Origin of the sequence: Roseovarius albus, assembly GCF_900172335.1 — a bacterium.
Classification (GTDB): Bacteria; Pseudomonadota; Alphaproteobacteria; order Rhodobacterales; family Rhodobacteraceae; genus Roseovarius; species Roseovarius albus.
The window spans coordinates 230,687-288,000 of the sequence record NZ_FWFX01000005.1; the positions used below are offsets into that span (position 1 = coordinate 230,687).

A 57,314-nucleotide genomic window follows, 5' to 3' on the forward strand; every position below is an offset into this window, starting at 1 on the left:
GGTGTCGATCAACTGCTGTCGGGGCAAAGCCTCAAAAACCACGGCCTGCCAGAACGCCAGATCTTGTGCCAAGGCCGGGATCATCTGATCGCGAAACTCGGTAATCATCTGCGGTGCCCGTTTCCGCAGCTGTTTGGCCTTGGCCTTGCTCAGGCGCAGAGTCAGGCCGGTCTTGAGGCGCTTGTCCACGTAGGTCCGTCCAAACAGATTGACCAGATAATCAGGCGGCCCTTCGGGCAGGGTGTAGGCCACACCAAGCTGACGGCAGGCCAGATCAACACTACCGCCCGGCGCCCAAATGCGCGACATCAGGGAAAACGACAGCGGCGTGGGTTTGGGCAACACCTCTGACATCTCATCCTGTTCAAGGATCACTGTATCAGGGTCAGCGTCCTGATAGGTCTCTAATATGCGTTGCCATTCGCGATTTCGAGCCAATAGCGCCGGGTCTCGTGCTGCCAGCGTGGTAATGTCGCGGCTTTGAACGATGTAGAACCTGCCGCCCGCATAGGCCCATTCGATGTCTTGCGGGCAGCCAATCAGGGCTTCGATCTGTTGTCCCAATGCGATCAGCGGAGAGAGGTCAATTGGAGTCGAAACAGAGTCTATTATTGACAAACTATACCGCCCAAGACGTAAACTTTGCGGTGTGACACGACCCGATACCAGATCCTCACCATCGCCTTTGGCCAATTCGATCATCATCAATCCAGGCGCTGTTGGGTCCTGCGTGAACATCACCCCAGCATAATCGGGGCTGATCATCCGCTGGATCAGGATATTGCCCTTGTGCTGCATAGATGCATCCTGATCATAGCTGGCGGACCGGTCAGAACTGAACGAGGTGATTACCGTGTCCAGTGCCGCGCGCAACGTCTCATCCGTGACATTCAACACGCTGTCAAATACCCCGGCATAGCTGTTGTCTGCACCGTCTTCCCCCGTGGCGGAACTACGCACAGCGCAGGGGGTCGGACCGATCTGTTGCCAGATCGATTGCACAAACCTGTCCTTTTGCGCATCTGTCATTGCCAGATAGCGGTCGATCGCGCTGGCGCGGACGACCAGCCCATCGGGGATCGGGAGCCCAGCGTTTTTGAGCACCGACAGCCGAAAGGACTTGTTTCCGCTGCCTTGCAAAGAGGCGCTGAGCGGAAGGGGAATGACGCCCTTTGGCAGCTTAGAATCGAGTCTATTCAAGCGCATTTTGTTCAGTTTTCCTTTGATACGCCCGCCGAATCCCGTGACATATCCGCGTTGGATCAACAACAACATCAAACTGAAACACAGATAGACGTTACCTGCCGCACTCAAGCGAAAGCACAGGACAAACAGCAGTGGTACACCGAAGGCCCACCACAGGATCGCTTGCCGTCTTGTCTTGGCTACAGCCCAGTGCAGATAGACCCCACCAAGGAGGGCGAACAACAAGGGTAGTAGATGGCTGGGATCTGGTTGTCCTAATGTGGTGATCCAGAGGAAATGATCTGATGTCATCTGCGCAGCCTGCCCTGCGGCGCTGAGCCCCAGCATCATGATAGGCAGAAATAGTAGTGCGGTCAGATTGCGCATCGGGGTCAATCCCTGGTCTGCATAGAACTGCTGTACGGCCCGGGCCTTGCGGATGGGATCGTGGTGCAATTTTTCTTTCAGAGCGCGCAATCCATCGGTATTTTGTGCTGTTGTGATCTGATCTCGTTCGGATTTCAGCGCGATAGGGAGTACCAGTACGCGCGACAGCAGCGACAGCATCAGAAGGCCAAGGACAAAATGCGCCCGATCTCCCACCCAGATTAGGGCGCTGGCGAGGGCGTCAACGGCCTTGTCCCAGAGTGTCGCCTGCTGTTCGATCAGCCAAGCCTGCACATGTGGTTTGGGCTTGGGGGGAATGAAAAACTCCCACGGCGTGGTGTAGCGGCCAAGGAATTCGATCCCAGCCTCGCCCATCTCCAAGCCCAACACCTGCGCCATGAAGCAACTGCGCCGGTCATAGCAGGCCGCGATGGTGGGTTTGTCCTGCAATTGCGCGATGCGCTGCGTCAGTTCCTCGGTGGGCATAGCGCGGATCGGGATGTTGATCGCACCGGGCAGGTGGCCAGTGGCGAAATCACCGGGATAACGCGTATCAACGATCTGCAAATCCATACTCTGGCGCAGGGTGCTGAACTGCTTTGTTCCGATCAGCACGTCCTTGTTGGGATAGTCGGGAATGGCCCGCAGATCGGACAAGGTTTTGACCGCCTTGTCACTAAACGGCTTTCCCTCAACAATCCACTTTTCAATCCCCCCAGCGATGAAACGACAATCAGTGCCTCGTGCAGCTAATTCCGCGCAGGTTTCGCTGCTGCGGTTGCCATTGTGGCAAAAAAGGACGACTTGTTTATCAACTAAATATTGATCTGCGTTAAGAAAATCTGGAAAACGCACATGCTGAGCCCCGGGTAATGTACCCATTCGGTGCTCACCCGATTCGCGGACGTCGAAAAAAGCCACATTGCCGTCAGACACCAATTGGTGTGCCTCATCCGTGGTGATGGCAAGAGGGCTGAGTGATTGTTTGCTGAAATTTGTCTCTTTAAGGTTTTCATCCTTAATGGCCTGTCCATCAAACTGCGCGGGGCGCGTCAATGTGGCGTGTAGGTGAGATTGTTCGGCCGATTTTTGTGTCTGATACTGCCAAATATTGATCGCCGCCAACAGGGTCGCGACGCTGAGCAGGCCAATGATGGTTCGAACTGGATAGCGATGGGATTCGCCTTTGGCTGACCGGGTGTATCCCAATCTACGTGCAATGACCGTGGTGGCTCCTGTGATTGTAGCAATCGCCACAGCAAGTACCTGTGACAATGAAGAAACTGAGCCAATTACAAGCTCTGGAGATGGAATTGCCAGAGCTGGAGGTGCAAAAAGAAATACCACGCTTAACAACATTGCGAGACGGATGAAATTTGAGTTGAGAAACGGCTTTGGCTTCTCTGCCGCGTGGCGGGTCATGACCTATCGCCTCATTTTGACTAAAATAAAATTCAACTATTAAGGGAGTTGAGAGGTTAATAAATCGTTTATGAAATAATTGGTTAACGATGCAGCCGTTCAAGACAGCTAGGTTTTGCACAGTCAAACATTGTGCTTTTGAATTAACGAAGTCTTTTGAATCTGCGGTCTTAATGGGCGGTGTTCTTTTGGCTGGTGCAACAAGCGGCGCCCTAACAGATGACTGAGGATAGCGACATGACAGGTCTTTGTGGACTGCTGATCAACTACTTTATCAAAACGGCCTTGCCGATTTTAGCGGCCCTTTTTCTGGGTCTGCAAACATCTGTGACCAATGCTGAGATCCAGCTGACCTTTGGTACATATACGGCGGATAAACCAACCACCACGGTGAAAAAGTACAAACCCTTTCTGGATTATCTCGCACAAGAGATGTCAGAAATTTTGGAAGAGCCGGTGTTCATAAAAATGAAGATCGCCAGTGATTATGAAGCAGGCATCAATCAATTGGTCAGCGGCAAGGTTGATTTTGCCCGGTTTGGCCCCGCATCCTATGTCACCGCTTTCACGCGTAATGACGGAATTCGTATCATTGCGATGGAGGCGAAGAAGGGAAAGAAACGCTTCAAAGGCGTTATAGTAGTACATGCCGATAATGAGATGCAAACATTGGCTGAGCTGTCGCAGCACAGTTTCGCATTCGGGAGTGAACTGTCGACCATTGGCCGCTATTTGGCGCAAAGTTATCTAATTCAAGCCGGGGTCACCAGCAATGATCTGAGCAACTATGCCTACCTTGGGCGCCATGATCGCGTCGGAATGGCGGTAGGAAGCGGAAAATTTACTGCTGGCGCGCTGAAGGAAAGTACATTCAAAAAACTGGTCGAACAGGGTGTTCCACTTCGACCGCTCTTTGAATTTGACAATGTGACCAAACCTTGGATTGCTGCTGTGGACCTGGACCCTGCAGTGACGGCTGCAATGCGACAAGTCATGTTGAGTGCCGAAGATAAAGAGGCGATACAAAACGTTAGCAAGGGAGGTTTTCTAACCGGAACAGACTCTGATTTTAATCTAATACGTGAGGCGATGATACAGAGCGAAAGATTCTGAAAATGTCGCTTTTCAATTTTTTCAAAAACCAGCGCATCAATACGCAGTTCGTGTTGTCTATGACCCTTGCTGCTGCGTTGGTGACCTTTTTGGTTGGGGAATATGAGCGTCGTTCCGAGACACAACGCCTGAATGCAGAATTGTTGTCTCAGGCCAACCTGACAGTCTCTTTGCTAAGTGGCTTACTGGTTGAACCGATCATCATTCAAGATACACCTGTCTTAGAAAGCGCCTTGGACGAGGCATTGCAACGCAATCCAAAATTGTTGAATATTACGATCAAGGATGATGCCGGGATGGTGATCGCCAAAACAGTCCGGCATGCAAATCCCAACAGCGCTGGTGTGCGAAAGTTTACTAACGACGTCATTGTCGAGGGTGAACCATTTGGGACGATGGAGGTCGATTGGTCAACAGCGGAAGGACAAGCCCAAATCGCGGATAATGTTGTTCGCCTCAGAATCGTGACCGCGATCACTGTTGCAGCCTTGTCGCTGTTGTTTCTATTGCAAACAAACTTTTTGGCCCTGCGCCCACTGCGCAATATACACGAGCGGATGTCGGCAGTGATATCAGGGCAAAAACACAACAGGAAATGTCTTTCTTCCTTTGTCAGCCAAGAGTTCAAGGCCTTGGACTTTTCGGTCACCGTACTGCAGGACACTTTCGCAGAACGAGACGAGCGAGAATGTGCACTGGAGCAAGCAAAGGAAGAGGCGGACAAGGCCAGCCGCGCTAAATCTGATTTTCTGGCCAATATGAGTCACGAGATTCGCACTCCGATGAATGGAGTGATCGGCATGGCCGAATTGATGCAAGAGTCCGACCTAAATGAAGATCAGAAAATGTATGCTGATACGATAGCCAAGTCAGGTGCGGCCCTGTTGGCGATCATCAATGACATTTTGAATTTCTCTAAAATTGAGGCTGGTAAAATGGAGCTTGAAGTGGCCCCGTTTGACCTGCAATCGGCAATGGAAGATGTGGTGACATTATTATCGACAAAGGCGAGTGAAAAATCTGTCGAAGTTACGTTGCGCTATGATCCGGAATTGCCCAGATTCTATGAGGGCGACGTCGGGAGGCTAAGACAGGTAATTACGAATATTGCCGGGAATGCCATCAAATTTACTTTGGAAGGCTATGTCTACATTGAGGTCACTGGGGTCAAACGTGCGGATGATTATGCGCTGACAATTTCGATTATCGACACGGGTATCGGTATTCCACCTGATCAGTTGGACAAAATTTTCAATGAATTTGAGCAAGTCGATAGTGCACGTAACCGGCAGTTTGAAGGCACCGGATTGGGTTTGGCGATTTCTACCCGTCTGATTGCCCTTATGGGTGGGCGGATTTCTGCGGTTTCCGAACTAGAGCAGGGCTCGGCCTTTATGATCGAAATACCTTTGGTCGGCACACGCGAGCCTTGTGAAATGCAGTCGGCAGGCACACTAGACATGACTGGCCTGCATGTGCTGGTTGTTGATGACCTTGAGCTGAATCGTAGGATTTTGTCCGAAAGACTGGGAACTTGGGGGGTCAAATCGGTCTTGGCTTCATCGGGGGCTGAAGCGCTGGAGGTGCTTGCTCAACATCAAGAGAAGTTTGATCTGATCATTCAAGATTATCAAATGCCGGGAATGGATGGGGAGGAGCTGGCGAAGAAGATAAGAGCAACCGAAACGTTCAAAAATTTGCCACTGATCATTTTGTCCTCGGTAGATCAATCGCTCAGTGTTGCGACGCGCGATGAAATCGGATCATGCGAATTGCTTCTTAAGCCGGTGCGTTCTGAACAGCTACGTAATACCATAGCCCGCGCCTTGCATATGAGTTCGCGCCCTAGACCTGAGAAAGAACCTCGGAAGGAGGCAGTTAAAAACGAATGTCGCGCGATTAATATCTTGGTCGCTGAAGACAACAAGACCAATCAATTTGTCGTCAAAAAGATGCTGAAAGATGCGCCGGTTAAATTGACCTTTGCGAATGATGGAATTGAGGCTGTGGATCATTACGTCAGTGTCAAACCCGACATCATATTAATGGACATGTCGATGCCGCGAATGGATGGCTTGGAGGCGACCAAGGCTATTAGGCAGATGGAGCATGAACGAACGACTCAAAACTGTCCGATCATCGCATTGACGGCCAACGCGATGCGAGAAGATCGCGACAAGTGCCTGCAGGCCGGGATGAACGACTTCCTCAGTAAGCCAATAATCAAAAAAGCGCTGCTAGAGACAATTGACACGTGGCACTAGAGTTGGCGTTGCTTGACGACAAGTTCTAACCGTAGCCGAGCACGCTATAGTTTACGTCGTCTGAACCTAATCGTCTGCAACCAGCGTAAACCGCGATACATCGTAGTGTCCCAAGGCGGCCCTACGAGCGACGCGGTGTTCAGCCGCCCCTTTCGCAAAACGCCCTTGGCCTTGGAGAAGGTATAAAAGCCCTCTTTGCCATGATAATGCCCCATGCCCGAGGGGCCGATACCGCCAAAAGGCATGTCATCGACAGCGACGTGAGTGAGTGTTTCGTTCAGGCCCACCCCACCAGAATGGGTTCGAGAAAGGAGTTCATTTGCGCGCGCTTTGTTCCAATCGAAATAATACAGCGCCAGCGGACGCGGTCGGGCATTCACGAATGCAATTGCGTCATCGAGACTGTCGTAGGGCAGCACCGGCAAAATCGGGCCAAAGATTTCTTCTTGCATTACCAGCATGTCGTCTGTTGCATCTCGGATCAGTGTCACAGGGAGTTTGCGACTGCCCTCAAAAGAGTCTTTTGCGGGGTTGATCGTAATCAGCTGCGCGCCTTTGTCCTGCGCATCTGACAGGTATCTCTCAAGCCGTGCTTTTTGCCGGTTTGTGATAATGGCGGTGTAATCAATGTTGTCGCGCAGACTTGGATAGCTCTTGCGGACAACCTCGGCGAAGGCATCGCAAAAGTCGTCAAGTTTTTTGCGCGGGCACAGGATGTAATCAGGGGCGACGCAGATTTGCCCGGCGTTCATGCATTTTCCAAAGGCCAGACGTTTGGCGGCCTCTTCAACGGGAAAGTCTTCGTGGACGATGGCGGGTGATTTTCCCCCAAGCTCCAGCGTTACCGGTGTCAGGTTTTCGGCTGCGGCCCGCATCACTACTTTGCCGACCTGGGTCGAGCCGGTGAAAACAAGATGATCGAAAGGTAACGCGGTAAAGGCGGTGGAAATTGCCTCGTCGCCGGTCACCAGGGCCACTTCGTCCTGCGCATAAAGATCGTTAAGAATCTTTTGCAACAGCGTGCCGGTTTGGGGGGCAAATTCGGACGTTTTCAACATCACACGGTTGCCTGCTGCAAGCGCCCCGATCATCGGTGACAGCGTCAAAAAGATCGGAAAATTCCACGGCACAACAATACCGACAACCCCAAGTGGCTGACAATAGACTCGCGCTGAGGCGGGTTGCAGCAACAGGGGAACATGGCGGCGCTGGGGTTTCATCAGGCGTTTGAGACGTTTTCGATAATATGCGATCCCTTCAAGCAGCGGTGCGATTTCGGTCAGATAGGTCTCGGCGGCGGCTCGGTTGCTGAAATCTGAACTGACGGCAGAAATCAATGCGTCGGTGTGATCCAGCAGAGCGTTGTGCAATTTATCCAAGCGTCGAATTCTGCTGGTGCGATCTGGCATTGGGTCGGCTTGAAATGCGGCTTTTTGTGCGCCCAGCAAGTCATCCAATTTGGGCATAACCAAGGGTTCAGGTGTGAGCGCCGACAAATGCATCGTCAAGTTCCGTAACTGAGAAGCTGCATGTCAATAAATGCTGCTGCGAGCACCCTGATCAAGTCTGCCGTTGCGTAATCCTGCCAATGTCCATGCCGAATTGAATCGCCGGCGGTGTCACCTTGAATAGCATGGCTGTCCACATCCAACGCGCCAATGCCTGACAGGAACAGGAAGTCACCGGCGCGCACGGCTTGAGAATAGGGGCCGGCACCTGAGGGGGCCTGATTGGTGGTGTGAACTGTGATGGGCATGGTCAATGATCCTGTCGTGGCAATGATGTAGAGGTGGCTTGTGCAAAGCTTTGACGCTTTTCCAAAGGCACCTGGCCAAACTGCTGGGTGTACCATTTCGCCAGATAGGACGAGGAGGAAAAGCCGCTAGCCAAGGTCGCCTCGTAAATCGGCAGATCAGTTTGGCGAACCAATGATCGCGTTGGCCGCAACCGGCATTCCAGATAGTGCCGCTTTGGGCTGCGCCCCAGATGGGTGCGAAACAGGCGGTCCAGATGTCGCTGCGATAATCCCGCTTGTGCGGCGATGTCCGGCAATAGCATCGGGCTTTCGATGTCGTGCTCCATGATCTGTACGGCGTTGCGAACATAGCTGTTGGTTGAGCGCGCGTGTTCTTGAAGGCGAGCGGGTTTCGCTGTGCAAGACCTGTTCAGCCACCTTATTGGCCAGATCGATGCCATGCGCGGCGGCCACAAAAGTGAGCGATAGATCCACAACCGCCGTGCCACCCGAGCAGGTGGAGATCGGCCCGTCGGTTTCAAAAATTGCCTCAGTCACTTCGAGTTCCGGATAGGTTTCGCGAAATGCGGCGCGATCTTCCCAGTGAATGGTGCAGCGTTTGCCCTCCAGCAGCCCGGCCTTGGCCAAAACCCAGCTGCCCGTTGACACCGCTCCGATGCTGGTGCCCCCCGCCTTGAGCCGACGCAACCAGGTCGAAACCTCGGTGCTGGTCTGTTTATGCCCATCTACCCCGGCGCCCACCACCAGATTTATGAGAGGTGGGGCATCTTCGATCAAGTGGTCTGTCTGGACGTTGAGCCCGTTCATTGACCTCGCCGAGTGAATGCGATGGCCAATGGTGCACCAGGAATAGATCGGCTCACCACTGACGTAGTTTGCCAGGGCCAGCACATCAATTGCTGCCGAAACCGGCAACATCGGATGCCCGGGCAAGAGGAGAAAGCCGAAAGATTCGGTCTGGGCAGATGGCAACGTCATGTTGATGCTAGTCGGCTCCTCTCTGGTATCTAGGTCTGTGTGGTCGTGCAATTTTACCCTAGCCTGCGCTCTACTGGCTGCGCAATTGCGCGGTTTTAGCGGTATCGACCTCACCGCTCGCTGTCAGGGTAACGTCATATTCGAGCTCGGCTGCCTCGGCGCTGACGATCCCAAGGCGCACGTCATCAGCGACAAGCTCTTGTGGACGATCCACCGGGTTGCGCAATCCGCTGCTGGGGAAGGCCGCGACAGACAGACCGTCCTTGCCCGGGCGCGCCCCGGTGCCTCCATTATGAGTCACTTCGACCGCATATTTGGTAGCGTTCTGGTCGTTGTTCATCTCAAACCCGCCACTCAGGGGCAGGTCATACATGTTCGAGGACCCTTCCGCAGGGATTCGGTCGGGGATGGCCTGATGTAGACAGCCATACATCAGGTCTGGCATGATCTGACCCAGAACATGCCGCTGCGCGACGGGGGCGGGACGCGGGGCATTAAGGATGCAGCCCTCGTCCGGGGCGGTGACCTCAAAACAACCCAGCGACCCGGCATAGTTGGGCACTTCGGGGGCAAAGATGCAGCGCAGGCCAAAGACGCTGTAGGCGGTGGAATAGTTCAGTGGCACGTTGATGCCATAGCGCGAGCAGGGGGAGGAACCTGCGAAATCGACCTCGTTCTGGAACGGCGCACGAGAGTTAGATTTGAACAGGATCAGCAGGGGTGTCGTTCATCTGCCCTGCATCGACCAGTTTGATCGGCGGGATCAGTCGTCCTTAATCATAAACGTCCGATCCACCCGGCCCCATGCCAGGGCCGCCAAGGTCGACCAAATGCGAGGTGCAGGAGACCATGCCAACCAGTTTGCCATCCAGAAAGGACGGCTGCACCAGCACAAAGTCATTCAAGTGCCCGGAACCGGGCCAAGGATCATTGGTCAGGTAGGTATCACCGGGCTTCATCGTCTCGGGCGGGAAGTTTAGGTGAAATATTTAACCGATTCCGCCATGGTGTTGATATGCCCCGGTGTGCCAGTCACGGCCTGCGCCAGCATCCGGCCTTGCTCGTCAAATACACCTGCGGAAATGTCGCCGCTTTCGCGCACGATGGGGATGAAGGCGGTATGCATCAACGCCTGCGCCTGTTCATCGACAACCGATTGCAGGCGATTCCACATCACCTGAAGTTCGATGTCCGAGGCCAAGCGCCGTCAAATGTATTGGGAAATGCAGGACATTGTCGCCAATCAGGGCGGCGTGATTGTCCCAATGTTTGCCAATTGGGTCTTTGGCCATTCCGATAAAATCGCAGTGCCCGACCAGATGGCTTCGAACTGGGATCTGGACGGTGAACGCTGGTCACTCGCGTAATTCTCGCAATCAACGGGCGGCTGGCACAGGTCAGCCGCCCTTATTACGTCAGGATGTCCGACAGTTTAGCACCAATCCGCGCCTTGAGGTCAACGCTACCATTTTCAATCCAGGCATCGGCATCGGAACGCTCAAACAAGGCAGGATACCAGTTTTCGCTCAGGAACCTGTCCTGGGTATGCTGATCCGTCAGAAAGCTGTTGTCGGGCGCGGCGCGTTGCACCACGTCAAAGGCGATGGTGTCGGCATTGACGGGGCAGCCCGCTGCCATCTGATTGGTCCAGCCCACTAATTCATCACATAACGCCAGCATTTCAAGTGATCCGGTTCTGCCGCCGGACAGAAAACCCAGATTGTGCACAAAAGGTGTACCCGCCAGCCCGGCGATAGCCATATTGGCCCCGGCTTCGGCGGCGGCTTGCGCGTCAAACGCGTGCGAGTCCGAACAGCCCGACCCGATCCACGACGGCACGCCGATGGACTTGAAATAATCCGCAGCCCCCAGCCCATTCAGCATGTATTCGGGCGACCCGTAGGCCAAATCTGCTTGCCGCATATCCATGGGCAAAACCGCAGATCCGCTCATGATCGGGGCGCCCGGTTCCGTGAGTTGGTGGATGACAATCCCGGCGATGGCCTCCGCCGAAGATTGGGCAATGGCCCCGGCCACGCTGATCGGGCTGGACATGCCGGGGAAGGTGGCCGGGTAACACACGATTGGCAGGTGGTGGCGCGCGGCATTGATCACACGGTCGCAAAAATCCTCGGGCAGGCGCAGGGGCGAGATTGGCCCCATCAATTCCAGCGCAATCGGCTTGTCCGCCAGATTGTTGTATCCCCCGGCCAGATCCGCCAAATGGGCCAATATGCGGCTCTGAATATGCTCATCATGGGCCAAAACGGCAGCGGGTTTCGAGCAATGCGCAAAAAGCGCTTTCACCGTCTCCACCGCCTCATCCTCGGCTGAAATATCACTGGGATAGCCGAGGGAACAGGACATGCTGAGATTAGGCAGTGCTTCGCAGACCTTGGCGGTTTCGCGAATATCGTTCAGCGTACAGGGACGTAGTTCTCCGGTTGTCCGGTCCAGAATGCGCACGCAGTTGTGCCCCGGGCAATAGGACGTGATCCGGCTGGAGGTATCGACCCTGAGCTTGCCATTCAGATCATACAGCTTGATCTCACGCGGCACCGTTTCAAGTGCGCGTTCGACCAGATCCGACGGCATCCGCAGGTATCCGTCATCGCCCAATGTGCAGCCATGATCCGCGATCAGCATGGCCCGCACGCCATCATGCTCAACAATCACGCCAATCTGCGACAGGATTTTTAATACCGCCTCGTGGATCTGTGCCAACTGCCCCACATCCGCCACACGCAATTGCAGCGCCTGATCCTTGAGCGGCGAGATGTCGGCAATTTGGGCTTTGCGGTTGACCTTGTCCGAACGCGAGCTTTTACGGCGGCCACCGCTGCGGCGTGGTTTTTGCGCGAGTTCAGCCATTGGGTTGCCCCTCCATAATGTCAGTCAGTGTTGTGGTTTCCAGACCTATGGCCTCATCGCCAAGGGTGATGCCCAGCCCGTTGATCATCCGGGTCCAGTAGGCAAAGCTGGCGGTGATTTGGTTGACGTGCACAATCTCAGCGGCGCTGAGTCCGGTGGCGGTCAATGCATCGATATTCTCTCGCGTCATGGTTTCGGGCGTATGGCTCAGCTTGCGGGTATAAAGCGCGATGGCACGCTGGCGGTCCGACAGGACATCAGATTGCAGATCGCCTTGTTCCAACACTGCCAAAACCTGTTCGGCCTTGTGCCTGTCCGGGGCTGTGGCACAGAAGTTTTCACCATGATGCGCGCGGGCATAGATACAGTGGTTCAGGATTGCGACATAGGTCGCCACAAACTCGGCATTGTGCAGATCAAGCGGCGCGTCCGGTGCGTGCAGGATCGCCTGATAGAATTTATGCACCGGCAAAATGGCCGAGGGCCAGGGTGACAGGGCCTGATACAACCGATGCAACGTGCCATCGTCGCGGCATACCTCTTGGCGCATCTCCTCGGTTAGAAAGCTCTCGACCGGGGTGTCGTCTTCGATCCAGCTAACAGAATGAGTCATGATCCCCTCACAAGCCAATGTCTTGATTCGTGGTCATGTCATCAGTGGTCAGGCCGAATTCTTGTAACAGCGCTTGTGTCGCATCGGTTTGAAAGAAGGTGACCTCTCCATCCGTGAGGAATGCCTCATCATCAAACCGCACTGTCGGGTCGATGATGTGCCAGTTGATCTCTCCAGGCGGATAGTCCCCGCAGGTATGAAAATGCAGGTGGCGTGGTGAGCCAAAGATCATCCCGTTCCACCGCACCGGGTCATCTTTGGCAGCGGCAAAGTACCCGGTGCCGGGGTTAAGCCCGTGATGCCAGGAATGGATCAGGGTTTCATCAAGGCCAAACTTTTCCGCCACCATCCGGGCATGGGCGCGAAACGCCTCGACGTCTGGCCCGTTGCCTTGAATGTCGGTGCTATGTCCGTTTTCAACATGAATGGTAATGGGCGTTTTCAGGTAATGCACCTCGGGCGAATAAGCATGGGTATTGGTTCCGGTGACCCATCGTTGCAGCACGATTTTGCCGTTCATCGTTTGCGCAGAAATCGGTTTGTGCACTGACATCGGGAACAGGCGCACGGCAAAGCCACCGCTTTCGGCGGATACAGGCTTGGGGGCCGGCATCTCACCACTAACATCGGTGCCCGCCGGGCAGGTGATGTGCCATGTTTTCTTACTGTCCAGCGCACCGTTGAACAGGGCAACCATGCGCACCATGAAATCATGATCATAGGTTGCTGCGCGCGAGGCCAAGGTATCAACATCAAGCGTATAGACCATGGTTTTGCTACCCGTGCCGGGCAGAGACCTGAACCGCATCTGATCTCCGATCCTATTGAGGAACACGGTATGGTCCACCTGTGTCATGGCGGCATTCAGGGCTTCGGGCACATCATCAGGGCCGCTGGCGCGTGGTGTAGACAGGGTCAAAACGGTTGCTCCCATGTCCCGTGCTTTGTCTGCAATGATGTCGATCACCGCATTTTCAAAGTAATCGATCTGCCGATCTTCGGTGATCAACAGCAGGCTTTGGCCCTTTGAGATCTGCACGCAGTTGCGCAGTAAATTCCGGGCACCTGTGGTGGCCAGCGCTAGTTTGTTGGCGTGTAAATTCATGATTTTGTTCGCTCTGGTATTCGAAGAATCATCTTATTGTAACGTTACAATATGCAAAAGTCGGAAAAGATCCAGAGAAATTTTAAATGTTAGGTGGTGTCACCTTCGATCAGCTCTGCAGGTAGGGTAATCGAGTTTTGCGCAAAGCTGCCGTTGTCCAAGGCCTGCAGCAACTCACGCGCCCCAACACAGCCCATCTCATAGGCAGGGGATTGCATCGTGGTTACGGTTTGTGCTGCGATCTCGTGCAAGCCAAAGGCGTTGAAACCCGTCACGCAGGTTTGCCCGGGCACATCGACTCCAGCCTGTTGCAAGGCTTTGAGGGCCCCAAGCGCGATCTCATCGTTGATACACATGATCGCATCCGGGTACCCGTGTTGCGCCGTATGCACATTCAAAGCAGCGACGACATCCCGCTGGCGACCGTTGCCGCTGGGAACAAGATCTAGCCGTTCAACACTGCCCGTACGCGCAATTTCATCGCGCATGCCGGCAACACGCAGGTTGACCGCAGCCCATTCATTTTCGCCTGCTGTCATGATCAAGACCGAGCGAGGCTGTCGCCTTAACACGCGCCGCGTCAGTGCGCGCGCCGCAGCATAGTCATCTTGCATGACCGCGCAGATTTGATCCGATGGCGTGTCCGGCGCTTCGAGAAATAGAACGGTCGGCTGCTGAAACTCCCGGATAAGGTTGAATTGATGTGCACGCTGCGCGTCTGACCCGGACAGCAGAACGCACAAACCATCGGTTTGCACATTGCGCAACATGGCCGATGTATCAAAGGCGTCGGGTTTGACGCCTTGCAAGATCGCGGAAAACCCGCCGTCGTTCAGTGTGTTGCTGATCCCGGCGATGATCTGCGTTGTGTAGCCGTCTGAGAGGTAATGATCAGAGGCATCCACCACGATTATCCCAATCGACCACAGTTTGGAGGTCCGCAGCATGTGCGCGCCATGGTTTCGGCGGTAATTCAGCTCTTTGACCGAATGCTCGACCTTCTGGCGCATCTCAGGCGTCATCAGATTGAACCGGCCGTTCACGAAATTCGAAACGGTCATCGGTGAAACCTGCGCATGTTCAGCGACTTGTTTCAATGTGACTCGTTTGGGTCGGGCCATGAAAATACACCTGTCTTGCGGACGGTTTACGGGGTGACCATAACACCGGCCTTAGGAAATTAAACCGCGCGGCATCTGCTGCGTCGGTTTATGCCTTTGACAGCATCGGGCCCAAATTGTGCCCACCAACGATATGAATGTGAAAATGCGGCACTTCCTGCCCGCCGTCATCATCGCAATTTGCAATCGCTCGATACCCATTGCCACCAGCACCTGGCGCCACGCCGGTCATCTGGCTGACCTTGGCGACCGCGCGATTGAAATCGGCGATCTCAGTATCACTGGCCTCAATCGCAAAATGATCAAAACAAACATAAGGCCCTTTGGGGATGATCAGCACATGCACCGGCGCCTGTGGCCCGATATCATTGAACGCCAGCGCATGATCAGTTTCCAACACCGTATCATTCGGGATCTCACCGCGCAGAATTTTGGCGAAGATATTCTGGTTGTCATAGTCATAAGGCATGGGCATTGATCCTAGTCGTCAAAAAGGTGATCGGTTTTCGCAATGTTTAGCGCGGTGTCTTGCGTCACGGCAAGAAAACGGGAAATCTGCTCTGCCATCCATTCGTGGCTATCCGACTCGCACAAGATGACATGGTTTTCAAATTCCGCATCCCGGATCTGATCGCTTTCATAATAGATATCACGACGAATGGTGGGCAGCAGTCTTGTAATAGACTCTGCAGGCGTTTGATCTCCGGCCAGGCCGACACGTTTGGCGTGGCCTTCCAGATAGTCCTCGGTAAAATCACATTTGAGTTCCAGCAAACGGGTGGTGCAACGATCGCTGCAGAAATCCTGCAGCAAATCCAGGTCTGAGGGATCAATACAAATTACCATTCGGTCGCTGTTATGATGTTCAAACAACATCCGCAGTAGCGCCCGGCGATGGCGCGCACGTTTATGCAGTTTAGACCCAATTCCACCTAAATCTGGCAGGTCTGTACTTTCTTCGTTGAAAAGATAGTCGATGGCAGGAATATCTGTGTTTTGTCTGATCGATTTACTCAGGCGTTTGGCGACATGCCACTTCTTACACAGAATAATCATCAATTCGCGTTCGCGACCCAGTGTGCTTTCAGTTTCCCAAAACCGACTGGCAAAACGGCGCCCGATCCGACCGCGTTTTGTCAGAAATTTGAACAGATTGCGCCCTTCGTTGGATATCTGGAATTGCATCTCGCTTGCCGAATACATCTTGCCCAGTCGTTCCTTGAGTTCATGGGCCTCGGGGCTGATCTTGCGGGCGAAAAGATAATCCTGCGAGAGCAGCATATCATAGTGATCGTTATAGAACGTGACCGGCATCCCATAGTCGGTAAACATCAAAAGGGTCAGCGTGCGCGCCCGGATTTGATCGCCAGGGATCAGGTGCCGAACGAGTGTCTGGAAGAAAGTCTCATCTGGAATCCAAGTTGAACGGAAAAACCGCATCACATCTTTTCGCTTTCGGGTAAACTCCAGAATCGATTCAATGGTCCGTCGCCGCAGACACCACCATTGGCTTCCAATTTGGATCTGTAGATCCTGAGGTATCTCACGCTCCATCCTCAGCTTTTGTTGCAGCGCAAGACCGGCGTAAAAGGCATGCTTGTTTTTACGCTCATTCAGAAAATGACGGTAAATCAGGCGTTCTTCCTTGATGCCGGTCTTGATCCAGTCGCTCTCGAAAAAATCAAAGCTTTCAATGTAATCGACATCACTGGCATCGAGAAAATCATGCGCATACTCGGCGGACTTGATTGCAGCGCAATCCCCCGACAGCATGTAAAAATGGGTGGCCCGGGGAAAGGCGTCAACTGCTGCTTCAATCGCATTCAATGTGGCCTGAACCAGCGACCACTCTCCCCAACCACACTTTATCCGCTTCTTGGCGTAGGTCACATTTGGATTGTTGGATAGGGCAGTTCGTATTCTCTGTAAATGCTCTGGTTTTGCGCGGGCATCAAAATGAATCGAGATGTAATCGCCTTTTGTCGTCAACATATTGGCTTGTTCAATGATCGCATCAGGATCTTTGTGGCACAAAAGGATAAAAGCGATATTTGCCATGTCAGAAACGGTTTGTCCTGCAGTTCACTCGATGTCTATACTGATAGCGTTGAACGCCCGGCGAATAAACCGGGCTTTCTCGGGTTTTAAGAGTTTAGAAAAATTTAGCTGTTTCAAAAGCTAAATACGGAGGCAGCAGGTATGGGATTTCCGGGCGTTTGGATGACCGAGAGCGAAAGTGTGGTATATCGGGTGGTACCAAAATGTGCTTGCTCTACCATCGGTCAGATCATGTACTATTCCGACCACGGTGAATTCTTTGATGGCGACATTCATGATGCCAAAGACAAGATGCACAAGTGGGCGCATGACTATAGTCAGCCGGTTATCGAACAAAACGTGAAGTCGCACAAATCCTATGCCTTTACCTGTGTGCGCAACCCTTACACGCGGATCCTATCCAGTTTTTTCGACAAGATTTGCGGCATCCAGCGCAATGGTCAGCGCTATCGTGGCAAAATGGTACCCCTTCTGGTGCAGAAATATGGAATCGAAGTCGGCGGTGATGATGGCAAGCAGGAGTTTGACCAGATCAAAAGTTTCCGCCGCTTTCTGCTCTTTGCTCGCGACACCATCCGCTGGCGCCGCCCGATGGAGCCGGACATTCACTGGTCGGCCATGTCGGGGCATGTCTCAACCTTTATCGTCAATGGCGGACGCTACAACAAGATTTTCTGGACCGAGAAATTTAACGGCGGCATGGATCAGGTCTTGCAGTCGATCGATTCACCACATGCTGTGGATATCAAAGCCATCCCGCGGTTCAACGAATCCGAAGGCCACGGCCCGAAACGCGCCCACCCAGTCGAGGATTACTTCGACGACCTGTCAATGCATCTGGTCTATGAGATGTACAAACGTGATTTCGATCTTTTCAAATACGACTTTCACGATCCATCAAACAAAATGCCGGTGGGCGAGATCGATCTGGATGAGGTGCACGCCAAGCTGGGTGAATAAGTCCAGCCATTGCAATGCCTTGAAAATTCCCGGTTCCCTTTTATTCGATTTTCCCGTTTAGTTGCTGGCAACCAAGGGGGACCAAAATGCGTTGTGTTTTCGTCAATATCCGTTGTCGTCCGGGCACGTCCTATACCGTGGCCGAAAATATTGCGTTGCGTGAAATCCATTCTGAGCTTTACTCGACCTCTGGTCCCTTTGATCTTTTGCTCAAGCTCTACATCCCCGAGGGCGAGGATGTGGGTAAATACATCAATGACAATCTGCTCGACATTGATGGGATCGAGCGGACCGAGTCAACGCTGACCTTCAAAGCGTTTTGAAAATATCAGGGAGAGGGACATGAAACTGAAATCATTTGTGGCTGCCGTGTGCATGGGGCTGATCGGCACGGCGGCGCTGGCCGAAGAAGGCAAGGTCAAGGTCGGGATGATCACCACGTTGTCTGGCGGCGGTGCCGGTCTGGGCATTGATGTGCGTGACGGCTTTTTGCTGGCCACCAAGATGGCTGGCAATGACAATCTTGAGGTTGTGGTCGAGGATGACCAGCGCAAGCCTGACATTGCTGTGCAACTGGCCGACAAGATGATTCAGTCCGAAAAGGTCGATGTGCTGACCGGCATCATCTGGTCCAACCTCGCCATGGCCGTGGTGCCCGCCGCCACCGCACAAGGTAAGTTTTATCTTTCACCCAATGCTGGCCCTTCTGCGCTTGCAGGCAAGGGCTGCCATCCGAACTATTTCAACGTCGCATGGCAGAACGACAACCTGCACGAGGCGGCAGGCGGCTATGCCAATGACGCGGGCTTCAAGAAAACCTTCATCCTTGCGCCAAATTATCCTGCTGGTCAGGACGCTCTGACCGGCTATAAACGCGTGTACGAGGGTGAACTGGCTGGCGAGCTTTTCACTAAGCTGGGGCAAAAGGACTACGCCGCTGAACTGGCTCAGGTCCGGGCCTCAGATGCTGATAGCGTGTTCTTCTTCCTGCCGGGCGGCATGGGGATTTCCTTCCTCAAGCAATACGCCGACAGCGGTATCGACCTGCCGGTTGTTGGCCCCGCCTTCAGCTTTGATCAGGGCATCCTGCAGGCCGTCGGTGACGCGGCGCTGGGTGTGAAAAACACCAGCCAGTGGAACAAGGATATCGACAATGCCGCCAACGCCGCCTTTGTCGAGGCGTTCCAGGCTGATTACGGACGCCTGCCGTCGCTCTACGCTTCGCAAGGCTATGACACGGCAAACCTGCTACTTTCGGCCATGGCCAAGGCCGATGTCAGCGACGCCGATGCCTTCCGCGCGGCCCTCGAAGCGGCGGAATTTGATTCCGTCCGGGGCGATTTTGAATTCGCCGCCAACCACCACCCGGTGCAGGATATTTACGTGCGCGAGGTGATCAAAGAGGGCGACGTCTTCACCAACAAGATCATCGGCACTGCGCTCAGCGATCACAGCAACGTCTATGTGGATGAATGCAAACTGTAATCCACCATATTTAGTCGACCAGGCCCCGGCATCTAGCCGGGGCACAAAGGCCCGCCTTTCATGACATTCATTCTCCTGATCGAACAGGTCCTCAACGGACTGCAGTTCGGGGTCATGTTGTTTCTCATGGCTGCCGGGCTGACGTTGGTGTTCGGCGTCATGGGACTGATCAACCTCGCGCATGGCTCGCTCTACATGGTCGGTGCCTTTGCCGCCGCCGCTGTGGCAGGCGCGACCGGATCGTTTCTGCTGGCCTTGGCCGCCGCGCTCGCCGCCGCCGCGGCTGCTGGCGCATTGATGGAACTGCTGGTGATCCGCAGGCTGTATAACCGCGACCACCTCGATCAGGTGCTCGCCACTTTCGCGCTCATCCTGATCTTTTCCGAAGGCACGCGCTGGCTCTTTGGTTCTTTCCCGCTCTATCTCGACATCCCTGATGCACTGTCCGGCCCGGTCACCCTGCCCGGCGGCATTGCCTATCCGGCTTACCGGTTGGCGATCATCGCGATTGGTCTGGTGATTGCCGCAGGCCTGTTTTGGCTGATTGCCCGCACTCGTCTGGGCATTCGCATTCGTGCGGGCGAATCTGATCGCGAGATGATTGCCGCGCTGGGGGTCGACATCTCGAAGCTTTACACCATCGTCTTTGCACTGGGCGCAGCTTTGGCCGGTCTGGCCGGTGCGCTGGTCGGCGCAATTCAATCCGTGCAGGTCGGTATGGGCGAACCCGTGTTGATCCTCGCCTTCGTGGTGATCGTCATCGGTGGCATCGGCTCGATCAAGGGCGCGCTGATCGGCGCCATTCTGGTGGGGCTGACTGACACGTTGGGCGGCATCGCCTTGCCCGCGGTCTTGCGTCTCGTCACCGACAATGCCACCGCCACCTCAACCGGGGCGGCGCTCTCATCGATGCTGATCTATATCCTGATGGCCGGGGTCCTGATCTGGCGGCCCCAAGGCCTGTTCGGAGCACAAGCATGAAGCGCGAAACGCTCATAAACGCGGCACTGTTGCTGGGTCTTCTGCTGGTCCCGCTCTGGGCTTATGTCACCGATGAACCCTTTACCATCACGCTCGCCACCAAGGTCGCAATCCTCGCGCTCGCCGGTGTTGGCCTCAACATCGCTCTGGGTCTGGGCGGGCTGGTCAGTCTTGGTCACGCAGCCTTCTTTGGCATCGGTGGCTATGCCATGGGCATCCTTGCCAGCCACGCGCAAAGCTACACGCCGCTAATGGAAAGCCCCTTCCTGATCGAAGGTACCAAATCCATGCCGGTGATCTGGGTCACCGCAATCCTCGCCTCCGCCCTCGCCGCGCTTGTCATCGGAACGCTGTCCCTGCGCACCTCGGGCGTTTATTTCATCATGATCACGCTGGCATTCGGCCAGATGCTGTTCTTCTTTGCCATCAGTTGGCCCGCTTACGGGGGCGAGGACGGCCTGTCGATCTATGTGCGCAATGGCTTTCCGGGCATGAACACACTCGACCCGATCCAGTTCTTTGCGCTGTGTTTTGCCCTGCTGCTGGCCGCCCTGTGGTTCAGTCACCGCTTGGCCAATGCGCCTTTTGGGTTGGCGCTCAATGCGGCGCGGCAATCGCCTGCACGGGTCGAAACCGTGGGCCTCAGCCCGTTTCACCTGCGCCTGATCGCCTTTATCATCTCCGGCGCAATCACCGGCCTTGCCGGGGCGCTTTTTGCCGATCTCAACCGCTTTGTCAGCCCGAATATGCTCAGCTGGCAAACCAGTGGTGAGATCATGATTTTCATCATTCTCGGCGGTGTCGGGCGGCTTTGTGGCCCGGTTGCCGGGGCGGCGCTGTTTATCGCGCTGGAACATTTCTTGGGCGGCCTGTCCGAGTTCTGGCACATCTGGCTGGGGCTTTTGCTCCTGCTGGTCGTTCTTTTTGCCCGTGGCGGATTGATTGGCGTTTTGGCCGGCAGGCAGGTGGCACATGACTGATCCGGTTCTTGCCACACATAACATCAGCAAACAATTCGGCGCGTTGAAAGCCAGCGATGACATCAGCCTGACCCTGAGGCCTGGCGAAATCCATGCCATCATCGGCCCCAACGGTGCGGGCAAATCCACGCTGATCGCCCAAATCTGCGGTACTCTGGCCCCGGACAGCGGCCGGGTTGAACTGATGGGGCGGGATGTAACCGCGCTGACCACTCGTGCCCGCGCTCAGGCTGGGTTGGGGCGCACCTTCCAGATTTCGGCGCTAGCGATGGAAGATACGGTTTTGCAAAACGCCCTGCTGGGTGCGCTGGGCGCCCGTGGCGGGGCCTTTGCCATGTTCCGCCGGGCTCTGTCTGACACAAACCTGCGGGATGTCGCGATGATGGCATTGGAGCGCGTCGGGCTGGCTGATGAGGCCAGCATGCGCACGTCTGACCTGAGCCACGGCCAACGCCGCCAGCTTGAGGTGGCGATTGCCCTGACGCTAAACCCCAAGGCCTTTGTCATGGATGAACCCATGGCCGGGATGGGGGCCGAAGGCTCTGCCAAGATGACCGGGCTTCTGGACGAGCTTCGGAAGGAAGCCCCCATTCTGTTGGTCGAACACGACATGGATGCTGTCTTTGCCTTGGCAGACCGGCTCAGCGTGTTGGTCTATGGCAGGATCATCGCAACCGGCTCTGTGTCCGAGATCCGCGCCAATAAGGACGTGCAGCAGGCCTATCTGGGAGAGGACGCATGAGCCTGTTGTCACTCTCGTCCCTTTCCGCCTTTTATGGCGCATCGCAGGCGCTGTTTGATGTGTCTTTCGATTTGGCCGAGGGCGAGGTGCTGGCGCTTTTGGGCCGCAACGGCATGGGCAAATCAACCACGATCAAATCCATCTGCCGAATGATGCCTGTGGCCTCGGGACAATTGGTCTTTGACGATCACGATTTGAACCGTCTGCCATCACACAAGGCGGCGCGCCTGGGTATCGGTCTGGTGCCCGAAGGGCGGCGCTGTTTTCCAAATCTTAATGTTTATGAAAATCTCACCGCCGCCGCTCGCCCCGGGCATTGGGATTTTGCGCGGGTGAGCAAATTGTTCCCACGCCTGGCCGAACGTCGCAATCAACGTGCCGCGACACTTTCGGGTGGCGAACAACAAATGCTCGCGATTGGCCGTGCTCTGATGACCAATCCACGTTTGTTAATATTAGATGAAGCCACCGAAGGATTGGCCCCCATCGTGCGGCAGGAAATTTGGGCGGCCATCCGCACCCTGAAAGAAGAAACCGGCATGGCAATTCTGCTGGTGGACAAGTCTCTCTTCGAGCTGTCCCAAATCGCCGACCGTGCCGTCATCTTGCAACGCGGGGCTGATGTGTGGTCGGGAAACTTTGGTGATCTGACCGAAGAATTATCGAGCCGCTATATCGGGGTTTGATGTGTTCGATCCCTGATGCGGAGTTTGGTACAAAACCGGGGGTGAGAGCGAACAAGTTGTACGTTAATCGACCCGAACGTCTTGCCGCTTCAACTCAGCCCGCACCGCGCTCAGATCGACATCGCGCTGATTGCGGTTCGACTTGACCGACAGCGCCGCCGCTACACCCGCGCCTTGCCCGGTCACCGCGCAACAGGCCATGTTGCGGGTCCCTGCGTGGGCCACTTTTGACCCACCAATCGCGCGACCAGGGACGAGCAGGTTTTCGATGTTTTGCGGCAGCATGCAGCTATAGGGCACCTGCATATAGCGGCCGGTGGTGGGCAAGATGAGAATGCCATAACCATCTATAAATTCAGGATAAATCCCGATGCTGTCATCAAATCGACCCTGATGGCGCATGTCGTCATCGGTCAAGTTATAAACCGCATCGATCTTGCGTGTGTCGCGAACGCCCAGTGACATGCCAAAGTTTCTGAGCCGCACCCCTTCACAGCCGGGTGTGTAGTGGCGCAGGGCCTCAATCGCGTGCATTGCTTGCTTGCGGCCCTCGATTTCGAACTTGGTTAGGCTGTCAGGATCGGTGCCGTCGCACCCGGCCAAATGCACGAGGTTCATATAGGTCATTTCGCCAGAATCGTGCACCGCACCCCAGGTCCCACCAATGGTATTCAAGTGAGCAGGGATCACACCATCTTGTATGGCTTGCGCAAAGGGCTTGGCCAGAAATGGCGAAAACATGGTGTCTTCCTTGCCGTCAGTTTCCACCTCCCATTCTCCGGTGGACCAGTCCTTGTAGGTCTGCGGGTTGGCTTTGACGCCCTCCATAAAGGCCTTTTTGTCTACGCCTGCCACATGGAACATCACAGACGCGGCCTGCATTTCCTCGATGGGGGTTTTATAGGTCGTGGCACCCGCGCGTTCCGCCACATCGGCATCTCCGGTGGCGTCGATCACGCGTTTGGCCAGGATTGCTTCGCGTCCCGCCTTCGATTCAACGATGATCCCTTTGATGTCATTGCCATCCATGATGGGCGCCACAAATTGGCGGTGGAGCATGGCATGAATGCCTGCTTCCTCGACCAAACGGTCCGCGACCAATTTGAAGCCTTCGCTGTCCAGCTCATAACTCAGTGACTGACTTTCTGGCACGGCAGCCCCGGCGGCCTTGGCACGTTCTTCGAACTCCCACCCGATGCCGCCTGCCTCAACCGTGTCTTCGTGTCTGTACCAGGCAAAGCCTTCAACACCGACAACCGTGATGTTGCCACCAAAGCAACCAAACCGCTCAACAAGCGCAACCTCAACGCCGCAGCGGGCGGCGGCCAGCGCGGCGGCCAACCCTGCGGGGCCAGAGCCGACAACCAGCACATCGGTACTATGAATCACAGGCGTTTCGCGGGGAGCCTCGGAAACGGTGCGGGGGGAAAGATGGTCCATGCGAGCCTCGTCATGGGAGTGTCGTGGAAGCATTTTACACTGCAACCATAAGCGCAGATTGACCGGCACCTTAGCCAGCTAGTGTGGGGTTGCCTAGTGGTTTTTAGCAGGAATCAATAGTGGTTTCACGTTGCGCAATCGCAGGGCATTGCTGACGACGCACACTGATGACAGCGCCATGGCCCCAGCCGCCAACATGGGCGAGAGTAAAAGGCCGAATGCGGGATAAAGCACCCCGGCGGCGACCGGCAGCAAGGCGGCGTTATAGGCAAAGGCCCAAAACAGGTTCTGACGGATGTTTTGCATGGTTTTGTGTGACAGATGTTGGGCGTTAATCACGCCGGAAAGATCGCTTGACACCAGCACCACATCAGCCGTTTCCATCGCGATATCTGTTCCGGTGCCAAGAGCGATGGCGACATCCGCTTTAGCAAGCGCCGGGGCGTCATTTATACCATCACCGACAAAGACCACCGGGCCGTTTTGGCGCAACTCGTCAATCGCGGTCAGCTTGTCCTCGGGGCGAAGGCCGGCGCGGATGTGATCAATGCCCAACTGTGCGGCGATGGCTTGCGCAGTTTCGGGGCGGTCGCCGGTCAACATGGCAACGGATATGCCGTTTTGATGCAGAGTTTCAATGGCTTGCTTGCTTTCGGGGCGCAGTGGGTCGGCGATGCCCAGCATCCCTGCAAACTGGCCATCGACGCCGATGAGGATGGGGGTTTGACCCTGTTCGCCAATTGCCGAGATTTGGTTTTGGTCAGGCAGGTTGGCAATGTTGGTTTGCTGAAGATGCTCAGTGTTGCCGACAAAGATTTGGTGCCCTGACGCAGATCCCGAAACGCCGAAGCTTGTGTGTGAAGTAAAACCACTGACGTCAGGCAGGGTCTGCCCCGCGGTCTCCACCAGTGCGCGCGCAATGGGATGTTCTGATTGTGCCTCAACTGCTGCGGCCATGCGCAGCACATCGGCCTGATTAAACCCATCCGCGATTTGAGTTGAGACGACAGTGGGCCTGCCCTTGGTCAACGTGCCGGTTTTGTCAAAGGCGATGGTGCGTACTTCGTCGAGCCGTTGAAGCGCCTCACCCCGGCGGAAAAATACGCCCAGTTCTGCCGCGCGCCCGGTGCCGACCATGATGGAGGTGGGCGTCGCAAGCCCCATGGCGCAGGGGCAGGCGATGATCAGAACTGAAACCGATGCGACCAGCGCATGGATCAGTGCAGGCTGCGGGCCAAAGATAAGCCATGCCACCAATGTGATCAGAGCTATTACTATGACCGCTGGCACAAACACCCGAATGACTCGGTCAGCGAGAGCTTGTATTGGCAGTTTGGCATCTTGAGCTTGAGAGACCATGCGAATAATCCCGGCCAGCGTGGTTCCCTCACCCACGCGCGTGGCTTTGAACTGGAATGCGCCGGAGGTGTTGATGGTGCCGCCGATCACCTCATCCCCTGCAGCCTTACCAACGGCGTTAGGCTCTCCGGTGATCATACTTTCATCAACATAGGACTGGCCGGAAGCGATGATGCCATCTACGGGCAGACGTTCGCCCGGTTTGATTTGGATGACATCGCCGATGCGTAGGTCATCTACGGCGACAGCGACCCAATGGCCCTCGCGTTTTACCTGAGCGGTTTCGGGTTGGAGACCGATGAGTGCCTCGATCGCCGCTCCGGTCCGTCCCCTTGCTCGTGCTTCCAACCAGCGGCCCGTCAAGATCAGTGTGACGATGACAGCGGCGGCTTCGAAATACACGACACGGGCGGTTTCGGGGAACATATTTGGGATCAGCAAAACCAAGGTAGAAAAAACCCACGCCGCACCGCTGCCCAAGGCGACAAGGCTGTTCATTTCCGGGGTACGTCTGAGCAGGGCGGGAATGCCGATAGTGAAAAACATCCGCCCGGGCCAAACCAGAACCAACGTGGTCAGCACAAATTGGAGGATCCAAAGTGGGCGCAGCCCGATGGTTTGATGCAGCCAATGGTGAAAGCTGGGGAATAGATGCCCGCCCATTTCCGTGATGAACACTGGCAACGTTAAGATTGCCGCAATCAACGCCATCAGTCGCGTCTGAGCGATCTGGTCGGCATGGCTCTGAGCGCTTTGCCCAAGGCTGCCCTCGGCCTTGGGCCAGGCCTGATATCCTGCGTCCTCGACCGCATTGATCAAGGCGTTGGTATCGACCCGTCCTTTGGGAAATTCCACCAAGGCCGTTGAACTGGCAAAGTTGACCGTGGCGCTTTCGACACCGGGCACGGCATTCAGGGCGCGCTCGGTCCGGCCCGCGCATCCCGCACAGCTTAACCCGCCGATATCCAATCTAACCGTTTCCATGAATTGCGCCCAGTCGCCAGAGTTCTCAGGTTAGATAGAGTGACGCCTGAACCAAAGGTCAAGAGGGAGATGGAAAACGTGTTCAAACCGCACTGTTCAAACCGAACTGGGGGTTGACCTGAGCCGCCTCACGGCTCATGAGCATGGCACGTGAGGCCTACGCACCCGGAGACACCCCATGAGCTTTGACCGTTCCATCAAAATCGCCCCTTCGATCCTGTCGGCGGACTTCGCCAATTTCGGGCAGGAAATTCAATGTGTCGAGGCGCAGGGCGCGGATTGGATTCACGTCGATGTTATGGATGGACATTTCGTGCCGAACCTGACCTTTGGCCCGCCGCTCTGTGCTGCGATCCGCCCGCATATCAAGACGGTGATGGACATTCACCTGATGATTTCACCGGTTGATCCCTACATCGCGGCCTTTGCAGATGCAGGTGCCGATATCATCACCGCGCATCTGGAAGCAGGCCCGCATATTCACCGGACCCTGCAGGCCATTCGCGGACATGGGTGCAAGGCCGGGCTGGCACTGAACCCTGGGACGGGAATCGAAGATATCGATTACCTGCTGGATATGGTGGATTTGATCTGCGTGATGACCGTGAACCCCGGCTTTGGCGGGCAAAAGTTCATCCACAGTCAGGTGGAAAAGGTCAAAAACCTGCGGGCAAAAATTGGTGATCGCCCAATTCACATCGAAATTGATGGTGGTATCACGCCTGAAACCGCGCCGTTGATGGCGGCAGCGGGGGCGGATGTGCTGGTAGCAGGGTCTGCGGTGTTCAAAGGCGGCTCAGTAGAGAACCCTGCGCCCTATGGTGAAAACATCCGCGCGGTTCGGGCGGCGGCAGAGGCAGCGCTGTAATCTTCGACGGATTGGCTTGCTTGCGATGCTAAGGCACCGCATAGTCCGGCCATGACAATTTCAGACAAACTGAGAGCAAAGATTGAAACCCGGCGCGATGATTTGATCGCGCTGACGCAGGATTTGATCCGTATCCCTACGTTGAATCCGCCAGGGGCGAATTATCGCGAGATTTGTGACTATCTGGATCACCGTCTGCTGCATTCGGGGTTTGAGACAGAATTGGTGCGGGCCGAGGGGGCAATTGGCGATAGTGACAAATACCCTCGCTGGAACATTGTTGCGCGCAAAGCGGGCAAGACGTCCGGAGACTGCGTGCATTTCAACAGTCATATTGATGTTGTTGAGGTGGGCCATGGTTGGACCACAGATCCTTTTGGTGGCCAAGTGAAGGACGGCAAGATTTACGGTCGTGGGGCCTGTGACATGAAGGGCGGCCTGGCTGCGAGCATCATCGCGGCAGAGGCGTTTATTGCGGTTTGTCCCGATTTTGCAGGCGCGATTGAGATCAGTGGCACGGCGGATGAGGAATCAGGTGGGTTCGGTGGCGTCGCCTATCTGGCGGAGAAGGGGTATTTCAGCCCGGATCGTGTGCAGCATGTGATTATCCCGGAGCCCTTGAATAAAGATCGCATTTGTTTGGGGCATCGGGGTGTTTGGTGGGCCGAGATCGAGACCAAAGGCGAGATTGCCCATGGATCAATGCCGTTTTTGGGTGATTGTGCTGTGCGCCATATGAGCGCCGTGATGAGGGAGATGGAGGAGAGCCTGTTTCCTGCGCTCGCTCAGAAGCGCACTGAAATGCCGGTGGTGCCCGAAGGCGCGAAACAGTCAACCTTGAACATCAATTCAATTCATGGCGGTGAGCCCGAGCAGGAAGACGATTATACCGGCCTGCCATCGGCTTGCGTGCCGGACCGCTGCCGGATGGTGATTGATCGGCGTTTCCTAATCGAAGAAAACATTGATGATGTTCAAGATGAGGTGCGTAGCGTTCTGGAGCGTGTACGAGAGGGGCGCTCGGGGTTCGACTATGACATCCGTGAACTACACCGGGTGCTGCCAACGATGACCGAGCAAGATGCACCGGTTGTCTCATCGGTCGCCAAGGCTGTGGATGAGGTTTTTGGCCGTGCGCCGCAATATGTCGTGAGCCCTGGTACTTATGACCAAAAACACATCGACCGGATCGGGCGGCTCCATAACTGTATTGCTTACGGTCCGGGCATTCTGGATCTGGCGCATAAGCCCGACGAATATGTCGGGATTGATGACATGATCGAATCCGCACAGGTGATGGCGCTGGCGCTGCAGGATTTACTTGGAAAATAGCTTACAGCAGCGCCATGAACTTGGGCCACGCTTCGGGATCGGCGACAGTTTTGTCGCGGCAAAAGGCGTTACAGAACCCGAACGTACGTCCCTTCATTTCCAAAAAATGTGTGACTATATCGCCTGAATATGGGCAAAACTCATTTTCTGAGGACCCAGAATCAATGGGTTTGGCTGCTAGGGGTGCGGGGCCGGGCCATGATGTGGTTTCATAGGGTTGCGCATAGCGGTTCAGGGTGTCGCCATGCACAAGACCCATGGCGTGCCACTGGCGGAATGATGACTCATTCAGGTGGGCATTCACGTAGGCTTGCGCTGTGTCAGACACCGACAATCCGTATCCAGCAATCCGCGCGGCAACGGGCGCGTAAAAGGCATCGACAATACCATAGTCCCCACACAGCCATGGGCCATCAGGTTGGCAGGTATCGCGGGCATGATCCCAGATCACCTCGAGGCGCCTTAGGTCCGCCATCAGGGCCTCGGATGGTGTCACACCGGTATAGGCCAAACGCAGGTTCATCGGGCAGTCGGTGCGCAACGTGGCAAAGCCGGAATGCATTTCGCTGGCCAATGCGCGAGCTGTGGCACGGGCCTTTGGATCAGCTGGCCAAAGTGGCAGGTCGGGATGGCGCGAGGCCAGTTCTTCAGCAATAGCAATGGTTTCACCTACAATCGCACCATCGGGTGTGCGGAATGTTGGAACGGTTTTGGCTGGGGCGAATTCAGGCATCTGCTCAGGAACGCCGCCCTTTTTGAAGTCTACGAATGTGGTCTTGCGTGGCAGGTTGAACTTGTCGAACAAGAGCCAAATGCGCAGGGACCAGCTGGAATAGGCGCGATCGCCGAGAATAAGATCATAGGTCATGCCGCCACCTTAGAGTGGCAATTTCACCTTGCCCAACAAAGAATTGTGGGTGGGGTCATCACGGGAGGTGATTGATCCGCTCTGCGTGCCACTTCCTATCTACCAGATGCAATTCTGTGACCGAAAGGTTATCGATTCGGTGGCTGAAGGTTTCATAGGCCGTGATTCTTAGGGCGTGCTGAACCTGCGTCAGGATCGCCCCGAAATGGGCGACGATGATGAAATCGCTTCCTGGGTATGAACGCATCAAGCCGTCTACTGCATGTGTGACACGTTCTGATACCTCATTCCAGCTTTCGCCATTCGGGGGGCGGATGTCGCCCGGATAATCCCAATACTGACGAATGTGGTCCTGATCCTCGATAGCGTCAAACTGTTGCAATTCCCAATCACCGAAGTTGATCTCGCGTAAATTTGGATCATGGGGTAACCGGGTTCGTTCGCCGGTGATTGCATCTGCTGTGGCACTGGCCCGGATCAGATCGGAAGAGATGACGATGGCATCTTTAGGTATAAACGCATCGAGCCGGGCGATTTGAGCCGTATCGCTCAGATCTGCAGGGATATCGGACCAACCCACCATGGACTTGGCATGGGTCGGCCCGTGACGGACCAAGAAAAGCCGCGTCACGGTAAGGTGCCTTTAAGCAGTTGTGGAAGGCCGGCAATGACGTTGACAACCAGATCGGCCTGGGCGGCTAAAAGTTGATTTAACAGACCCTGTTCCTGCCGAAAACGGCGTGCGAGCGCATTGCCGGGGACAATTCCCAAGCCGGTTTCGTTCGACACGATCACCACAGGAGCGTCGCAATTTGACAACCCCCGCGTCAACTCGAGTGTGGCTTGCTCCAGGTCATTCTCGGCCAAAAGTTGATTGCTCAGCCACATTGTGGCACAATCAAGTAAGACCACCTGATCACCGCTGATCGTGGCCAAGACGCGCCCGGGGTCGAGCGGCACCTCTATTGTGTGCCAATTTTTGCCCCGCATTTCTTGATGTTTTGCGACTTTGGCCTGCATTTCGAGATCATAAATTTCTGCGGTGGCCAGATAGGTGCGTTGACGGCCGGTGTTTACCACCAGCCCTTCGGCGAAGGCGGATTTACCCGAGGCTGCGCCCCCAAGTACCAATGTCAGTCGAGGTAACATCGCGATTTGCGCACCCTTTTTTGATCCGGAGTGATTTGGACTGCGTATCATTTGATGGAAGACTGAGGAAGAGACGATTGCAAATCAAGGCGATTGAGCATCGCCACGAGTGAAGGAGGCTGAAATGCCACTGGATGCCCCGATTTCAAGTCAGATGTCGCGCGATGCGATGAAAGCTGAATTGCTGGATGCCGAAACTGAGCGTGAGTTGGCCTATGCCTGGCGTGATCGCCGTGATGAGGCGGCGCTTCACCGGTTAATCACAGCCTACATGCGCTTGGCGATCTCGATGGCGTCCAAGTTCAAACGCTATGGCGCGCCGATGAACGATCTTATCCAAGAGGCGGGTCTGGGCCTGATGAAAGCCGCAGACAAGTTTGACCCGGATCGTGGGGTCCGGTTTTCGACCTATGCGGTGTGGTGGATCAAGGCGTCGATCCAGGATTACGTGATGCGCAATTGGTCGATGGTGCGAACAGGATCGACCAGCAGCCAGAAATCCTTGTTTTTCAACATGCGTCGGGTGCAGGCGCGGATTGAGCGCGAGGCGATGGCGCGTGGTGAGGAGTTGGATAACCACCAGTTGCGCGAAATGATTGCGCATGAGGTGGGCGTGCCACTGCGAGATGTTGAGATGATGGAAGGACGGCTTTCGGGCAGCGATTTTTCTCTGAATGCCACGCAGTCCACCGAAGATGAAAGTCGCGAGTGGATTGATACGCTCGAAGACGACGCACCGCGCGGTGACGAGATCGTGCAGAAGGACCACGACCAAGAGGCACTGAGGGGTTGGTTGGAGCGGGCGATGGCGCGTCTCAATACACGCGAACGGTTCATCATACGTGAGCGTAAGCTGCTGGAAACACCACGCACCTTGGAAAGCCTTGGCAATGAGCTGAACCTGAGCAAAGAGCGGGTACGACAGTTGGAAGCTGCGGCCTTGCAAAAGCTGCGCCGAACCCTTGAACAATTCGGCCCAGAGGTTCACAACCTACTGGTATGAAATTACCTTTAGTGACTACCCTATGTGTGTGCGCCAATTTAGCGCTGGCGCAAGATGTATTGGTGCTGGGCGAAGTGCATGACAATCTCCACCACCATCGAACACAGGCCGAGCGAGTTCAGGCGATGCAACCTCAAGCCATCGTTTTTGAGATGCTGACCGAAGAGCAGGCAGCTTTGTATAATCGAGAGTTGCAGGGTGATTCCGAAGCTTTGGAGTTGGTCTTTGGCTGGGACAACAGCGGTTGGCCTGAGTTCGATATGTACTATCCTATCTTCGCGGCAGCAGGAGATGCACAAATTTACGGCGCTGCGGTGCCGAGAGATCAAGCACGACAGGCGATGGAACAAGGGATCGAGACAGTTTTTCCTGAAGCGGAAAAGTTTGGATTGATTGACCGTTTGCCGGAGGAAGAGCAAGAGAGAAGAGAAGCCCTGCAACATGCAGCGCATTGTGACGCGCTGCCTGCCGAAATGCTGCCGGTGATGGTTGAAATTCAACGCTTGCGCGATGCGTCATTAGCGAGATCAGTGTTGCATGCGTTTGAACAGACAGGTGGCCCGGTGGCGGTGATCACGGGGAATGGTCATGCGCGCAAGGATTGGGGTGCCTCCGCTCTGTTAGCCGAAATGGCACCGGAATTGCACCTCCATGTCTTGGGTCAGACCGAGGATGATGCCAGGCTAGATGGTGGATTTGATGAGGTTATTTCTGCCCCGGCTATTGAACGAGAAGATCCCTGTGCCACCTTTGAGTAATCTGCTGCCCCCTTGTGTCTGCACAAGGCGCACCATACTGTCAGCAACGCACGAATAGGGAGCCCGCCATGCTGGCTGAGAAACGTATTCTTTTGATCATCGGTGGCGGAATCGCTGCATTCAAATCGTTGGATTTGATCCGGCGCCTGCGGGAACGCGGGGCAGCGGTGACGCCTGTCTTGACCAAAGCGGGTGAGGAATTCGTGACACCTTTGTCGGTGTCCGCGTTAGCGGGGAACAAGGTGTTTCGGGATTTGTTTGATCTGACCGACGAGGCCGAGATGGGCCATATTGAGCTCAGTCGCAGTGCCGACCTGATCGTGGTGGCCCCGGCGACGTCGGATTTGATGGCCAAGATGGCGCAGGGCCATGCGAATGATCTAGCGTCGACGCTGTTGTTGGCGACGGATACACCGGTGATGATCGCTCCCGCGATGAATGTTCGGATGTGGGAGCATCCGGCCACACAGCGCAATCTAGCAACGTTGCAGGGTGACGGGATTACAGCCGTCGGACCGAATGAAGGAGACATGGCCTGTGGTGAATATGGTCCTGGGCGCATGGCCGAACCATTGGAGATCGTCGCGGCGATTGAGACTGCGATGGCCAATGGGCCGCTGAAAGGCAAACGGATTTTAGTGACATCTGGCCCAACGCATGAACCAATTGATCCGGTGCGCTATATTGCCAATCGATCGTCTGGCGCGCAGGGCACAGCCTTGGCACGGGCGCTATCGGCGTTGGGGGCAGAAGTGGTGTTTGTCACTGGCCCCGCGGATGTGTCGCTGCCCGAGGGCGTGCAGGTGGTCAAAATAGAGACGGCGCAGCAGATGCTTGAGGCGGTGCAAGGCGCATTGCCGGTTGATGCAGCAGTCTTTGCGGCTGCCGTGGCCGACTGGCGCGTAGCGCAGGCCTCCAACAAGAAGATGAAGAAGGATGGCAAGGGTCTGCCATCGCTCGAGTTCACTGAGAACCCCGACATCCTGGCGACGATCAGCCAGATGGGTGAGGGACGACCAGACTTGGTGGTGGGCTTTGCTGCCGAAACCAATGATGTGATTGAAAACGCCACAGCAAAACGCCAGCGCAAGCAATGCGACTGGATTGTGGCCAATGATGTGAGTCCGGAAACCGGCATCATGGGTGGGCAGGAAAACGCCGTGACCTTGATTTCTGATCATGGCGCAGACAGCTGGCCGCGCATGTCCAAGACGCAGGTGGCCAAACGTCTGGCCGAGGAATTGGCACAGGCGCTTACTGCTAAGGGCTGATGATTTTGGCAGGCGTATTTGAGGAAAAATGAAGGGACTGGGGATGGCCGCAATTCAGATGCTTTGGGATGAGGGGGCAGACCGCTCTATGGGCCTGCCAGCCTACGAGACCACGGGTGCGGCGGGCGCTGATCTACGTGCAAATTTTCCCGAAGGCGGACAGCATAGTGTGACCTTGGCACCGGGCGAACGCGCGCTTATTCCGACAGGGCTGCGATTGGCGATTCCAGCGGGTTACGAGGTGCAGATCAGACCGCGTTCGGGGCTAGCATTGAAACATGGGATCACATTGCCAAACACCCCGGGTACGATTGATAGCGATTATCGTGGCCCTTTGGGCGTGATTGTTTTGAATGCCGGGCAGGAGGTGTTTCAGATCACCCATGGTATGCGGATTGCGCAGATGTTAGTTGCCCCGGTTATTCAAGCCGAATTTGTGCAGGTTGAGACGCTGGACGAGACCGCGCGCGGTGGCGGTGGTTTCGGCTCCACCGGGGTAGGCTGATGCTATTGGTATTGGTCCTGATGGCCGCAATCTGGGGCGTAGGAGAGGTGATGAAGGTGCCACACCGGCTGCGCTGGGGCATGATCGTCATGCTGTGGTCGGCTGTCGTGCTGTTACACCTGATCCTGCCTGCGGGTCATTCGTTGCGACTGTCGACCGGGGAAAGCGCTGCGCTTTGGCTGATGCTGGGTGGGGCGGCGGTGATCGTGCTTTGCTACCGGGCTGTTCTAGGAAAGCTGAGGGACAAGGCACAGGCTCCGGACGAAGAACCCGCAAGTCCCAAGACCTTTAATCAAACCGAGTTAGAACGCTATGCCCGACACATTGTGCTACGCGAAATCGGTGGGCCGGGTCAAAAGGCGCTGAAACAGGCTCGGGTTCTGGTGATTGGCGCTGGGGGGCTGGGGTCGCCGGCATTGCTCTATCTGGCGGCATCGGGCGTTGGCACGATTGGCGTGATTGATGACGACGTGGTGGAAAATTCTAATCTGCAGCGTCAAGTGATTCACCGAGATCGCGATATTGGCCTGCCCAAGGTGCAATCGGCGATGCAGGCGATGCAGGCACAGAACCCTGCCGTCGATGTGCGTCCGTATCAGCGGCGGCTGACGCTTGAGATCGCCGAAGAACTGTTTTCCGATTATGACCTGATCCTTGACGGCACCGATAATTTTGAAACGCGCTACCTAGCGAATGCGGTTGCTGCGAAGCAGAGCAAGCCTTTGATTTCCGGAGCCCTGTCGCAATGGGAAGGGCAGATCAGCGTATTCGACCCGGCAAATGGCACACCCTGCTATGAATGCATTTTTCCCGAAGCGCCCGCTGCCGGGTTGGCACCATCCTGTGCAGAGGCTGGGGTGATCAGCCCCTTGCCGGGCGTGATCGGGTCGATGATGGCAGCAGAAGCGATCAAAGTGATCACCGGGGCAGGCACGGCATTGCGTGGTGAAATGCTAATCTACGACGCGCTGTATGGAGAGACACGCAAGTTTGGACTGGGCAAACGAGACGATTGCCCAGTTTGCGGACCGTCTGAGAGTTGATCAGTTGTAATTACCTTTGACGCGTTCCTTGGTCGGGTCGAAATGCGGGAAGGCGCTGACCGTGGCCTTGAGCCGCTTTTGCTGACCGTCTAGCTGCCCAATTTCGATGGCTGTACCGGGATCTGCGTGTGTGGTGGCGACACGACCCAAGGCAATGACCTTGCCAAGGATCGGAGATTTCATTGCTGATGTAATCTCGCCAACCTGTGCCTTGCCAATGCGGACGCAATCGCCGGGGCTTGGAATAACGCCACCTTCGACCTCAAACCCAACCAGTTTGCGATGCGGGTGGACTTTGCGTTCCTCAATGGCGGTGCGTCCGATAAAATCATCTTCTTTCGACTTCAATGGCACAGTGAAGCCAATCCCGGCCTCGAACGGGTCAGTTTGGTCGTCGAACTCGCTGCCAGCAAAGATCAATCCGCCTTCGATGCGCAGCAGATCCAGTGCGCCAAGACCGAGGGGCACGATGCCATGTTCCTCGCCCGCTTCCCAAACCGCATCAAAGATTTCGACCGCGTCCTTGGGGTGGCAGAAAATCTCATATCCCAGCTCGCCAGAATACCCAGTGCGCGAAATAACGACCGATGTCCCCGTCACATCTCCAACACGTGCGATGGCCAGACGGAACCATGGCAGTTCGTCGATCGTGGGCTGTTGCGGCGGTGTCCAGAAGATTTTCGACAGGATGTCCCGCGAATGTCTCCCTTGCACCGCGATGTTGTGCAGCTGATCGGTGGAATTTCGCACCCAGACGTTCAAGCCACGCTTTTGGGCCTGCTCTTTGAGCCATAGACCCGAAGTGTCGTTGCCACCGATCCAACGGAAATTGGTTTCGCCCAGACGATAGACAGTACCGTCGTCAATCATGCCGCCGTGTTCATAGCACATGGCGGTGTAAACCACTTGTCCCACGCTTAATTTCTTCATGTTGCGGGTAACGCAAAGCTGCATGAGCTCTTCGGCATCCGGGCCGGTGATCTCGTACTTTCGTAACGGCGAGAGATCCATCACCGCCACCTTGTCGCGGCAGCCCCAATATTCGGCGATAGAGCCGTGATTGGTCATCGTATTGGGCAGCCAATAGCCGTTATATTCGATGAAATCCCGGGTATGCCGGGCGAAACAATCGTGAAATCCGGTTTTCTTGGTGTCTTCCACATCGGCCTCCGCTGATTTCCGGTAGCCGACCGAGCGGCTGAAGTCTTCGTTCTGTTTGTAGGTGCGCACTTGAATATCCGTAGGGTTCCAGCCATTGGCTGGGTCAATGTCACAGGGGCAGGCGGTTGAAATGCAGACCAGATCAGTCAGCGCACGCAGCAAGACATAGTCACCAGGGCGCGACCATGGGTCATCCATCCCGATAGCGTTGGTATCGTCCAGCATGGTGTTGAAAAAGAAGTTGATTGCAGGCCAGCCGCCACGCGGGCGTATGCCGTATTGATCAAGGTCTTTGTTGATATTGTCCGAGCAGTTTACATGACCGGGATAGCCCAAATCCTCATAATACCGCGCGGTACAGGCCAAACCAAAAGTGTCGTGCCTGCCACAGGTGTCTTGAATGATTTCAATCAATGGTTCCTGATCCGAAGACCAGTATTTGCTGAAAATCCCCGGCTGGGGGTACAGACTGCCCATCAAGCTGCGCGTGGTGGTTGGGTCGATCTCACGTTCAAGCCCTTTGTCGAGGGCGCGCATCGAAAAGGCTTGAAAATCACTGCATTCGCGGCCTTTGACATCCAGCACCTGAATGTAATCGCCTTTTTTGACCTCATATGAAGTGGCGTTACCGGGTTGGATGTTAAAGTCGAGGATTGGGTCTGCCAATGGATCTGACGGGCCAACATCTTCTTTGCCAGCAGCTGGATCTGCCCGGCGGATATACAGGATCAGGTCGGTTGTTGTGTTGTGCCGCTCGGGCGACATAGGGCCGCCAGTGGCGGCGATAATCAGCAGGCCGTCACGTTCGGCGACAAAGCTTTCCATATCTCCGGGTCGGGATCCTTCGGCAAAGATGGATATGCCATCGCCCTTGCCCAGATTGAACCCAGCGGTATCAAGCGCGCGTAGAACCTTCGCTCCTGAGCGCGAGCCATTGGCCAGAGTGGTAATTGTGGCCTCTGGCCTTCCCTGTCCCTTCGCCCCAAGATAGGCCGCATCCGAGGATTTATCCGGTGCAAAAAACACCAACTCGCCGGGTTGTAAGCCGTCGCGGTCGAGGATTGAAATCTCATCGCCCTTGTAGATGGGTACTGCGCGCGAGCCACCACCCGGCACGGGATGGCGTTCCACCCCGTGTGGCAGGATGGGCGTGCCCGGTGTTATGACGCCCTTACGTTCAAAAGGGGTCTCAAAGACGGGTTTCATGTTCATATGCCCAGCCCCAATGCCTTTTTGCGGGTTTCGGTCCATTTGCGGATGATCATGTCAAAGCTGAGCGCCATTAAAGACACGTCCATGCCCAACACAAAGTTCTTGCCCAGATCGGTACCGGCGAGCGTGCGTTGCAATTCTTGCCCCAGATCCTGCGTGCCGATGAAGGCCGCGATGATCACCATGAAGAAGGCAAACATGATCGCCTGATTGAAGCCAACGGCCATGGTTGGTAGCGCCAGCGGCAGTTGCACTGACAGCAGTTTTTGTCGCTTTGTGGCGCCGGACATATCAGCGGCCTCGGTCATCTCCGATGGCACGGTCCGCAGGCCTTCGATAGTGTAGCGCGTGAGTGGCACAGCCGCGAAGATCAGGATCGAGAAAATTACCGCAACATCGTTCACGCCAAAAAGCATGATTGCAGGGATCAGGTAGATAAAGCTGGGGAAGGTTTGTGCTGTGTCGCAGGCCAGCAGGATGCGTTTTGACCATTTCTCGGATTGTGCCGCCAGAATACCCAACGGCAAGCCGATGAAAGTGGCGAGGATCACGGCAGAGATCACTGTGTAGAGCGTGATCACCGCCCGATCCCACCAGCCGGTGGCGGCAACGATGGCAAAGAACAGGCCTGCGATCATCGCCTCGCGCCGTCCAGCCAGCCACCAGCCAAAGGACATTATGACCAGAATGAACGCCGGGGTTGGCACCCACAACAGAGCGTTGCGGAACGGGATCAGCACCCAGACATTTAGGAACCAGCGTAGCCATTCAGTGGTGGCACGGATACCGTCGATGGCAAGGAATCCTTTGATCAGCGTATCGATCTGCTTGCCTTGCGATAGGCTTTGTTTGCGGCCAACTTCTGACAGGATCGGTATCAGTTGTGATAATCCGAGGAAGAGAACAAAAGCCCCCAATGACAGCAGCGCAAATTTGTGCCGCTGCCACCATGGGGCACCGCGTTCAAAATGTTCAGGTTGCTTGAGTACCCATGCCTTGGACATCCGGTCCAGCATGATCGCGAACAAAACGATTGTGACGCCAATCTCGAAACTGCGGCCGATTTTGAACGAGCCCATCATCGCCAGCAGCTTGGCCCCCAATCCGGGCATGCCGATAAAGGCGGTCAGAACGACCATTGCAAGACAGAGCATGATGACCTGGTTCACGCCGACCAGAATTTCAGTCCGGGCGGCAGGCACGTAAACTCGGCTCAACATCTGCCAGCGGCTGCATCCACACATTTGGCCGGCTTCGACCACCTCAGGAGAGACTTTGCGTAGGCCCAATGTGGTCATCAAGATCATCGGCGGTACGGCAAACACCACGGTGGCCACCGCCCCGGCTGTGGGGCCGACCTTGAAGAAGATGACGGCAGGTAGCAGATAGGTAAAGAACGGTAGGGTTTGCAAAACACTCAGAACCGGGCGGATAATTTTTTCAAACCAGCCGTATTTCCACGCTGCAATGCCAAGAAAAAGACCTACGATAACGGCGACGGGCGCGGCAACAACCAAGACTGACATGGTTTGCATCGCCATCTTCCACTGGCCGACCAGTGCAGTCCAGATGAAAGTTGAGGCCGCCAGTGCGGCCATCTTCCAACCACCCAGATAGTAGGCCAAAACAGCAACAGCGGCGGCAATGGCTGACCATGGGATCGGTCCAAGGTGCGGCCAACGGTTGCGGCCATAAAGCAGGTTTGCTGTCACATCGAGCAAAGATTCCAATCCTGCCGCGATTGTACGAGTGACGTGGATCAAGCCCAGATCATCTTTGATGAAATTAAAGACCGCATCGAGCCATGTGTCCCACGGTAGAATGGCCCATTCGGGTACTCGGATCAGCCATTCGGGTAGGAAAGGGCGAAGCAGCATCAAAGCGAAGGCTGCACATAACAGACCAATGGCGATCTGATTGCGCGTCCAACCTTGACTGGGTGGATTTACAGTATTTGTGGTTGTCGTGGCCATCAGTCCGCCTCAAACAGAACGTCAAGGGCGACCTGACGGTTCAAAACGCCGGTGATATCGCCATCCTGCCCAGTCACAGGAAGGTTCTCGCGGCTGTCGTTGACCAAAATCTTGGCCAGATCACGCAAAGATGTGTTGGATCTAACTCCGTTGCCTTCGGGCATCGCACCGTTAACGGGCTGCATGATGGCGCCGGCGGTGACAACACGCGCCTTGTCGATCTCTTCGGTGAATTTGCGGACATATTCAGTGGCCGGGTTCATTACGATCTTGTCCGGTGTGTCGCATTGTTCAACCGCGCCATCCTTCATGATGGCGATCCGATCGGCGAGGCGCAAAGCCTCATCGAAGTCGTGAGTGATGAAAACGATGGTTTTACCCAGCATTTCCTGCAGGCGCAGGAACTCATCCTGCATTTCACGGCGGATTAGGGGATCCAGCGCCGAAAACGGCTCATCCAGAAACCAGATATCAGGTTCAATCGCCAGACTGCGCGCAATGCCGACGCGCTGTTGCTGCCCACCAGACAACTCACGCGGAAAATACTCTTCGCGGCCTTCGAGGCCCACGAGTTTGACCACTTCTAGTGCGCGTTCACGACGTTCGTGCCGGTCTTGGCCGCGCATTTCCAGCGGAAAGGCCACGTTCTCCAACACAGTACGGTGTGGAAGCAGGCCAAAGGATTGGAACACCATTCCCATTTTTGAGCGGCGTAGTTCGATCAGTTCCTTTTCGGACAACGACATGATGTCTTGCCCATCGACGTCAATTGTACCGCCTGTGATGTCATGAAGGCGTGACAAGCAGCGCACGAGGGTCGATTTGCCCGACCCTGACAGCCCCATGATGACAAGCATTTCACCCCGCCCCACATCAATAGAGACGTCTTTGACCCCAGCAATGTAACCATCCGCGCGGATCGCATCGAAGGAATGGCCTTCGGGCATCTGTGCGAGATAGCGTTTGGGATTGGGTCCAAAGAGTTTCCAGACGTTTTTTGCGGAAATGACGGGGGAATTGGCCATGCTTATCGTTCGCTTTTTGTGTTGGCTAAGAAAGGTTCGCCTGCCTCCAGAAGGGTGCAGAAGGCAGGCGATGTTTGGATGACAAGCGGTTAGCTTGCGCAGGCGTCGATCCAGGGCTGAACGACAGAATCTGCATTTTCACCCAACCATTCTTCGGCGGCCTCTTCAGGCTCCATTTCGTCAGTATCGACGAATTTGGCCATTTCGGCGATTTGCGGGTTGGTAAAGGAAATCTGGGTCAGCACGCAGTAGGCAGTTGGCCATTTCTCTTCCATGCCATCCCATGCGGCCTTCTTCAGATAGCCTTTGGCAGGATTGCCGCAGTCATAGGTGGCATCCGGGTTCGGGCCGACTGATGGATCTGTGTCACAGCCGTCGACCCACTCGGGGAACTCAACAAACTCGCCGGGCCAGACTGCCTCGGCAAAGTTCGGGGTCCAGTTGAAGACCACAACCGGGCGCTTGTCCGCTTCGGCGGCCCCAATTTCGGCCCAGAGAGCTGCGGCTGAGCCGGCATTCACAACGGTGAAATCCATGCCGAGTGCTGCAACACGCTCCTGACCATGCTTCAACCAGTCCACTGGCCCATCAAGATAACGGCCTTTGTCGCCGGTTTCAGCGGTCGCGAACAATGCGGCACAGTCATTGAGGGCCTCCCAGCTTGGCAGGCCGGGGCAGGCGTCCTTGGTCCACATCGGGTACCACCAGTCTTCGCGGGTGACGGCATCGTGGTCACCGGCGTCATGCAATCCACCTTTTTCAAGCGCGGCGCGGAAGGATGCGCCAAAGGCCCCTTCCCAGACTTCCATTTCAAGCGCGACATCGCCGAGGCGCACGGATTCATATACCGCCTGACTGTCCGTCGTGACGTATTCGACGTTGTTACCCATGGATTCGAAAATCTGACCGACAACGTTGCTCATGACAATTTGGCTGGACCAATTGTGTATTGGAATGACGATCGGATCACTGCTATCTTCGGCCATTACCGCGATCGGGCTGACCGCCATCGCAAGGCTTGCTAACGTCGCTTTGCTGAAAGTGTTCATTATGTTCTCCCTGAACGAATCTTTTTATCTGGCAGCGTTAGGTCCGCCGCTACTTCCAGTGTGCCAAAAAACGGGCCAATGGTGACCAAGAGTTTTGAGAGCCTTAGCCTCAAATAATTAGGGGCAAATTAAATTTTCCTGCTACAATCCCCAAAGGGATGATTCTGCTTGGAATTTCCAAGCGGTAAGAAGGGTACAAACATGCGCACGCAACGCAAAAGCTTGCCGCCGCTTGACTATTTTCTGGCGTTCGAAGTGACTGGCCGGACAGGGAGCTTTGCTGCAGCTGCAAGGGAGTTGAATATTTCCGAGTCGGCTGTGAGTCGCAAAGTGAAGCTTTTGGAAGAGTATTATCAAGCCAATCTATTCGTGCGTGGACACAGATCGATCACCATAACCTCAGAAGGGGCTGACCTGCTTCAGTCGAGTGCACGAGCATTGAATATATTGCGTGATGCCTCACAGGATCTGATGGCACGACATGAGGCCAATCCAGTATCGTTGGCCGCAACGAATTCGGTAGCGTCCTTGTGGCTGATGCCGCGATTGAATCGATTTAGTCAGGAACATCCAGATGTCAAAATCGGGTTGTTTTCCTCAGATGATGACGAAGAGTGCCTGGCCGAAACAAATGATTTAATCATCCTGCGTGGATCTGGGGACTGGCCTGGCTTTGAAGCAGAGCTTCTCTTCGGTGAAACGATCTTTCCTGTGTGCTCGCCGCAGTATCTGGAACAGCACGGTTCAGCCGCGACAGCGGAATCGATTGCGCAGCTTGACCTAATCGAAGTCTCAAACCTGCACACAGAGTGGATGAACTGGGCAATGTGGTTGCAGCGCAAGGATATCCCGAGAGAGGATTTTTCTAGGACCACGCAGTTTAATACCTACCCGCTGGCGATTCAGGCAGCGTTGGACGGACTGGGGATTGCCTTGGGGTGGAAACACCTGGTGGATCACCTGATTGAACAAGGTCGTCTTGTGCGCCCGCTTGGCAACATGTCAGTGCGCACAAGGGGCGGGTATTATTTGCTGGTCCCGCAGCATAAGGTCAGCTTTCCAGAACGCGAAACGGTCAGGGACTGGCTGCAACAGCTCAGCGCCACGAGGGATAGGTACTTACAGTGATGATCTGGGCGAGATAGCTACTGATCATCTTTCGTTAAGCTATGAGCTTCATATCCTGCTTCCAGTTCGCTGCGCAAAAATTCTCCGAAATTCAATGGTTTAAACTTTGGCGCCCCCGTACCGGGCAGGGGCGCGATATCCGTAGATACATGTGGATCGAAAAAGAATGGCACTGAGTAGCGTTCCCGCCCAGTAGTATTAATCACGCGGTGGGGCGTGGAACGCAGACACCCGTTTGACATCCGGTGCAACATGTCGCCGACATTGACTACCAACGCGCCCTCCATAGGCGGGGCATCAACCCAGTTGCCTGCGGGGGTTTGAACCTGCAGGCCACCGACGTCGTCTTGCGCCAGCAAGGTTAAGCAGCCAAAATCCTTGTGCGGGGCGGATCCATACAGATCTTCGGGCGCTTGCGGAGACTGTGGCGGATAATGTAACAGTCTTAGCCAGATCGTCGGAGTGTCAAAGGCCGATAGGATGCTTTTGTCTTTGATGTCCAGAGCATCGAACGCGAGGCGCATCAACTGTCGACCGAGGGTGCTCATCGCCGTGACGTAAGCCTCGCAGGCCTCACGAAATCCTTCGAGTTCTGGCCATTGATTGGAACCTGACAAGTAAACCTCAGGGTCCGTTTCGGTATCTTCACGCATCATCATGAAGGATGCGGACTGGTTCGGCTTGGTGACCTCTGCAAGATCGGAATTCACATCGGTGGAAGTGTTGATGGCGATGTAACCGCGATGCTGGCGGTTCAGGGCGATGGCGTTTTTGGTTTCAGCTGGAAGCGCATGGAACCTCTCAGAGGCGTTGAATATCGCTTCGCGCAATGCCGGGTCCACCCCGTGGTTTGTGATGTAGCCAAAACCAGTTTCGCCGTAGGCCTTGGCAAAGGCGCGCGCCAGTTCAGTGGTATCTTCGCCCGCGATTAGTGGGGCGAGGTCCAGCACAGGGATGTCTGTGAATTCAGTCATGGAAAGTCTCCTATAGATTTGCGTGGGAAAGAGGCAGGATTATGCCAGCTATCCCGCAAATCGCTTGCGTCGATGTGCGCTGTGGCGTTCCAACACCACGAGATGGAGAAATTCCAGATTGACTTTCATATGCAGACTCAAGGTGATGAGCGGGCTTATGTCAAGACACACGCGTCGTATTTGCGTTAGATCAAAGTCACGCTCATAAAGAGCCGGTAGGTGATTGAGTTATGAACATACAAACCACAACATTGCTGGAACGGATCGGCGGCGAGGCAGCGGTGCATCGGCTGGTGACCCGGTTCTATGATTTGATGGAATCTGAGCCTGCGGTTTATGAATTGTTCCGTCTGCATTTTCGCGGCCATGGGATGAACCACACTCGACAAGAGCAGTTCAATTTTCTGACAGGTTTCTTTGGGGGGCGTCGGCACTACCACGAAAAACACGGTCACATGAACCTGCGTGAAATTCACGAACACGTTCCAATTCGAGAGAAAGATGCGGAGATGTGGCTGGATCTTATGGACCGGGCAATAAGTGACTGTGAAATGAACGGGCCGGATGTTGAGAAAATCCGCACAGCCTTGCGGCGTGCAGCGTTGTCCTTGGTCAATGATGTGCCCGATTGGCGGGAAAATTCAACGTCAGCATAGATAATTCAATCGCCGCATTTGCTTGCGGTGTGGTTTGGCAGCTTGCGGAATTCCCTCTTGGCGTAGCCCATCAAGCTGGCTAAACCGGAACTCCACTTATATTGGAGCCGACTTTGCACACCACTGCACCCGCCCCTTCGGATGAACGGATTTTTCGCACAATTGCCGCTGATATTTCGGCCTCTGAACCTCAGGTCATAGCTGCAGTTGGCTTGCTGGATGAAGGCGCGACAGTGCCGTTTGTCGCCCGCTACCGAAAAGAAGTGACCGGCGGTCTGGATGACACGCAGTTGCGCCTGTTGTCGGATCGGTTGACTTACTTGCGCGAGCTTGAAGCCCGACGGGGAACGATCTTGAACTCTATTAAGGAGCAAGGGAAGCTTACTGATGATCTGGCAAAATCCATCGCCGGGGCAACCAGCAAGGCGGCGCTCGAAGACATTTATCTGCCGTACAAGCCAAAGCGCCGCACCAAGGCGATGATCGCGCGCGAAAACGGGTTGGAGCCTTTGCTGCGTGCGATTCAAGCTGATCGGGTTACCGCCCCCGAAGATCAGGCGCAAAATTACCTTACAGATGACGTTACAACGGTCAAAGACGCCCTGAATGGTGCGCGCGATATTTTGACCGAAGAGCTGTCAGAGAACGCGGATCTTTTGGGCAACCTGCGAGAATTCATGCGCCAAGAGGCGTTTATTTCAGCGAAACTGGTGCCCGGCAAAGAACAGGATGGCGCGAAGTTTTCCGACTATTTTGACCACCGCGAAAAATGGGCCGATATCCCGTCGCACCGCGCCTTGGCGATCCTCCGGGCGGCCAAGGAAGAGGTGGTCACAATGGAAATCGCCCCAGACGCCGAAGTGGGGGAACCACGCGCCATTGCGACGATTGCCGCCACGATGAACACAGCAGGGGAACAGCCCGGCGATCTATGGTTGCGGGACGTGGCACGGTGGACCTGGCGGGTGAAACTGTCGCTCTCGCTCTACATTGATCTGTTGTCAGAGCTGCGCCAACGCGCGCATGAAGAGGCCATCGCGGTCTTTTCCCGAAACCTCAAAGACCTTTTGCTGGCAGCTCCTGCCGGGGCGCGGGCAACTCTGGGCCTTGATCCGGGGATCCGCACCGGTGTTAAAGCGGCAGTGGTGGATGCCACGGGCAAGGTGCTTGAGACAGCAACGCTCTATCCGTTTCAGCCCAAGATGGATGTGCGTGGATCCGAGGCGAAGATCATTGATTTGGTCACACGCCACGGCGTGGAACTGGTGGCCATCGGCAATGGCACAGCCAGCCGAGAAACCGAACGGCTAGTGGGTGACACGCTAAAACTGCTTCCAAGCGGGATCAAAGCCCCGACCAAGGTTGTTGTGTCGGAGGCAGGGGCCTCGGTTTATTCGGCGTCAGAGCTCGCGGCGCAGGAATTCCCTGATCTGGATGTGTCCTTGCGTGGTGCGGTGTCGATCGCGCGTCGTCTACAGGACCCACTGGCCGAGCTGGTGAAAATCACCCCACAAAGCATTGGCGTTGGGCAGTATCAGCACGATGTTGATCAGCGTCGGTTGAGCGTAGCGCTTGAGGCAGTGGTCGAAGATGCGGTGAACGCAGTGGGCGTCGATCTTAATATGGCCTCGGCCCCACTATTGGCACAGGTTGCGGGGCTTGGGCTCTCTTTGGCTAGCGCGATAGTTTTCCACCGCGATCTGCACGGTGCTTTTAAATCCCGTAGTGCGTTGCTTGACGTTTCGGGCCTTGGGCCTAAGGCCTTCGAGCAATGTGCAGGATTCTTACGCATCCGCGATGGGGAAGAGCCGCTTGATGCTTCGTCGGTTCACCCAGAAGCCTATGATGTCGCCCGGCGTGTGATTTCTGCTTGCGGTCGTGACATTCGCGATATCATGGGGAGCGGCACGGCGCTGCGTTCTTTGCGTGCCCAGGATTTTGTAACCGAGGTTTTTGGTCTGCCGACCGTTCGCGACATTTTTGAAGAACTGGAAAAACCGGGCCGCGATCCACGACCTGAGTTCAAGACCGCCAGCTTCACGGATGGGGTTGAGGACATCAAAGATCTTAAACCCGGCATGTCGCTCGAAGGAACTGTCACCAACGTTGCCGCCTTTGGTGCCTTTGTGGACATCGGCGTGCATCAGGATGGCTTGGTGCATGTCAGCCAATTGGCGGATCGTTTTGTCAAAGACCCGCATGAGGTGGTCAAAACTGGTGATGTGGTCAAGGTCCGTGTGACCGAGGTTGATATTCCACGTAAACGCATTGGCCTGACGATGCGCAAAACTGTCGATAAATCCCAAGGAAAAGCACCGCAGGGGCGTGGCAAGATGCCGAACAAGGACAAGATGTCAGCAGGCCCGAAGTCCGCAAAACCGCGCAACTCGGATGCTGGGAACGGTGCACTTGGCGCAGCGCTACTAAATGCGATGAAACAAAAAGATTGATGAAGTTTTCAGGTAGGCGGTGGTTTCTTAACTCACCGCCTACGCTGGCTTTTGTGACTGAACTTAGTTCAGTGCCGCATCCGTAATCTCATGCGTCCAAGCGCCCTCTGGCGCTTTAGTGATCACCGGATCTGATCCGCCTTCAAGCAGAGACTGAACCGTGCGCTCGTAGTCGGCAACATCCAGCGCGCCGTTTGAACCCGCTGTCAGCTTGGCCACTTCGGACATCATGCGACGCTGATGTTTTTCGGTTTGCGCGCCCGAGGCATCGTTGTCCAACACGATATCTGCGGCCTCATCCGGGTTTTCCTCGGCATATTTCCAGCCTTTCATCGAGGCACGAACAAAGCGTACCATTTTGTCTTTGAAGGCCTCGTCCTTGAGGTTCTCGCCCAGCACATACATGCCGTCTTCGAGCGTGGAGACGCCTTCATCTTCGTATTTGAAGACAACCAGTTCCTCTGGCGTCAGACCCGCATCAATGATCTGCCAGTATTCATTGTATGTCATGGTCGACACGCAAGCCGCCTGACCTTGCAGGATCGGGTCAACGTTGAAGCCCTGCTTCAGCACCGTGACGCCACCATCGGAACCATCAGTTTTCAGGCCAAGCTTGTTCATCCAGCTCAGGAACGGGTATTCATTGCCGAAGAACCAGACACCCAGTGTTTTGTCCGCAAAATCAGCCGGGGTCTCGACACCCGCATCCTTGCGACAGGTCAGCATCATCCCCGATGATTTGAACGGCTGCGCGATGTTGACCAAATCAAGACCTTTCTCACGCGACGCCAAGGCCGATGGCATCCAGTCAAGCACGACATCCGCGCCGCCGCCCGCAATCACCTGCGCCGGGGCGATATCCGGGCCGCCGGGTTTGATGGTGACGTTCAGGCCTTCTTCCTCGTAAAACCCTTTGTCGAGCGCGACATAGTACCCAGCGAACTGCGCCTGCGTGACCCATTTGAGCTGCAGCGTGACATCGTCAGCTGCTTGCGCAGCTGAGGCCCCAAATAGGAATGCGCTGGCGATAGCGCCCTTTATCAAATTCTTCATGCTTTCTCTCCTTGTTGGTAGCGTTCTAATTTCTTTGCGATGGGTGCCAGAAAGTGACTGCTTTCTCGATTAGGGCCATCGTCCCGTAAAATGCCGACCCGGCAAGAGCCGCCACAGTAATTTCTGCCCAAACCATATCGAGCGAGAGTCGCCCGACTTCGGTTGATATGCGGAATCCCATGCCGCGAATGGGGGAGCCGAAAAATTCGGCCACAATGGCCCCAATAAGAGCCAAAGTTGTACAAATTTTCAAACCATTAAATATGAACGGCATTGCCGCAGGCAGTTTCAGCTTAAGCAGGTTTTGCCAATAGCTTGCCGCATAGGTCTTCATCAGGTCATCCTGAAACTTGTCCTTGGCGTTGAGCCCGGCAACGGTGTTCACCAGCATCGGAAAGAACACCATGATCACAACCACAGCGGCCTTTGACTGCCAATCAAAGCCGAACCACATGACCAAAATCGGCGCCATGCCGATGATGGGCAGGGCCGCGACAAAGTTCCCGATCGGCAGCAGACCGCGTTTAAGGAAATCAGAACGATCCACAGCGATGGCCGTCAGAAACGCAGCTGAACAGCCAATGAAATAGCCCGAAAGCGCACCTTTGATGAAGGTCTGGACAAAGTCCTCCCACAGGATCGGCAGGCTTGTGGCAAACCGCTGGGCGATCATACTGGGCGGGGGTAGTAAGATGGGGCTGATGGAAAAGCCGCGCACCAATCCCTCCCACAACACCAGCAAAGTGATACCAAAGAGGGTCGGTACGAGGATCTTTGTCAGCTGCGTTTGTGGACCTGCAGCCAGCCGCACATTCACGGCCCACATTGCCCCCCAGAAGATCAGAACGAAGAGGATCCAGATCATTGCTGCATCCCCATTCTTTTGAGCGTGGCCCGCTCGATCACCCCGATCAGGGCAACAAGCGCAGCGGCCAGCACGGCGGCACAAATCAGAGCGCTCCAGATCTGGATGGTTTGGCCATAATAGCTCCCGGCCAGCAGACGAGCGCCAAGACCTGCGACCGCACCAGTTGGAAGTTCGCCCACGATGGCTCCGACAAGCGATGCCGCAATCGCGATTTTAAGCGAGGCAAAGAAATAGGGCATCGAACTGGGCAGGCGGAGCTTCCAAAACGTTGTGTTGTTGGAGGCATTCCACGTGCGCATCTGATCAAGCTGCATGTGATCTGGTGCGCGCAGGCCTTTGACCATACCAACAACAACCGGGAAAAATGACAGATACATTGAAATGATTGCCTTGGGTAAAAGTCCCGAAACGCCCACCGCGTTGAGAACGACAATCACCATCGGAGCCACTGCAAGGATGGGGATGGTCTGGCTGGTGATCACCCACGGCATGACCGACATGTCCATTGCACGACTATGGACGATGCCAACCGCCAGCAAAACGCCTAAAGCGGTGCCAAAGACGAAACCTAAAAGCGTTGCTGAAAGCGTGATCCAGCCATGCCAGATCAGCGAGCGCTTTGAAGTGATCTTCTTCAGAACGGTTGTTTTGTAGATCTCTTGGGCGACCTGATGTGGCGCGGGTAACAGGGGTTTTTCCTGAGACATCGTGTCTGAGACAAGCTCAGAAAACGTCAGCTCCGTTCCTGCACGCGCCGCTTTGTCTTTGGCCCAAGCTGCGTTGAGCGCAACTGCAGCCCCATACCAAACCGCGATCAGCACAAGCAGGATGCACAAAACAGGGCCTGCCTTATGCCAAAATGATGCGAGCCTAGTCATAGGCATGCCCTGCGCGCAAGCCTTCGCGCACGCGGTGCGCGATATCCGCAAACTCCTGCGTTTCGCGAATGTCGAGGGTCCGGTCACGTGGCAAAGTGCTGTCGATCACGTCAGCAATCCGCCCCGGACGCGGGGACATGACCACGATCTTTGTCGATAGAAAAACGGCTTCAGGGATGGAATGAGTCACGAAGCCAATGGTTTTCTCAGTTCGAGCCCACAGTTTGAGCAGCTGCTCGTTCAGGTGATCGCGTACAATTTCATCCAATGCACCAAACGGCTCGTCCATCAACAGAATATCGGCATCAAACGCAAGGGCGCGCGCAATACTTGCGCGCTGCTGCATCCCACCGGAAAGCTGCCAGGGGAATTTCTTGTCGAACCCCTCCAGTTCGACCAGTTCCAACACGTTGGCAACGCGCTTAGCCTGTTCCTCCCTACTGTAGCCCATGATCTCCAATGGCAGACGAATGTTGCCACCTATCGTGCGCCACGGGTACAGGCCAGCCGCTTGGAAGACATAGCCGTAAGCGCGTTTCATGCGCGCCTCGGCCGGGGACATGCCGTTCACAGTGACCGTGCCGCTGGTTGGCGTTTCCAGATCAGCCATCACCCGCAGAAAAGTGGTCTTGCCACAGCCCGAGGGGCCAATGAACGAGACAAAATCACCCTTATCGATATCGAGATTGATATCTTTCAACGCGTGTACTGGCCCATCGTTGGTCTGAAAGGTCAGCGACAGGTTTTGTGCCGAGATTACCGTTTGGTTCATTAGATGCCTGCAGGAATATTAAGCGGATCACGCTGGATAGCGCGAGGCGAATTCAGTGCTTTCCACTGGCTTAGCGCCTTTGACGCTGATGAGAACGCCGGGCGTGGCACAAACCGGCCACGACCGGGCTGTGGCTGGCTGTTACGCCCCCAGGCCCAGATCACATCACCCCGGCTGAGCGTGTAACGCGACTGTGCTTTAACCTCGAACCCTTCAAAGACATTGTAATCCAGCACCGAGTGGTGATTGCTTGGGCTGATGGTTTTGCTGATCTTCGGGTCCCAGACTACGATGTCGGCATCTGCGCCCTCAACAATCGCGCCTTTCTTGGGGTAGATGTTCAAAATCTTCGCAACATTGGTTGAGGTCGAGGCAACAAACTCTTCTTTGGTCAGGCGACCGGTTTCGACACCTTCGGTCCAAAGTACGGCTAACCGTTCTTCCAGTCCATTGGACCCATTTGGAATAATCCGGAAATCATCGCGACCCGCGCGTTTTTGCTCGGTGTTGAATGCTGCATGGTCCGTTGCCACAACCTGCAGAGACCCCGCTTGCAATCCTGCCCAAAGGCTATCTTGGTGATCTTTTGAACGGAACGGCGGGCTCATGACACGGCGGGCGGCATGGTCCCAGTCTTTGTTGAAGTATTCGCTTTCATCCAAGGTCAGAAATTGGATCAGCGGCTCTCCATAGACACGCATCCCTTTTTGACGGGCCCTGCGGATGGCCTCGTGAGTTTGCTCGCAGGACACATGCACGATGTAGAGCGGCACACCTGCCGTATCTGCGATGGTGATTGCGCGATTGGCCGCTTCGCCTTCCAATTCGGGAGGACGCGAATAGGCATGACCTTCGGGGCCGGTGATGCCCTGATCAAAGTACTTTTGCTGTAGTTCAGCGACCAGATCGCCGTTTTCTGCATGCACCATCGGCAATGCGCCCAGTTCGGCGCAGCGCTTGAACGAGGCAAACATTTCATCGTCTTCGATCATCAAGGCACCTTTGTAGGCCATGAAGTGTTTGAAGCTGTTCACGCCCATCTCAACAGCGTCTTTCATGCCGTTAAAAACACCTTCGTCCCAGCCGGTGATCGCCATGTGATAGCCAACGTCAGAACAAATCTGCGGCGCAGATTTCCTGTGCCATTCATTGATGGCGTTCTTCAGATCTCCATCAGCCCCAGGCAGGCAAAAATCGACAACCATCGTTGTGCCGCCAACGGCTGCGGCCCATGTGCCACTTTCAAAGGTTTCTGCGGCGGTGGTTCCCATAAATGGCATTTCAAGGTGCGTATGCGGATCAATCCCACCGGGAATGACATAAGCGCCTTCAGCGTCGATATATTCGTCGCCCTTCAGGCCCTGACCGATCTGCTTGATCACTTCGCCTTCGATCAGGACATCGGCCTCATAGCTGCGATCAGCCGTGCAGACGGTGCCGCCTTTGATGACTTTGGTTTTCATTTGCGTATCTCCCTAGGGTCTGGCTGATGACGGCTCGCATTGCTCACTCAACAATCTGCGCCGTTTCAACAACCGCATGCAAAAGGACATCCGTGCCTGCGGTCGCCCATTCTATTGATATTTCTTCCGCCTCATTATGGCTCAGCCCGTCAACACAAGGGCACATGACCATCGCAGTTGGGGCCATGCGATTGATCCAGCAGGCATCATGACCCGCACCTGAAATCAGATTGGTGTGCGAATAACCCAGCCGTTCGGCGGCATCACGCACGGCGGTTACGCAGCCTTCATCAAAGGTGACGGGATCAAACCCGCCAACTTTTTCAAACTCAATTCCCAACCCCATGTCATCGGCGATTTCCCGGGCCTCGACACGCAGGCGTGCTTCCATATCTTCGATCACGCTCAGGTCAGGTGACCGGAAGTCCACCGTAAAGACCGCCTGACCGGGGATCACGTTGCGAGAATTCGGGTAAACATCAATGTGGCCCGCAGCACCCACGGCATGTGGCGCATGGGACCACGCGATTTCATCGACCTTCTCAAGCACACGCGCCATGCCCAACCCGGCATTCTTGCGCAGCGGCATCGGGGTTGACCCTGTGTGGCTGTCTTTGCCGGTGATGGTGACCTGCGTCCAGCTCAGACCCTGACCATGGGTCACAACACCAATATCCTTTTCTCCGGCTTCCAGAATCGGACCTTGTTCGATGTGAAGCTCAAAAAACGCATGCATCTTACGGGCGCCGACCTCTTCGTCACCTCGCCAGCCGATGCGCTTTAGTTCATCACCGAAGGTTTTGCCCTCTGCGTCTTCCCGCTCGTACGCCCAGTCTTGTGTGTGAATGCCGGCAAAGACACCTGACGACAGCATCGCCGGGGCAAAGCGCGTGCCTTCTTCGTTCGTCCAGTTGGTCACAACAATCGGGTGTTTGGTCTTGATGCCAAGGTCATTCAGCGAGCGCAGGATTTCCAAACCGCTCAGCACCCCCAATACGCCATCATACTTGCCGCCAGTGGGTTGGGTATCAAGGTGCGAGCCAACATAGACCGGCAGCGCATCTGGATCAGTGCCACCCCAGGACGCGAACATGTTGCCCATCTGGTCCAAGCCCATGGTGCAGCCCGCATCTTCGCACCATTTCTGGAACAGCGCGCGCCCTTCGGCATCTTCGTCGGTCAGCGTCTGGCGGTTGTTACCACCGGCAACGCCCGGGCCGATCTTGGCCATTTCCATCAAGCTGTCCCACAGGCGATCACCGTTGACACGCAGGTTCGAGTTTAGGTTTGGCATCTGTTCCCCCCCCGAGGAGATTTCTTGACGGATTATTTTTTGACTATATGGTCAAGTATTGTAGAGACCTGTCCAATCGGTCAAGTTTTATTTGAAAGAAATCGAGTGTCCGCTGAGCCTGTTTTAACCCGAAGTTCTGCCAAACGATCACAGAAAGAAAAGGCGATCCTGAAAGCAGCTGAAAAGGTGTTTGCAGAACTGGGCTATGCCGGGGCCACGACGCAGTTGATCGCGGATGCCGCCAGCCTGCCAAAGGCCAATGTGCACTACTATTTCAAAACCAAACAAGAGATCTATCGACGCGTCGTTTACAACATCTTTGATATCTGGATGGAGGCGGCGGCCGTTTTTGACACGGACCTTGGTCCCAAAGAATCTTTAAGCCGGTATATCGACAAGAAAATGGATCTGGCCCGCAGCCATCCAGACGGGTCAAAGGTTTGGGCCGCCGAGATCATGCAAGGTGCCCCGATCATTCAGGATTATCTTGAAGGCGAGCTGTTGGAATGGGCCAATGACCGCAGCGCGCATATCCAGCGCTGGATTGCCAACGGGGAAATGGATCCGATTGATCCGGCGCACCTGCTGTACATGATTTGGTCGACAACGCAGCACTATGCCGATTTCGGTCATCAGATAAACACGCTGAACGGCGGCAAACCCTTGGGCGATGCACAATGGAATGCCGCGAAACTATCGATTAAGACCGTAATCCTGAAAGGCGTCGGTCTTTCCGTGGAATAAAGTAAAAGGTATCATTCTCTCTATGGCCCGTTCGCAGACCACCCGAAAGCCAACCCGCATCCAACGGGAAAAAACCAATTCCATTCTGGAGGCGGCCTTGGATGTGTTTTCAGACAATGGTTTCCGAGGCTCGACGATTGATATGATCGCGGTGCGCGCTGGCCTGTCCAAGCCCAATATTCTGTATTATTTCGATAGCAAGGAAGCCATCCACAAGGCTCTGCTTGCGGGGCTGTTGGAGACATGGCTGGCCCCGTTGGAGGAAATGGACGAAGACGGTGATCCGATTGAAGAAATCTGCAAGTACGTCGCGTTGAAACTGAAGATGTCGCAGAATTTCCCACGCGAAAGCAAACTATTTGCCAATGAGGTTCTACAAGGCGCGCCGCATATCCTGCCCGAAATCAAGGGTGGCTTGAAAGATCTGGTGTCAACCAAGGCGAGCGCAATTGCGCGCTGGGCCGAAGAAGGGAAAATCGCGAACATCGACCCTTATCATCTGTTCTTTTCGATCTGGGCAACCACACAGCACTATGCGGATTTTGATATACAGGTGCGCTCTGTTCTGGATGATGGCAAGGACCCGTTTGAAACAGCCGGGCCGTTTCTGGACAACATGTTCCGGGCGATGCTGGAGCCGAAGGCAAGCTGACCGGCGAAGATGCCGGCCGGCTTGGGAAACAACCGCAAATTACTCAGCTGCCACCGCGCTTGGATTGTTGGGGTGCGTTGTCCAATCACCATGCTCTTTTTCTATGACACGGTCAGTGCGCGGATCGATGCTGCCGGGGGCCTGCTCGACCATGGTGATGCAATTCTCGACCGGGCAGACCTCAACACACAGGTTGCAGGCCACGCATTCCGTGTCATCGACAGTGAAAGTGCGGTCTTCTGACATCAGAATCGCCTGATGCGACGTGTCTTCACAGGCGGCATAACAGCGCCCACACTTGATACAATCATCCTGATTGATCGAGGCTTTGGTGACATAGTTAAGGTTCAGATATTGCCAATCGGTGACATTTGGAACGGCCATGCCGACAAAGTCATCAATCGAAGTATGACCCTTTTCATCCATCCATTGCGACAGACCGCTGATCATCTCCTTCACCACATTAAACCCATAGGTCATGGCCGCCGTGCACACCTGCACATTACCGCAACCCAAGGCGATATATTCGGCCGCGTCACGCCATGTTGTAATACCGCCAATACCGGATATGGGCAGGCCCGACGTTTCAGGAGAGCGTGCAATTTCCGCCACCATATTCATCGCAATCGGTTTGACCGCAGGGCCGCAATATCCGCCGTGTGTTCCCTTACCATCGATGCTTGGCTGCGGTGCCATTGTGTCAAGATCAACAGAAATGATCGAGTTGATTGTGTTGATCAGGGAGACCGCATCCGCACCGCCCGCTTTGGCGGCGGCGGCAGGTTTAAGGATATCAGTTATGTTGGGTGTCAGCTTCACGATCACGGGCTTGGAGTAATATTGCTTACACCAACGCGTCACCATCTCGATGTACTCGGGAACCTGCCCAACGGCGGAGCCCATACCGCGTTCAGCCATGCCGTGCGGGCAGCCAAAATTTAGCTCAATGCCATCTGCCCCAGTTTCCTCGACCAGTGGTAGGATCTCTTTCCACGCGCCCTCTTCACAGGGCACCATTAGTGATACGACGATGGCACGATCAGGATAGTCTGTCTTGACACGTTTGATTTCTTCAAGGTTCTGATAAAGATCGCGGTCCGTGATCAGCTCGATGTTGTTAAGCCCCAACACGCGGCGATCGGCACCATGTACCACGCCATACCGCGGTCCGTTTACGTTAACGACCGGTGGCCCTTCTGAGCCAAGGGTTTTCCAAACGACACCGCCCCATCCTGCCTCAAAAGCGCGTCTGACGTTGTACTCTTTGTCGGTTGGTGGAGCAGAGGCCAGCCAAAACGGATTTGGTGATTTGATGCCAAGAAAATTACAGGACAGATCTGCCATTGAATTACCCTCGCTTTGGTTAGCTTTGAAGAGCTGCGTGAATGTTGATCGCCGCATCGCGGCCCTCGGCAACCGCGGTCACCGTCAGATCGTCGCCACCTGTGGCGCAATCTCCCCCGGCCCATACGTTTGCGAGACTGGTGCGTCCGTTTTCCTCGACCTGGATCTTGCCGCCTGATAGGACCAGATCGTCGGGTGCTCCCGCCAAGTTTTGACCGATAGCTTTAAAAACCTGATCTGCAGCGAGGTGAAACACCTCTCCGGTTGGTTTCAGTTTGCCATCTTTCGTCTCGGTATAAGCAAACTCGACGTTCAGACCGGTGCCATTGCTGACGATTTTTTCCGGTTGCGCGTTATAGATGATGCGCACGCCCTGAGAGGTCGCCAGTTGCTGCTCATAGACCGACGCGCTCATGCTATCTTTTTCGCGTCGGTATACCAATGACACATCCTGCGCACCCAATAGCTTGCTTTGCACCGCCGCATCGACTGCGGTCATGCCGCCGCCGATCACTACAACGCGCCGCCCGACATCGACCTTTTGAAGATCTTCGGCTTGTCGCACCTCTGAGATGAATGAGACAGCATCAATGACATTGTCAGAATCCTCGCCATCACATCGCAAGGTGTTCACGCCTGACAGTCCCATGCCCAAGAATACGGCATCAAAACTGGCCTGAAGGTCCGGCAGTGAAAGCCCATCGCCAATCTTTCGTCCGTAGGCCATGGTAATGCCTCCCACGGACAGCAGCCAGTCCAATTCGCGCTGTGCGAAGTTGTCGACTGACTTGTAAGCGGCGATACCGAATTCGTTCAATCCGCCACCCTTGGCGCGCGATTCAAATATTGTGACCTCGTGGCCGTGCATGGCCAACCGGTGTGCGCAGGCCAATCCCGCAGGTCCGGCCCCAACAACGGCGATGCTTTTCCCAGTCGGCGTGGCCCGCTTGAACGGGTGCTTGTCTTTGGCCATAAGCGTATCCGTTGCAAAACGCTGCAATCGGCCTATTTCAACCGGCTTACCTTCGGCGGCTTCGCGCACGCAGGCCTCTTCGCATAAGGTCTCGGTTGGGCAGACCCGTGCACACATGCCGCCAAGAATATTCTGTTCAAATATTGTCATGGCCGAGGCCTCGGGTGTGCCGGTGCTGATCTGACGAATGAACAAAGGGATGTCGATCGAGGTCGGGCAGGCCGTCAAGCACGGCGCGTCATGGCAAAAATAGCAACGGTCTGCGGCGACCATGGCCTCATGCTCGGATAAAGGGCTGTGCAAGTCCTCAAAGTTTGCCGCCAGTTCTTCGCTGCTCAACCGGCCAGAAGCAATTCCT

At 55.3% G+C, this 57,314-nt stretch carries 53 protein-coding genes and 1 pseudogene (2 of these 54 running past the window's edge); 22 read left to right on the forward strand and 32 right to left on the reverse strand.

The genetic code is table 11. From position 1 onward, the window contains the following. A protein-coding gene (locus tag ROA7450_RS09975; RefSeq protein ID WP_234999486.1) for a PEP/pyruvate-binding domain-containing protein crosses the window boundary here: on the reverse strand, window positions 1-2,829 show its 5' portion. The gene continues 1,050 nt to the left of window position 1, outside the view; 2,829 of the gene's 3,879 nt are visible here — the first part of the coding sequence; its start codon is at window positions 2,827-2,829; its stop codon lies off the left edge, out of view. A 384-nt stretch (window positions 2,830-3,213) separates the two neighbouring features. Here ROA7450_RS09975 and ROA7450_RS09980 point away from each other — a divergent pair, with 384 nt between their 5' ends. Further along, a complete protein-coding gene (locus ROA7450_RS09980; protein WP_234999487.1) occupies window positions 3,214-4,107 on the forward strand; it encodes a PhnD/SsuA/transferrin family substrate-binding protein in 894 nt (297 codons plus the stop codon). Window positions 4,108-4,109: 2 nt separating this feature from the next. Beyond that, complete coding sequence (locus ROA7450_RS09985) at window positions 4,110-6,371, forward strand: response regulator (RefSeq protein WP_085805562.1); 2,262 nt, start codon at window positions 4,110-4,112, stop codon at window positions 6,369-6,371. 44 nt (window positions 6,372-6,415) lie between these two features. On the opposite strand, the gene ROA7450_RS09990 is transcribed toward ROA7450_RS09985, so the two are convergent. The 7 genes and pseudogenes from ROA7450_RS09990 to ROA7450_RS21435 form a co-directional block, all read right to left on the reverse strand. After that, on the reverse strand, window positions 6,416-7,873 hold the full coding sequence (locus ROA7450_RS09990) for a coniferyl aldehyde dehydrogenase (protein WP_085805563.1): 1,458 nt from the start codon (window positions 7,871-7,873) through the stop codon (window positions 6,416-6,418). 2 nt (window positions 7,874-7,875) lie between these two features. Then, window positions 7,876-8,127 carry a RidA family protein gene (locus ROA7450_RS21170; protein WP_200812946.1) on the reverse strand — a complete coding sequence of 84 codons (252 nt, stop codon included), beginning with the start codon at window positions 8,125-8,127 and terminating at the stop codon, window positions 7,876-7,878. A gap of 2 nt (window positions 8,128-8,129) precedes the next feature. After that, the gene (locus ROA7450_RS21510; protein ID WP_085805643.1) at window positions 8,130-8,567 is read right to left on the reverse strand and encodes a helix-turn-helix domain-containing protein; all 438 of its coding nucleotides are present in this window, start codon (window positions 8,565-8,567) and stop codon (window positions 8,130-8,132) included. Between the two features lie 19 nt (window positions 8,568-8,586). Further along, a pseudogene (locus ROA7450_RS21515) lies at window positions 8,587-9,105 on the reverse strand (AraC family transcriptional regulator); the annotation flags it as partial. Between the two features lie 70 nt (window positions 9,106-9,175). Then, entirely contained in the window at window positions 9,176-9,823 is a 648-nt protein-coding gene (locus ROA7450_RS21270; RefSeq protein ID WP_306372431.1) for a hydantoinase B/oxoprolinase family protein, read from the reverse strand. A gap of 55 nt (window positions 9,824-9,878) precedes the next feature. After that, entirely contained in the window at window positions 9,879-10,064 is a 186-nt protein-coding gene (locus ROA7450_RS21430; RefSeq protein ID WP_268808459.1) for a hydantoinase B/oxoprolinase family protein, read from the reverse strand. Between the two features lie 17 nt (window positions 10,065-10,081). Next, entirely contained in the window at window positions 10,082-10,306 is a 225-nt protein-coding gene (locus ROA7450_RS21435; RefSeq protein WP_268808460.1) for a hydantoinase B/oxoprolinase family protein, read from the reverse strand. Here ROA7450_RS21435 and ROA7450_RS10015 point away from each other — a divergent pair. Then, entirely contained in the window at window positions 10,293-10,472 is a 180-nt protein-coding gene (locus tag ROA7450_RS10015; protein ID WP_085805566.1) for a hypothetical protein, read from the forward strand. The genes ROA7450_RS21435 and ROA7450_RS10015 overlap by 14 nt on opposite strands. 43 nt (window positions 10,473-10,515) lie before the next feature. Here ROA7450_RS10015 and ROA7450_RS10020 read toward each other — a convergent pair whose 3' ends face one another. The 6 genes from ROA7450_RS10020 to ROA7450_RS10045 form a co-directional block, all read right to left on the reverse strand. Beyond that, complete coding sequence (locus ROA7450_RS10020) at window positions 10,516-11,976, reverse strand: trimethylamine methyltransferase family protein (RefSeq protein ID WP_085805567.1); 1,461 nt, start codon at window positions 11,974-11,976, stop codon at window positions 10,516-10,518. Next, a complete protein-coding gene (locus ROA7450_RS10025; RefSeq protein ID WP_085805568.1) occupies window positions 11,969-12,589 on the reverse strand; it encodes a peroxidase-related enzyme in 621 nt (206 codons plus the stop codon). Before ROA7450_RS10025 ends, ROA7450_RS10020 begins: the two co-directional genes overlap by 8 nt. 7 nt (window positions 12,590-12,596) lie before the next feature. After that, window positions 12,597-13,694, reverse strand: a complete 1,098-nt coding sequence (locus tag ROA7450_RS10030) for a 2,5-dihydroxypyridine 5,6-dioxygenase NicX family protein (RefSeq protein ID WP_085805569.1) — start codon at window positions 13,692-13,694, stop codon at window positions 12,597-12,599. A gap of 89 nt (window positions 13,695-13,783) precedes the next feature. Next, entirely contained in the window at window positions 13,784-14,815 is a 1,032-nt protein-coding gene (locus ROA7450_RS10035; protein ID WP_085805570.1) for a LacI family DNA-binding transcriptional regulator, read from the reverse strand. Window positions 14,816-14,903: 88 nt separating this feature from the next. Further along, window positions 14,904-15,284: an HIT domain-containing protein gene (locus ROA7450_RS10040; protein ID WP_085805644.1), complete on the reverse strand. Its 381-nt coding sequence runs from the start codon at window positions 15,282-15,284 to the stop codon at window positions 14,904-14,906. Window positions 15,285-15,295: 11 nt separating this feature from the next. Continuing rightward, entirely contained in the window at window positions 15,296-16,873 is a 1,578-nt protein-coding gene (locus tag ROA7450_RS10045; protein ID WP_085805571.1) for a DUF5928 domain-containing protein, read from the reverse strand. Between the two features lie 141 nt (window positions 16,874-17,014). Here ROA7450_RS10045 and ROA7450_RS10050 point away from each other — a divergent pair, with 141 nt between their 5' ends. The 7 genes from ROA7450_RS10050 (at window position 17,015) to ROA7450_RS10080 (ending at window position 22,707) form a co-directional block, all read left to right on the forward strand. Further along, window positions 17,015-17,833 carry a sulfotransferase family protein gene (locus tag ROA7450_RS10050; protein WP_085805572.1) on the forward strand — a complete coding sequence of 273 codons (819 nt, stop codon included), beginning with the start codon at window positions 17,015-17,017 and terminating at the stop codon, window positions 17,831-17,833. An 86-nt stretch (window positions 17,834-17,919) separates the two neighbouring features. Further along, entirely contained in the window at window positions 17,920-18,156 is a 237-nt protein-coding gene (locus tag ROA7450_RS10055) for an Lrp/AsnC ligand binding domain-containing protein (RefSeq protein WP_085805573.1), read from the forward strand. Between the two features lie 19 nt (window positions 18,157-18,175). Continuing rightward, a complete protein-coding gene (locus ROA7450_RS10060) occupies window positions 18,176-19,318 on the forward strand; it encodes an ABC transporter substrate-binding protein (RefSeq protein ID WP_085805574.1) in 1,143 nt (380 codons plus the stop codon). Between the two features lie 60 nt (window positions 19,319-19,378). Beyond that, window positions 19,379-20,299: a branched-chain amino acid ABC transporter permease gene (locus ROA7450_RS10065; protein ID WP_085805575.1), complete on the forward strand. Its 921-nt coding sequence runs from the start codon at window positions 19,379-19,381 to the stop codon at window positions 20,297-20,299. Next, window positions 20,296-21,279, forward strand: coding sequence for a branched-chain amino acid ABC transporter permease (locus ROA7450_RS10070; protein ID WP_085805576.1), 984 nt, complete (start codon window positions 20,296-20,298; stop codon window positions 21,277-21,279). Before ROA7450_RS10065 ends, ROA7450_RS10070 begins: the two co-directional genes overlap by 4 nt. Next, entirely contained in the window at window positions 21,272-22,021 is a 750-nt protein-coding gene (locus ROA7450_RS10075) for an ABC transporter ATP-binding protein (RefSeq protein ID WP_085805577.1), read from the forward strand. The genes ROA7450_RS10070 and ROA7450_RS10075 overlap by 8 nt, the downstream gene beginning before the upstream one ends. Then, complete coding sequence (locus tag ROA7450_RS10080; RefSeq protein ID WP_085805578.1) at window positions 22,018-22,707, forward strand: ABC transporter ATP-binding protein; 690 nt, start codon at window positions 22,018-22,020, stop codon at window positions 22,705-22,707. Before ROA7450_RS10075 ends, ROA7450_RS10080 begins: the two co-directional genes overlap by 4 nt. Before the next feature lie 63 nt (window positions 22,708-22,770). Here the strand turns inward: ROA7450_RS10080 and ROA7450_RS10085 are convergent, their stop codons facing one another. Both ROA7450_RS10085 and ROA7450_RS10090 read right to left on the reverse strand, forming a co-directional pair. Then, window positions 22,771-24,147, reverse strand: a complete 1,377-nt coding sequence (locus ROA7450_RS10085) for an FAD-dependent oxidoreductase (protein ID WP_085805579.1) — start codon at window positions 24,145-24,147, stop codon at window positions 22,771-22,773. A gap of 93 nt (window positions 24,148-24,240) precedes the next feature. Further along, on the reverse strand, window positions 24,241-26,490 hold the full coding sequence (locus tag ROA7450_RS10090) for a heavy metal translocating P-type ATPase (protein WP_085805580.1): 2,250 nt from the start codon (window positions 26,488-26,490) through the stop codon (window positions 24,241-24,243). A 178-nt stretch (window positions 26,491-26,668) separates the two neighbouring features. Between ROA7450_RS10090 and rpe the strand changes: the two genes are divergently transcribed. Together rpe and ROA7450_RS10100 are read left to right on the forward strand one after the other, a co-directional pair. Beyond that, window positions 26,669-27,358 carry a ribulose-phosphate 3-epimerase gene (rpe, locus tag ROA7450_RS10095; RefSeq protein ID WP_085805581.1) on the forward strand — a complete coding sequence of 230 codons (690 nt, stop codon included), beginning with the start codon at window positions 26,669-26,671 and terminating at the stop codon, window positions 27,356-27,358. Between the two features lie 51 nt (window positions 27,359-27,409). Next, window positions 27,410-28,690, forward strand: a complete 1,281-nt coding sequence (locus ROA7450_RS10100) for an acetylornithine deacetylase/succinyl-diaminopimelate desuccinylase family protein (RefSeq protein ID WP_085805582.1) — start codon at window positions 27,410-27,412, stop codon at window positions 28,688-28,690. Window position 28,691: 1 nt separating this feature from the next. On the opposite strand, the gene ROA7450_RS10105 is transcribed toward ROA7450_RS10100, so the two are convergent. Genes ROA7450_RS10105 through cobU form a run of 3 tightly spaced genes read right to left on the reverse strand, consistent with a single transcriptional unit; the run spans window position 28,692 to window position 30,758 of the window. Then, window positions 28,692-29,558, reverse strand: a complete 867-nt coding sequence (locus ROA7450_RS10105; protein ID WP_085805583.1) for a glutathione S-transferase — start codon at window positions 29,556-29,558, stop codon at window positions 28,692-28,694. Window positions 29,559-29,616: 58 nt separating this feature from the next. After that, window positions 29,617-30,189 (reverse strand): histidine phosphatase family protein, encoded by a 573-nt coding sequence (locus ROA7450_RS10110; RefSeq protein WP_085805584.1) that lies wholly within the window; start codon window positions 30,187-30,189, stop codon window positions 29,617-29,619. After that, on the reverse strand, window positions 30,186-30,758 hold the full coding sequence (gene cobU, locus ROA7450_RS10115) for a bifunctional adenosylcobinamide kinase/adenosylcobinamide-phosphate guanylyltransferase (protein WP_234999489.1): 573 nt from the start codon (window positions 30,756-30,758) through the stop codon (window positions 30,186-30,188). The genes ROA7450_RS10110 and cobU overlap by 4 nt, the downstream gene beginning before the upstream one ends. Window positions 30,759-30,831: 73 nt before the next feature. Here cobU and ROA7450_RS10120 point away from each other — a divergent pair, with 73 nt between their 5' ends. The 5 genes from ROA7450_RS10120 (at window position 30,832) to ROA7450_RS10140 (ending at window position 35,287) form a co-directional block, all read left to right on the forward strand. Beyond that, window positions 30,832-31,710, forward strand: a complete 879-nt coding sequence (locus tag ROA7450_RS10120) for an RNA polymerase factor sigma-32 (RefSeq protein ID WP_085805586.1) — start codon at window positions 30,832-30,834, stop codon at window positions 31,708-31,710. After that, a complete protein-coding gene (locus ROA7450_RS10125) occupies window positions 31,707-32,468 on the forward strand; it encodes a ChaN family lipoprotein (RefSeq protein WP_085805587.1) in 762 nt (253 codons plus the stop codon). Before ROA7450_RS10120 ends, ROA7450_RS10125 begins: the two co-directional genes overlap by 4 nt. 68 nt (window positions 32,469-32,536) lie before the next feature. After that, window positions 32,537-33,739, forward strand: a complete 1,203-nt coding sequence (gene coaBC, locus ROA7450_RS10130) for a bifunctional phosphopantothenoylcysteine decarboxylase/phosphopantothenate--cysteine ligase CoaBC (RefSeq protein ID WP_085805588.1) — start codon at window positions 32,537-32,539, stop codon at window positions 33,737-33,739. A 43-nt stretch (window positions 33,740-33,782) separates the two neighbouring features. Further along, window positions 33,783-34,244 (forward strand): dUTP diphosphatase, encoded by a 462-nt coding sequence (dut, locus tag ROA7450_RS10135; protein WP_085805645.1) that lies wholly within the window; start codon window positions 33,783-33,785, stop codon window positions 34,242-34,244. Beyond that, a complete protein-coding gene (locus ROA7450_RS10140; RefSeq protein ID WP_085805589.1) occupies window positions 34,244-35,287 on the forward strand; it encodes a HesA/MoeB/ThiF family protein in 1,044 nt (347 codons plus the stop codon). Before dut ends, ROA7450_RS10140 begins: the two co-directional genes overlap by 1 nt. Here ROA7450_RS10140 and ROA7450_RS10145 read toward each other — a convergent pair whose 3' ends face one another. The 4 genes from ROA7450_RS10145 to ROA7450_RS10160 all read right to left on the reverse strand — a co-directional run bounded on the left by ROA7450_RS10145 (window position 35,288) and on the right by ROA7450_RS10160 (window position 41,707). After that, window positions 35,288-37,660, reverse strand: a complete 2,373-nt coding sequence (locus ROA7450_RS10145; RefSeq protein WP_085805590.1) for a trimethylamine N-oxide demethylase — start codon at window positions 37,658-37,660, stop codon at window positions 35,288-35,290. Next, window positions 37,657-39,633 (reverse strand): ABC transporter permease, encoded by a 1,977-nt coding sequence (locus ROA7450_RS10150; RefSeq protein WP_085805591.1) that lies wholly within the window; start codon window positions 39,631-39,633, stop codon window positions 37,657-37,659. The genes ROA7450_RS10145 and ROA7450_RS10150 overlap by 4 nt, the downstream gene beginning before the upstream one ends. Continuing rightward, window positions 39,633-40,658: a quaternary amine ABC transporter ATP-binding protein gene (locus ROA7450_RS10155; RefSeq protein ID WP_085805592.1), complete on the reverse strand. Its 1,026-nt coding sequence runs from the start codon at window positions 40,656-40,658 to the stop codon at window positions 39,633-39,635. The genes ROA7450_RS10150 and ROA7450_RS10155 overlap by 1 nt, the downstream gene beginning before the upstream one ends. Window positions 40,659-40,747: 89 nt before the next feature. Then, window positions 40,748-41,707 (reverse strand): ABC transporter substrate-binding protein, encoded by a 960-nt coding sequence (locus ROA7450_RS10160; protein WP_085805593.1) that lies wholly within the window; start codon window positions 41,705-41,707, stop codon window positions 40,748-40,750. A 201-nt stretch (window positions 41,708-41,908) separates the two neighbouring features. Here ROA7450_RS10160 and ROA7450_RS10165 point away from each other — a divergent pair, with 201 nt between their 5' ends. Then, window positions 41,909-42,835 (forward strand): LysR substrate-binding domain-containing protein, encoded by a 927-nt coding sequence (locus tag ROA7450_RS10165; protein ID WP_085805594.1) that lies wholly within the window; start codon window positions 41,909-41,911, stop codon window positions 42,833-42,835. Window positions 42,836-42,852: 17 nt separating this feature from the next. Here ROA7450_RS10165 and ROA7450_RS10170 read toward each other — a convergent pair whose 3' ends face one another. Next, entirely contained in the window at window positions 42,853-43,809 is a 957-nt protein-coding gene (locus ROA7450_RS10170; RefSeq protein WP_085805595.1) for an isopenicillin N synthase family dioxygenase, read from the reverse strand. Window positions 43,810-44,039: 230 nt separating this feature from the next. On the opposite strand from ROA7450_RS10170, the gene ROA7450_RS10175 reads away from it, so the two are divergent. Together ROA7450_RS10175 and ROA7450_RS10180 are read left to right on the forward strand one after the other, a co-directional pair. Continuing rightward, the gene (locus ROA7450_RS10175; protein WP_085805596.1) at window positions 44,040-44,465 is read left to right on the forward strand and encodes a group II truncated hemoglobin; all 426 of its coding nucleotides are present in this window, start codon (window positions 44,040-44,042) and stop codon (window positions 44,463-44,465) included. Window positions 44,466-44,578: 113 nt separating this feature from the next. Beyond that, window positions 44,579-46,915, forward strand: a complete 2,337-nt coding sequence (locus ROA7450_RS10180; protein ID WP_085805597.1) for a Tex family protein — start codon at window positions 44,579-44,581, stop codon at window positions 46,913-46,915. A 63-nt stretch (window positions 46,916-46,978) separates the two neighbouring features. On the opposite strand, the gene ROA7450_RS10185 is transcribed toward ROA7450_RS10180, so the two are convergent. Genes ROA7450_RS10185 through ROA7450_RS10210 form a run of 6 tightly spaced genes read right to left on the reverse strand, consistent with a single transcriptional unit; the run spans window position 46,979 to window position 53,243 of the window. After that, window positions 46,979-47,968 carry an ABC transporter substrate-binding protein gene (locus tag ROA7450_RS10185; protein WP_085805598.1) on the reverse strand — a complete coding sequence of 330 codons (990 nt, stop codon included), beginning with the start codon at window positions 47,966-47,968 and terminating at the stop codon, window positions 46,979-46,981. 25 nt (window positions 47,969-47,993) lie between these two features. Beyond that, window positions 47,994-48,833 carry an ABC transporter permease gene (locus tag ROA7450_RS10190; RefSeq protein ID WP_085805599.1) on the reverse strand — a complete coding sequence of 280 codons (840 nt, stop codon included), beginning with the start codon at window positions 48,831-48,833 and terminating at the stop codon, window positions 47,994-47,996. Continuing rightward, window positions 48,830-49,714 (reverse strand): ABC transporter permease, encoded by an 885-nt coding sequence (locus ROA7450_RS10195; RefSeq protein ID WP_085805600.1) that lies wholly within the window; start codon window positions 49,712-49,714, stop codon window positions 48,830-48,832. Before ROA7450_RS10195 ends, ROA7450_RS10190 begins: the two co-directional genes overlap by 4 nt. Then, complete coding sequence (locus ROA7450_RS10200) at window positions 49,707-50,486, reverse strand: ABC transporter ATP-binding protein (protein ID WP_085805601.1); 780 nt, start codon at window positions 50,484-50,486, stop codon at window positions 49,707-49,709. Before ROA7450_RS10200 ends, ROA7450_RS10195 begins: the two co-directional genes overlap by 8 nt. Beyond that, the gene (gene hydA, locus ROA7450_RS10205) at window positions 50,486-51,949 is read right to left on the reverse strand and encodes a dihydropyrimidinase (protein WP_085805602.1); all 1,464 of its coding nucleotides are present in this window, start codon (window positions 51,947-51,949) and stop codon (window positions 50,486-50,488) included. The genes ROA7450_RS10200 and hydA overlap by 1 nt, the downstream gene beginning before the upstream one ends. A gap of 43 nt (window positions 51,950-51,992) precedes the next feature. After that, a complete protein-coding gene (locus ROA7450_RS10210) occupies window positions 51,993-53,243 on the reverse strand; it encodes a Zn-dependent hydrolase (protein WP_085805603.1) in 1,251 nt (416 codons plus the stop codon). Window positions 53,244-53,348: 105 nt separating this feature from the next. Between ROA7450_RS10210 and ROA7450_RS10215 the strand changes: the two genes are divergently transcribed. Then, window positions 53,349-53,987: a TetR/AcrR family transcriptional regulator gene (locus ROA7450_RS10215; protein ID WP_085805604.1), complete on the forward strand. Its 639-nt coding sequence runs from the start codon at window positions 53,349-53,351 to the stop codon at window positions 53,985-53,987. 22 nt (window positions 53,988-54,009) lie between these two features. Continuing rightward, window positions 54,010-54,639 (forward strand): TetR family transcriptional regulator C-terminal domain-containing protein, encoded by a 630-nt coding sequence (locus tag ROA7450_RS10220; protein ID WP_085805605.1) that lies wholly within the window; start codon window positions 54,010-54,012, stop codon window positions 54,637-54,639. Between the two features lie 39 nt (window positions 54,640-54,678). Here ROA7450_RS10220 and preA read toward each other — a convergent pair whose 3' ends face one another. Both preA and ROA7450_RS10230 read right to left on the reverse strand, forming a co-directional pair. Then, window positions 54,679-55,983, reverse strand: coding sequence for an NAD-dependent dihydropyrimidine dehydrogenase subunit PreA (preA, locus tag ROA7450_RS10225; RefSeq protein ID WP_085805606.1), 1,305 nt, complete (start codon window positions 55,981-55,983; stop codon window positions 54,679-54,681). Between the two features lie 19 nt (window positions 55,984-56,002). Further along, window positions 56,003-57,314 carry the 3' portion of an NAD(P)-dependent oxidoreductase gene (locus ROA7450_RS10230; RefSeq protein WP_085805607.1) on the reverse strand. Its footprint extends 23 nt past the window's final position, so 1,312 of the gene's 1,335 nt are visible here — the last part of the coding sequence; its start codon lies beyond the right edge, outside the window; the stop codon is at window positions 56,003-56,005.

Bases quoted from the DNA above. Each gene is read 5' to 3' on its own strand.
- ROA7450_RS09980 (WP_234999487.1), top strand. From the start codon at position 3,214: ATGACTGAGGATAGCGACATGACAGGTCTTTGTGGACTGCTGATCAAC.
- ROA7450_RS09985 (WP_085805562.1), top strand. From the start codon at position 4,110: ATGTCGCTTTTCAATTTTTTCAAAAACCAGCGCATCAATACGCAGTTC.
- ROA7450_RS09990 (WP_085805563.1), bottom strand. From the start codon at position 7,873: ATGCATTTGTCGGCGCTCACACCTGAACCCTTGGTTATGCCCAAATTG.
- ROA7450_RS21170 (WP_200812946.1), bottom strand. From the start codon at position 8,127: ATGCCCATCACAGTTCACACCACCAATCAGGCCCCCTCAGGTGCCGGC.
- ROA7450_RS21510 (WP_085805643.1), bottom strand. From the start codon at position 8,567: ATGGCATCGATCTGGCCAATAAGGTGGCTGAACAGGTCTTGCACAGCG.
- ROA7450_RS21430 (WP_268808459.1), bottom strand. From the start codon at position 10,064: ATGAAGCCCGGTGATACCTACCTGACCAATGATCCTTGGCCCGGTTCC.
- ROA7450_RS10015 (WP_085805566.1), top strand. From the start codon at position 10,293: ATGTCCGAGGCCAAGCGCCGTCAAATGTATTGGGAAATGCAGGACATT.
- ROA7450_RS10020 (WP_085805567.1), bottom strand. From the start codon at position 11,976: ATGGCTGAACTCGCGCAAAAACCACGCCGCAGCGGTGGCCGCCGTAAA.
- ROA7450_RS10025 (WP_085805568.1), bottom strand. From the start codon at position 12,589: ATGACTCATTCTGTTAGCTGGATCGAAGACGACACCCCGGTCGAGAGC.
- ROA7450_RS10030 (WP_085805569.1), bottom strand. From the start codon at position 13,694: ATGAATTTACACGCCAACAAACTAGCGCTGGCCACCACAGGTGCCCGG.
- ROA7450_RS10035 (WP_085805570.1), bottom strand. From the start codon at position 14,815: ATGGCCCGACCCAAACGAGTCACATTGAAACAAGTCGCTGAACATGCG.
- ROA7450_RS10040 (WP_085805644.1), bottom strand. From the start codon at position 15,284: ATGCCTTATGACTATGACAACCAGAATATCTTCGCCAAAATTCTGCGC.
- ROA7450_RS10045 (WP_085805571.1), bottom strand. From the start codon at position 16,873: ATGGCAAATATCGCTTTTATCCTTTTGTGCCACAAAGATCCTGATGCG.
- ROA7450_RS10050 (WP_085805572.1), top strand. From the start codon at position 17,015: ATGGGATTTCCGGGCGTTTGGATGACCGAGAGCGAAAGTGTGGTATAT.
- ROA7450_RS10055 (WP_085805573.1), top strand. From the start codon at position 17,920: ATGCGTTGTGTTTTCGTCAATATCCGTTGTCGTCCGGGCACGTCCTAT.
- ROA7450_RS10060 (WP_085805574.1), top strand. From the start codon at position 18,176: ATGAAACTGAAATCATTTGTGGCTGCCGTGTGCATGGGGCTGATCGGC.
- ROA7450_RS10065 (WP_085805575.1), top strand. From the start codon at position 19,379: ATGACATTCATTCTCCTGATCGAACAGGTCCTCAACGGACTGCAGTTC.
- ROA7450_RS10070 (WP_085805576.1), top strand. From the start codon at position 20,296: ATGAAGCGCGAAACGCTCATAAACGCGGCACTGTTGCTGGGTCTTCTG.
- ROA7450_RS10075 (WP_085805577.1), top strand. From the start codon at position 21,272: ATGACTGATCCGGTTCTTGCCACACATAACATCAGCAAACAATTCGGC.
- ROA7450_RS10080 (WP_085805578.1), top strand. From the start codon at position 22,018: ATGAGCCTGTTGTCACTCTCGTCCCTTTCCGCCTTTTATGGCGCATCG.
- ROA7450_RS10085 (WP_085805579.1), bottom strand. From the start codon at position 24,147: ATGGACCATCTTTCCCCCCGCACCGTTTCCGAGGCTCCCCGCGAAACG.
- ROA7450_RS10090 (WP_085805580.1), bottom strand. From the start codon at position 26,490: ATGGAAACGGTTAGATTGGATATCGGCGGGTTAAGCTGTGCGGGATGC.
- rpe (WP_085805581.1), top strand. From the start codon at position 26,669: ATGAGCTTTGACCGTTCCATCAAAATCGCCCCTTCGATCCTGTCGGCG.
- ROA7450_RS10100 (WP_085805582.1), top strand. From the start codon at position 27,410: ATGACAATTTCAGACAAACTGAGAGCAAAGATTGAAACCCGGCGCGAT.
- ROA7450_RS10105 (WP_085805583.1), bottom strand. From the start codon at position 29,558: ATGACCTATGATCTTATTCTCGGCGATCGCGCCTATTCCAGCTGGTCC.
- cobU (WP_234999489.1), bottom strand. From the start codon at position 30,758: ATGATACGCAGTCCAAATCACTCCGGATCAAAAAAGGGTGCGCAAATC.
- ROA7450_RS10120 (WP_085805586.1), top strand. From the start codon at position 30,832: ATGCCACTGGATGCCCCGATTTCAAGTCAGATGTCGCGCGATGCGATG.
- ROA7450_RS10125 (WP_085805587.1), top strand. From the start codon at position 31,707: ATGAAATTACCTTTAGTGACTACCCTATGTGTGTGCGCCAATTTAGCG.
- coaBC (WP_085805588.1), top strand. From the start codon at position 32,537: ATGCTGGCTGAGAAACGTATTCTTTTGATCATCGGTGGCGGAATCGCT.
- dut (WP_085805645.1), top strand. From the start codon at position 33,783: ATGGCCGCAATTCAGATGCTTTGGGATGAGGGGGCAGACCGCTCTATG.
- ROA7450_RS10140 (WP_085805589.1), top strand. From the start codon at position 34,244: ATGCTATTGGTATTGGTCCTGATGGCCGCAATCTGGGGCGTAGGAGAG.
- ROA7450_RS10145 (WP_085805590.1), bottom strand. From the start codon at position 37,660: ATGAACATGAAACCCGTCTTTGAGACCCCTTTTGAACGTAAGGGCGTC.
- ROA7450_RS10150 (WP_085805591.1), bottom strand. From the start codon at position 39,633: ATGGCCACGACAACCACAAATACTGTAAATCCACCCAGTCAAGGTTGG.
- ROA7450_RS10155 (WP_085805592.1), bottom strand. From the start codon at position 40,658: ATGGCCAATTCCCCCGTCATTTCCGCAAAAAACGTCTGGAAACTCTTT.
- ROA7450_RS10160 (WP_085805593.1), bottom strand. From the start codon at position 41,707: ATGAACACTTTCAGCAAAGCGACGTTAGCAAGCCTTGCGATGGCGGTC.
- ROA7450_RS10165 (WP_085805594.1), top strand. From the start codon at position 41,909: ATGCGCACGCAACGCAAAAGCTTGCCGCCGCTTGACTATTTTCTGGCG.
- ROA7450_RS10170 (WP_085805595.1), bottom strand. From the start codon at position 43,809: ATGACTGAATTCACAGACATCCCTGTGCTGGACCTCGCCCCACTAATC.
- ROA7450_RS10175 (WP_085805596.1), top strand. From the start codon at position 44,040: ATGAACATACAAACCACAACATTGCTGGAACGGATCGGCGGCGAGGCA.
- ROA7450_RS10185 (WP_085805598.1), bottom strand. From the start codon at position 47,968: ATGAAGAATTTGATAAAGGGCGCTATCGCCAGCGCATTCCTATTTGGG.
- ROA7450_RS10190 (WP_085805599.1), bottom strand. From the start codon at position 48,833: ATGATCTGGATCCTCTTCGTTCTGATCTTCTGGGGGGCAATGTGGGCC.
- ROA7450_RS10195 (WP_085805600.1), bottom strand. From the start codon at position 49,714: ATGACTAGGCTCGCATCATTTTGGCATAAGGCAGGCCCTGTTTTGTGC.
- ROA7450_RS10200 (WP_085805601.1), bottom strand. From the start codon at position 50,486: ATGAACCAAACGGTAATCTCGGCACAAAACCTGTCGCTGACCTTTCAG.
- hydA (WP_085805602.1), bottom strand. From the start codon at position 51,949: ATGAAAACCAAAGTCATCAAAGGCGGCACCGTCTGCACGGCTGATCGC.
- ROA7450_RS10210 (WP_085805603.1), bottom strand. From the start codon at position 53,243: ATGCCAAACCTAAACTCGAACCTGCGTGTCAACGGTGATCGCCTGTGG.
- ROA7450_RS10220 (WP_085805605.1), top strand. From the start codon at position 54,010: ATGGCCCGTTCGCAGACCACCCGAAAGCCAACCCGCATCCAACGGGAA.
- preA (WP_085805606.1), bottom strand. From the start codon at position 55,983: ATGGCAGATCTGTCCTGTAATTTTCTTGGCATCAAATCACCAAATCCG.